Genomic DNA, 56520 nt, shown 5'->3' on the forward strand with positions numbered 1-56520 from the left:
GCGCGACCGTCATCGCGGTCGGCTCGGCCGCCAAACTCGGCGGGATCGCATCCGAGGTCGATCACGCGCTCGCCTCTGACGAACCCGATCTCGGGCTCCGGATCCGCGCCGTCGCGCCGCAAGGGGTCGACGTCGTCTACGAGTTCGTGGGCAAGGCAACCTTTCCCGCCTCGCTGAAGGCGGTGCACGACGGTGGCGAGATCTTCACGATCGGAGCCGCATCCGGCGCACCGGAGATTGATCAGGCCGAACTGACGTCGCGCTTGATCACAGTCGCGCATGCCAGCGCGGCGGCCACCGTCAAGGGAGCCCTGCTGGCGCAGGCCTCGAACGAGCTGTTCGATCGCTGGAGGGAGGGCATCTTCGGTGACATCGCGCTGCATCGCTATCGCCTGCTCGATGCCGCGCAAGCCCATCGCGACATCGCCGACCGCACCATCGGCCCGAATCCGATCCTGGTTCCTTAACGGGCCCTTGCTTGCTAGCGTCAATGGCGTTCCCCTTTTGGGAGCGCCATTGACGCCTTTCACCTCATCCTCCTGTGAGCGACGCCATGTCCAGCACCCTGTCGGCCTTGCTGCTTCGCAATCTCCACGACGTGTTCGGGGAGCCCGACCCTGACCGCCGCCGCGCCGCGATCGATGAGATCTTCCACGAGGATGCCGTGTTCCATGATCCCAATGGCGGCGTCTTCCGCGGCCGTGCCGAGATCGACCGCATCGCCGGAGTGATCAAGGCCGGTCATCCCGACTTCCGATATCAACCGCTTTCCGAGCCGGAAGTGGTCGGCGATGCCGGCCGCGTTCGCTGGGTCTCGGGCAGCCCGGGCCACCCCCCGGCCTATGCCGGAACCGATTTCGCGATCGCGCGCGACGGCAAGATCGCCGCCGTCTATCTTTTCTTCGACGCGTTGCCTTGAGTGGGGCGCGAGGAGCCAGGCGGCTGACATGATGCCGCAGCTGGGTTACAGGCGCCGATCCGACTGACGTTCGAAACTCTGAAAACGGTCATCCCAACCTTCCGACAAGAGCGGTTGGCTTCCACGACGCTCCAGGCGCTTTTCCACGATCGTTGCATTCGGGCTTGAATGCCCCAGCTCCGGAGCCATAGTAGCTCCAAGCGTCGATCGTGGAGGCGCGTGATGATCGTTCGCGCCGCCCTGTGCCTGGCGTTGATGCTGCTCCCCGCCTGCACCTTCCAGGGGCGTCCGCAAGCCTTGCCCTTCGAACGGCAGGAAGGGGCCGAGGTCGCCGGCTACGGCACGGTGCGGTTCTGGGCCGACGGCATCGACAGCCGCGTTCCCGCTTATCTCGACAACCAGTATCGGCAGATCGCGGCATCGGGCTGCCGCGCCTGCCGGAACGAGGCGAGCTTCCTGGCGATCTCCGGTGGAGGCGCGGATGGCGCCTACGGGGCTGGTGTCCTGAAGGGCTGGAGCGAACGAGGCGACCGGCCGCGCTTCGAAGTGGTCACCGGCGTCAGCACGGGCTCGCTGGCAGCGCCCTTCGTATTCGCCGGACCAGCCTATGATGCCGCCCTGGAAGAGATCTATACGCGCTATGGCGACAGCGACCTGTTTCGCAACAGGGGGATCGTCGGGCTCCTCGGCGACTCGCTCTACGACACGGAGCCGCTGCGCCGCCTGATCGAGCGTCACGCCGACGACGCCCTGCTCGATACGATCGCAACCGAGCACCGCAAGGGGCGACGCCTGCTCGTCCAGACGACCAACCTCGATGCGCAGCGACCGGTGGTCTGGGATCTCGGCGCCATCGCCGCCAGCGGCAATCCGGAGCGCCGCAAGCTGTTCGTCGACGCGCTCCTCGCCTCCGCGGCCATTCCGGGCGTCTTCCCGCCGGTCGCGCTCAATGTGGCCAGCGAAGGCCGGCTCTACGACGAGCTGCATGTCGATGGCGGCGTCTCCGCCCAGATCTTCTTCGCACCGCCGGGGCTCGACCTGAACGGCGCCGCCCGCCGCCATTTCGGGCATGAACGGCACCTGAGTCTCTACGTGGTCCGCAACGGCAAGCTCGGCCCCGAATACAAGGCGAGCGAACGCAGCGTGATGGCGCTGGCCTCACGCTCCATCACGACGCTGGTGAAGTACCAGTCGCTTGCGAACATCACGACGCTGTCGGAGGTCGCGCGGCAGATGAAGGCCGATTTCGCCTTTGCGGCCGTGCCCGAAAGTTTCGCGGTGCAGCCGCGCTCCGAATTCGACCCGCTCTACATGCAGGCGCTCTTCAGGATGGGCTATCAGGACGCCCTGCGGGGACAGGCATGGCGCAAGACACCGCCGGCCTCGCCGATGCTCGCATTGCGGCGCTAGAGCAATTCCAGCAAAAAGCGCGTAGCGGTTTCGCGTTCGGAGTTGCCGAAAGCGGAAGCTGCCCTCCGCTGAAATCCGATGCCGAAACAAGGAGTGAGTGCCGCTCCCTACCCGCGCCTTGCCGGCATCAGCAGACTCTATGAGATGGAACGTGGGCTCGCTCTCTCGGGCAGGCTCCAGCGATAGCGCGAAGCCTTTGCTTGACTCCTACCGCCCCAAAAGAGAAGACCCCGCCAGCCGAAGCTGACGGGGCCAAAATCATGCGGCGGCACATCGTCGGTATCGCTCGATGGCCCGGCGGGTCAGGTCGTCTTCGTCTTCAGCGACATGGACCAACGCGGCGACAATGTAGGCCAGATTGGTGCGTTCACGCTCATCAAAGGCATCGGGAATGGTCGATCTGACTTCGTTCCAAGCAGCCTCCAAGGCCGCCTGCGCCCGAGCGAGGTCAACGGGGTCGCTCAACGATGAGAACGGCATGCTCTTCCTCCGAAGTGGTTCTCGCATCGGGGAATTTAAGGAACGGAGTAATCACCGCAATGTCAAAAAATGGCCCGATCCCCTTTCGGAGACCGGGCCGGTGACCGTCGCCGATCAAGTGTTGAGGCGGGCAGCTCCCACGTTGGGAAACGTCATTCGATCGCGTCACTCGACGATATGAACGATGCGACGGCTTGAAGGCTCGACCAACACGACATGATCGTCGGTATAGATGGAGCGATACCTGCTGACGCTCGGCCCCCAATCGGCGGGCGCCGCGTGGAGTTCCACATCGGCCGGCAAGGTCGCTCCGACGGTGACCTTCTCCTTGATCATCGCGGGCTTCACCTTCTCCTTGACCACATACTCCTTGATACGGGTTTGCTCGGGCTGGCCGATGGTGGTCTCGGCGCTGACTTGCGCGACAGCCGCCGAACTGGCCGCCAGAGCCGTCGCTACGACGAATCCAAGAACCGGACGCTTCATGGCCCGTCCTCTGCCGCTGCCTGCCAAGCCATCCATCGCCGTGTTGCCGTTCACCAACTTGAGCGGGGAAACGGAGCAGAACGTTTTCGCAGACGGGTTGACCGAAGACCTGATTCTGCGAGTAGAGAAGCCCCCTTCCCTCCCTCGCTGTCGACGGCACGCCATAGAACCAGGCGCCGCACCTGGATCGAGACGACCATCTCGTCCAAATGCCACGTGTCCGTCGCTCGGGGCCGGAGCCGGCGCAGGTTCCGGGAAAACGCGGGTCCGAACTTGCACACCCACCGTCGGATCGTCTCGTAGGAGACATCGAGGCCGCGCCCAGCCAACAGCTCCTCGACATCGCGGTAGCTCAAGGTGAACCGCAGATAGAGCCAAACAGCGTGCCGGATGACCTCGGGTGGGAACTGGTGGCGAGCATAGGGGATTGACTGCATGCCCCTACCCTACGACGAGCGAGCTCAGACCGTCAGCGTTCCCGTGACGATGCCCCTCCAGCCACTAAGGTTGCGGCTGCGCCAAAGCGACGGAATCGCGCAGGATGAGTTCGAAAGGTAGTATCTCGCGAACTGGTTCCGAGGCTTTCTGTTCGATCAGATCGATCAAGATCAGAGCGAGCTGCTCGCCTGCGCTACGGATCGAGGTCGCAGTCGCTGTCAGTGGGGGGACAAACTCGGCCGCGCTGCATCCCCTCACGCCGTCGTCATGGCAAACGACCGAGACATCGGCGCCGATTTTCAGCCCACGCTCGCGTATGGCGCGATACACGCCGCGAGCCTGGAAAACCGACCCGCAGATGAAGGCTGTCGGCCGCTCCGGATCGTCGAGGCGGCGCATCGCGGTCTCATAGCCCGTGGCTTCGGTCATCGAGACGAATTCGATCGCATCCGGCAACGGGGTCAGCCCGCGAGCAGCGAAGGCGCGCAGGAAGCTCGCGGCACGCGCGGCGGCGTAACGGAACTTCTCGAGGCCGTTCACCGCCACGATGCGACGGTGCCCATAGTCGAGGAGCAGGCTCGTCAAACGTTCGAATGACGTATCGTTGTCCGTGTCGACGAAGGAATAGGGCTCCTTCACCTCGCTGCGCCCGTGCACGACAAAAGGCAGGCGCAGCTGGTTCAGCAACGCGATGCGCGGATCGTCGACGAGGGGGCGCGTGATGATGACCCCGTCGACGGCCTTCGATGAAGCCAGCTTGCGCAGGACGGCCGCCTCATCATCCTCGAACGGGGAAAGAAGCAAGCTGTAGTTGCGGCGCGTAACGGCCGTCGAAATGCCCGCCAGCACATCCACGAAATTGGTTTCGGGCAGCTGGAGCCGCTCGAGCGGGAAGACGAGCCCGATCGCCTCGGCCCGACCGATCGCAAGACTGCGCGCCCGCGCGTTCGGCCGGTATCCTGCCGCCTCGGCGGCTGCAACGACGCGCCGCCGCGTCGTCTCCGGTATGCCGGGATGGGCACGCAGAGCCCGGCTGACGGTGGATTGAGAAAGGCCGAGCTCGAGGGCGAGCGTTTTCAGATCCGCAGTGTGTTTATGCAAGCGCTTGCCTTCTTCACGCACCTGAAGTCACCTCGTCGCCTTGCACATCCGTGTCGCTCACCGGGATCGGCTCGCGGAATGGCTGATATGGCCGGCGCAGACCCGGATTTAGCCCACATCAACCCTGGTTGACAAACGCCAATGTCAACGTACCATGCAAGCGCTTGCATAATACACTGGCAAACAGTGATGCACCCGGGAGGATGCCCCTGATGAGTTTTGCGACAATCGCCCGTTTCTCGATTCGTCGGCTGCTCTTGGCCGCGGCCATGGTCTTCGGCTTTCTGGCGTCCGGCTCCGGTCGTGCGCAGGCGGTCGAGATTCAGTATTGGCAATATGTCTTCGACACCCGCGTCCAGGCCATGACCGAGCTGATCAAGCAGTTCGAGGCCGAGAACCCCGGCATCACGGTCAAGCAGGTGACCTTTCCCTATGCCGACTATCAGACCCGGCTGATCGCGGCCAAGGCTGCCGGGCGCGGCCCGGACGTGATGCAGCTGTTCTATGGCTGGCTCGACACCTTCATTGCCGGCAAGCTGGTCCAGCCGCTGTCGAAGACGGCGTTCAAGGACGCGGAGATCGAGCGGGACTTCTTCTCCATCGTCTCAGCGATGAAGCGCAACGGCCAATATTACGGCCTGCCAACGGCCGTGCGGGCGATGGCGCTCTTCTACAACAAGGATCTGTTCCAGAAGGCCGGGCTCGACCCGGAGAAGCCGCCGCAGACGCTGGACGAGTTCGTCGCTGCCGCCAAGGCGATCGTCAAGCGCGACGCCGCCGGCAACTATCAGCAGGTCGGCATCGCGCTCGACATCGCGCGGCAGGACCATAACTGGTGGCGCGAGATCCTCGTCCGTCAGTATGGCGGCGAGTCCTATTCGGCGGATGGCGGCAAGGTCGCCTACAATACCGAGGCCGGCAGCAAGTCGCTCGAATTCTACACGGGCCTGCAGAAGGTGCACCGCGTTGGCCAGGAGGGCTTCATGGACGAGGGCCAGGCGGCGTTCCGCGCCGGCCTTGCCGGCATGGTGGTGGACGGCACCTTCCGCGTCGCCTCCTACAAGACGATCCAGAACTTCAAATGGGGCGTCGCCGAACTGCCGACCTATAACGGCACGCGCGCTAATTTCGGCAGCTATTTCGCCAACGCAATCGGCGCTTCGGCCACGGGCGAGAAGCAGGCGGCCGCCGAGAAGTTCCTGGCTTTCATCTCCTCCGAGAAGGCGATGAACATCTGGCTGGAGAAGGTGGGTGAACTGCCGGCCCGCCGCGCTGTGGCGCTGACCGAAGCCAACATCAAGGACCCGATCTACGGGCCCTTCATCCGCGCGCTCGACTATGCAGCGACCCCGCCGCTGGTCGACGAGTCGGCCCAGCGCCAGGTCTCGATCGACATGATCAACGGCGTGCTGCTGAAGGACGTGCCGGTCAAGGATGCTCTGAACGCGGCGGCGGCACGCGAGCAAGCCATCCTCGACAAATTCAAGGCAAAGTAAGAGGCCGGCGCATGACCGCGACGACATTGCCGCCTCGGAGCGCGGGCTCCGGAGGCGTCTGGGGACGGCTGTCCATTTCCACGAAGCAGATCGTCTGGGCCTGGGCGTTTCTCGCCCTCCCCGTGCTCTTCTTCGCCATCGTCCGCTTCTATCCGACTCTGGAGGCCTTCTACCTGTCGGTGACCGACTGGGATCTGCTGAACGAGGCGCGCTTCGTCGGCCTCGACAACTACCGCAAGCTGTTCGCCGATCCGGTGTTCTGGCAGGTCTTCCGCAACACCTTCGCCTATCTGATCTTCGGCACGCCGATCGCGATCGTGCTGTCATTCGCCATCGCCTACTATCTCGACCGCGTGGTGTTCTTGCACGGCCTGATCCGCGCGCTCTACTTCCTGCCCTATCTCACCACCGCCGCCGCGATGGCCTGGGTCTGGCGCTGGTTCTACCAGCCCCCGCCGATCGGGGTCATCAACAGCCTCCTCGGCTTCGTCGGCCTGCCGGCGCAGCCCTTCCTCCGGTCGGTCGACCAGGCGCTGCCGGCGATCATGCTGACCGCGATCTGGGCGCATCTCGGCTTCCAGATCATCATCTTCATGGCCGGGCTGCGCGCCATCCCAACGAGCTATTACGAGGCGGCACGCATCGACGGGCTGGGCGATGGGGCGATCCTGACCCGCATCACCATACCGCTGCTGAAGCCGACCACCGTCTTCCTCGTCGTGTTTTCGTCGATCGGATTCCTGCGGATATTCGATCAGGTCTACAACATGACCAGCAACGACCCTGGCGGCCCGCTCAACTCGACCAAGCCGCTGGTCCTGATGATCTATCAGACGGCTTTCTCCTCTTATCAGATGGGCTACGCAGCGGCCCAGACCGTCGTGCTGTTCACCATTCTGTTCTCGATCTCGATGGCGCAGCTCTGGATCCTGAGGAGCCGCTGAGATGAGCAGAGACACCGCTAAGCCCCTGCCCGCCTACGGAGCCGTCCGCCCCGGCCGGATCATCGCCTGGACGATCCTGTTCCTCGGCGGCATCGTGATGATGACGCCGCTCCTGTTCATGTTCTCCACCTCGCTGAAATCGGCCGGCCAGGTCTATGACCTTCGCCTGATCCCCGATCAGCCGACGCTCGCCAACTACATCAAGGTCCTGTCCGACGGGCGCTTCGGCCGCTGGTTCCTGAATTCGACGCTGATCGCCACGATCGTCACCCTGTCATGCCTGTTCTTCGACAGCCTCGTCGCCTACACGCTGGCGAAGTTCAGCTTTCCCGGCCGGCGGGCGGTCTTCCTGGCGATCCTGTCGACGCTGATGATTCCGACCGAGATGCTGGTCATCCCCTGGTACCTGATGGCGAGCAAGCTCGGCTGGATCGACACCTATTGGGGCATCATGTTCCCCGGCATGATCACAGCCTTCGGCGTCTTCCTGATGAAGCAATTCTTCGAGACGGTCCCGAACGACTTCCTTGAAGCGGCGCGGGTCGACGGCCTCAACGAGTTCGCGATCTGGTGGAAGGTTGCGCTGCCGCTCGTCACGCCCGCGCTTTCGGCGCTCGCGATCTTCACCTTCCTCGGCAACTGGACGGCCTTCTTCTGGCCTCTGATCGTCACCACCGACCAGTCGCTCTACACGCTGCCGGTCGGGCTTTCGAGTTTCGCCGTCGAGCAATCGATCCAGTGGGAGCTGATCATGACGGGAGCGGCGCTCGCCACCATCCCGACGCTGCTGATCTTCCTGTTCTTGCAACGCTACATCGTGCGCGGCGTCATGCTCGCGGGAGTCAAGGGCTAAGTCATGGGCATTCTGCAGGCCAGCGACCGATCACGCTTCCCCGATCCGGTCTACCGGGAGACCGTCCTGCGGCCGCTGTTCGACGGTGTCCGCAGCCATCATGCCGAGGCTCTGGGCAGGATAGACCGCGCCCATCTCGTCATGCTGGTCGAGACGGGCATACTCGATGCGACTCAGGGCGCGGCCATCGCTGGTGCCCTGCTGGCGATGGAGCGCGAGATCAGCCTAGCGGCCCTCACCTATGGCGGCGACGTCGAGGATTACTTCTTCCATATGGAGCGCGAGCTGAAGGCGCGCGTCGGGCCTGACATCGGCGGCCGGCTGCACACGGCGCGCTCGCGCAACGACATCGACCACACCTTTCTCAAGCTCGGCTTCAAACCCCGCATCGATCGCCTGCTGACGGCCTGCCGGACGCTCCTGACCGCGCTGATCGAGGTGGCCGAGCGCGAACGGGACGTCCTCATCGTCGCCTACACTCATGGCCAGCCGGCCCAGCCCACCACCTACGGGCACTACCTCGCCGCCGTGATCGAGGTGCTGATCCGCGACATCGAGAGGCTCGAAGCCGCCCGCGCGATCGTCGATCTCTGCCCGATGGGCGCGGCAGCGATCACCACCTCGGGCTTTCCGATCAGCCGGCAACGCGTCGCCGAGCTCCTCGGCTTCGCGGCGCCGCTGCAGAATTCCTATTCCTGCATCGCAGCGACGGATTACCTGACCTCGGTCTACAGCGCGGTCGCGCTCCTGTTCCTGCACCTCGGTCGCCCGGTCCAGGATTTTCAGTTCTGGTCGAGCTTCGAGGTCGGACAGCTCTATCTACCGAATGCCTTCGTGCAGATTTCGTCGATCATGCCGCAAAAGCGCAATCCGGTGCCGTTCGAGCATCTGCGGCATCTGTCGAGCCAGACCGTCGGGCGTGCCCGCGCCGTCGTCGACGTGATGCACAACACGCCGTTCACCGACATGACCGACAGCGAGGCCGAGACGCACGAGATGGGCTATCAGGTCTTCGATGTCGCTCATCGCGTGCTCGATCTCCTGACGGCCACGGTTCGTGCCTGCCGCATCGACTCCGAACGCGTCGCGGTCAATCTGAGCCGCTCCTGCGCCACCATCACGGAACTCGCCGACTGGCTCGTGCGCAGCGAGGGCCTGTCCTTCCGGCTGGGGCACGAGATCGCCGCCGATGTCGCCCGTGCCGTCGTTGCCATGTCGGGCGATCTGCCGACAGACGGCTATGCGGCCTTTGCCCTGGCCTTCGAGCGCCATGTCGGACGCAAGCCGGCGGCCGACGCGGCCGAATTCACCCAGATGGTCTCACCCGAGCACTTCATCGCGGTTCGCGACCGGTTTGGCGGCCCAGCGCCCGCTGCTTTGGATGCGGCTCTCGAAGGCTATCGCGTTGCGCTCAACACGTTCGAGACCCGCGCCGCGGCGACCTCTGCCCGGGAGGCCAGTGCGGCCGACGAACTCGAACGCCGTATTCAAGATGTCGCGAAAGGTGGATGATGGCCAGGATCGAGCTTGAGAAGATCGTCAAGCGTTACAGCAGCGTCACGACCGTCCACGGGATCGACCTTGCCATCGAGGATGGCGAGTTCGTCGTCCTCGTCGGCCCTTCTGGCTGCGGAAAATCGACGACCTTGCGCATGATCGCAGGGCTGGAGGCGATTTCCGGCGGAACGCTGCGCATCGGCGGCCAGGTCGTCAACGACCACGAGCCCAAGCATCGAAACATCGCAATGGTCTTCCAGAACTACGCAATCTACCCGCATCTCACCGTGGCGCAGAACATCGGCTTCGGGCTTTACACGTCCAAGCTATCCAAGGCGGAGAAGCAGGCGCGCATCCGCGAGACTGCCCGAATCCTGAGCCTGGAGCCCTTTCTCGAGCGCCGCCCCGCCGCGCTCTCCGGCGGGCAGAGGCAGCGCGTCGCCATCGGCCGCGCGATGGTGCGCGATCCCGTGGCCTTCCTGTTCGACGAACCTCTCTCCAACCTCGACGCCCAGCTGCGCGGGCAGATGCGGCTCGAGATCAAGCAGCTGCATCAGCGGCTCGGCAGCACGATCGTCTTCGTCACCCACGATCAGGTCGAGGCGATGTCGTTGGCCGATCGAATCGTCGTCATGCGCGACGGCCGCATCCTTCAGGTTGGTGCACCGATGGAGTTGTACAACCGGCCCGTGGATATCTTCACCGCGCGCTTCATCGGCACGCCGGAAATGAACATGATCGACGCGACGATCGACGGCGAGCAGGTGACTGTGGGAGCCAACGCCGTGGCCGTTGACTTGTCCAGGGTTACAGGTTTGCCTTCGGGCATCGGCACAGGCCGATCAATCGTCGTGGGGGTGAGGCCGCAGGAGCTCTACCTGCTGACCGACGGGCGGGATGATTTCCCTGTTCGAATCGAAGGCAAGGTGCGAGTGGCCGAACCGCATGGCTCGGAGACATTCGTATTGATCGACCTGCCTGCGGGCCACGTGGTCGCCCGGGCCCCCTCTACCGTCGTGTTCAAACCCGGCGATGCAGTCGCATTCGGGGCGGGGGCCAACAGCCTGCGAATGTTTGATAAGCAGACCGAGAAGCTGATCAACTAAGGCCAGCGTAAGACTTTAGCGTGCGAGGACAACGCTCCTTTGAGATGCGCGATGTAGGAGATCTTGCCTCGCAAATGCGCTTCAAGGTTGCCCTTGCCACCGCCATCGTCATGCTTCTTCTGAGCGGCAGCCAGACCGATGCTTTGAATCGAATGCAGGATAGCCCAGATGTTGCGGACATACCGTCGATCTACGTTTAGGCCTGCATTGATCTTCACGCCGGTGACTATGCGGCGGGAATTCCGATCGGCGTAGTGGGTCTTTTCGGGATGGATCGTGAACCCGTTTCCTTTGAAAGCGGACGTGACTGCCGGCACGAAGATGTCGGACGAGAACCGTCCCGCCGCCGGAAGCGGGCCTTGAAAAGCGGGCTGGGCGGTTGATAGGCGGAAAATGTGATGTCGTCCGCATACCGCGTGTAAATGACGCGTGCGCTCTTCGCGATCCTCAGTAATTGGGAATCCCTGAGCCGTTACGCTGTCGAGATACGCCATTCCGTTGCGCTCACCGATGCCGACAAGGTGATCGGGGTTCGTGGCCTGCACCGTGCGCCGTGCGGCGGCTGGAGAGCTGCCTGATTGGATGCAGCTTGTCGTGGCAGAGCTCCTCTGCGTATCGCCGTGGGTCCCCTACCGTTGCGTCAAATCAGGGTCGCGCTCCCGCTGTTTCCGGGCAAACCCCGATAGCCGCCACACCGCAGCTAGCCAAACATCCAGGCCGGATGTCGGAGGCCGCCGTGATGGCGCAGATCCAATTGCAGGCGACGCCAACGCTTGCTGCAAGAGACAGGGAACCTGGCTTCCCGGTGCCCATGATCTTTATTCCGGGCGGCACGTTCCGCATGGGGTCTGACGCTCACTATCTGTGCGCACCCGACCACTGCCGCCGCTACCGCCCGGCGGCTCGCCACCCCCAACTCGTCGACACCTCGGCAAGCCATATCGGCTTCCGATGCGTCCGACGAGGAGTTCCAGAGAGCTGAAAGAGGAGGAGATGTCGTGCAACATGGAATTCTCGCTGAAACGAGCAACACCGCTTCCACGGATAGTCGATCCAGGCTGACGTGCCTGCTTGCCGGCGCGCGCGACGCGTCGCGAACGGCTCTGCTGGGCGCGTCCGCGCTGATCTGTGCGGCGGCATTGACACCAGCCGGAGCGCAAGCCCCGGCACAGGCGCCACCACGGCCGAACATCCTCGTGATCATGGGCGACGACGTGGGCTGGTTCAATATTGGCGCCTATCACCGAGGGATAATGTCCGGGAAGACGCCCAACCTCGACAGGCTGGCTGGGCAGGGAATGATGTTCACTGATTACTATGCCGAAGCCAGCTGCACCGCAGGCAGGGCAAGCTTCATCACCGGCGAGATCCCGCTGCGCACGGGCTTAACCACCGTCGGACAAGCGGGTGCGGATGTCGGCATGCCCGCCCAGGCGGCGACGATCGCTTCTGCTCTCAAACCTCTGGGATATGCCACCGGCCAGTTCGGGAAAAACCATCTGGGCGACCTGAACAAGTTTCTGCCGACGCTGCACGGCTTCGACGAGTTCTTCGGTTATCTTTACCACCTCGACGCGATGTCCGATCCGTACTGGTATTCGTTCCCAGACGACCAATCCTACCGCGACAAGGTCGGCCCCCGCAATTTGCTGCACACCTGGGCAACAAACGTGGACGACGCTACCGAAATGCCGCGCTGGGGCAAGATCGGCAAGCAGAGGATCGTGGACGAGGGACCTCTGGCGCCCTTCCCCAACATGGCCAACGTGCCCAACATGCACGACATCACGCCAAAAGCAAAATATGACATGACGACGTTCGACGAAGTGCTGGTCAAGTCGTCGTGCGACTTCATGGACAAGGCCAAAACTGACAGAAAACCGTACTTTGTCTGGCACAACACGACCCGCATGCACGTCTGGACGTTCCTGTCGCCAAAATATCAGGCGCTCATGAACAGCAAGACCAACTACGGCCTTGAAGAGGCGGGGATGGCGCAGCTCGATGACAGCGTCGGCGCTCTGCTGAAATGCGTGGAAGATTCAGGCCAAGCAGACAACACGATCGTGATCTTCACCACCGACAACGGAGCGGAAGTCTTCACTTGGCCCGATGGCGGCATGACCCCTTTCAAAGGGACAAAGGGAACGGTCATGGAAGGCGGCTTCCGGGCGCCTGCGATCATCCGTTGGCCGGGCAAGGTCAAGCCGGGCACGGTCGAGAACGGCATCTTCTCGGCGCTGGATTGGTTTCCGACGCTCCTCGCCGCGGCGGGCAACAGCGACATCACCGGCCAGCTCTTGAAGGGTGTGGCGTTGGGCGACCGGACCTACAAAAATCACCTCGACGGCTACAACCAGCTTGATCTCCTGCAAGGCAATGGCCCGTCTGCGCGGCGTGAGTTCTTCTACTTCGGCGGTCCGCAGCTCGGCGCCGTTCGGATCGAGAACTTCAAGTTCCAGTTCTATCAGCAGCCGCAGGGTTGGCCGGGCGCGAAGGCCACCACCGATATGCCGACCATGGTCAATATCCGCCAGGACCCCTTCGAGCGAACCCCGTCGATCGGTGGCCAGAGCCTCAATGACCTGGGCGGCGGTTACATGAACGACTTCTACGCCCGAGAATTCTGGCGGTTCGTCTCCGTTCAGGAAGAAGTCGCCAAGCTGGCTCGGACCGCGATCGATTACCCGCCGATGCAGGACCCGGCCTCTTTCAATCTGGAAGCTGTGAAACGGCAAATCGATCAGGCAATCAAGAACAAGCCCGGCAACTAGGCAATGCGAAGTGAACGACGGGCAGCTCTATCGGAGCTGCCCCCTGACGAAAGCCACAACGCGGCTGTCCCGAATGGGGCGGCCGCTTCCCTCGCTCTTCGTGCGTACGACTGTCTGCCATGAGCACTCTGAGGCAGTTTGGACAATTTCGATGCCTGGGTCATCGCAGCCGAGCGCAGATGAGACAGAAATCCGGTCGGAGACCGTTTCGCCGGCACCCAGGCGATCGTTGGTGGCTCGGCAATCATACCCACCAGACCTGGTTTCAAAAGGGAGGCACGACAATGACCGTCATTCGATTGATATGCCTGCCGCTCCTCGCTGGCATTGCCCTGTCAGCCTGCCAGACACCGCAGGCCAGGCAGACCGAGCTCGCCCGGATTTGTGCCGATCCCGTCAATCGGCAGCCCAAAAGCGCTTACTGGGCAGAGTGCCAGTCGCTCCGTCCTTCGACGAGTCGGCAACTGCAAAAGGACTACCTACTCGGGGCCCCTACGGGTGATTGAGTTCGATGCCGAGCCGGACCGCAACAGACTGACGCGGCCCGGCTCAGCATGAGGGCCGAACGACGCAAGTGAATGCCTGCTCGCTCTGTGCCCGAGCCTGGCAGGAAAGAAGACCGGGAGGCTGCAATGCAAGCGTTCAGGTCGAGTTGGCGCGTGCAGACCGTAATCATGGGAGGACGTCGTGACGAAATATGCCGTAGCCGGATTTGCGATCGCGTTCGGGCTGGCCCTGGCAGGCTGCCAGTCCACACAACAGGTGGTGCAGCAGAAGGAAGACCTGCTATCGGCGGCCGGCTTCACGCCACAGCCCGCGAACACGCCGCAGCGCATCGCGGCGATGAAGAAGCTGCCGCCCAACAAGTTCGTTCAGCAAACCAAGAACTCACAGATTGTCTACGTCTACGCCGATCCGATCGTCTGCCAATGTGTCTATTTCGGCAACCAGGCAGCCTACGCCCAGTATCGTAGCATGGTGTTCCAGCAGAGGTTGGCCGACGAGCGGCAGATGACCGCCGCGATGATGCAGACCAGCTTCGACTTCGGCCCCTGGGACGCGCCTTTCATGTATTGAGGCGGATTTCTCACGTGTTGACGGGAGACCAACATGAAGCCCACCAACTCCCGGGTCCATCTCAGCCGCCGCGTGCTGCTTGGCACGCTGGCTGCTCTGCCAACTCTCATCCCGCCCCTATGCCTTCCATCATCGTCGGCGAACGCACAGACGGAGCAGCTTCCGTCCTGGAACGACGGTCCGACCAAGACGTCGATCACCGATTTCGTCAGACGCGTCACGACCCGGGGCGATCCCCGGGTGGAAAGCTGACGTTAAGAGCAACGTATCGGCAAATCCGTTCTCGTTCCAGGACAAGACATTCGAAAGAACTGCACTGACAGAGCAGCTAGGCGCGCATCGCCAGACACACCACGCACCAGCCCGTTAGCCCGGCATGAGCCAGCACCGCTGGCCAAAATGCGAGGCCGACTGGCCTCAGGCCCGCCCAAGCAACGACGAGGACCGCGACCACGCCGACATTGTAGAGCAGCAGGGCTGTGACCAACCCTTTGGCCTCGGGGGATGCTTCATCGCGGGCGAGCCAACAGGCAACGCCGAGCGCGAGCAACGCAATCCCCGTCACACGGCCAAGGGTCGTTCCGGCGGGTGTGCCGAGTGCTGCACCCAGCAGCAACTCGACGACCACCGAAGGCGCCAGGAGCAGCCCCAACCCTGTCGCAGCCTCCAGTGCGCCCGTGACTGCGAGCAGTGGCCTGCCGATTCTGCGTTCGGACATGAGCATGTCGACCAAGCGACGCTATTGTTTAGCCTCTTCGATAGGATCCGGCTCTGGTGCTTGCGTAGGTCCCAATTCTGCCTTCGAGTCCGCGACGGCCGTGACCTGCGGCTCAAGCTTGAATGTCAGCTTGTTGATCTTGCCCGTGAACTTGAACGGCGGGTCGTAGCGGTACTCCAGCAGCGCAACCCCGGTGCGAGTGTCCTGGCCGACGTCAAAACTCTCGTCTTCCGGGAAGGTGACAAGCATGGAGTGCTGCATCGATTTCCGATCCACCTCCTGGCCATCGACGTAGAGCACCCCGGTCCCTCCCTTGCCCAGGCCCGGACCGTCCGACTTGAAGTCGAAGGTAATGGTGTGCTTGCCGGCGCTCAATTCCGGTCCCGACCACAGCCGCCGAAACGCCCTCCTTCGGTGACGATCATGCCTTCCGCGCCGCCCTCGGGAACATCGACCTCGGCGGTGATGGTGTAGGACTTGTTCAGGATGCTCGGCGCGGCGCTAGGCGGCACACCGGTCAATTCGCCTGAATAAGTGAAGACAGTTCGCCCGGCCGTGAGACTTGGGCGCGGCGTGTTCCAGCGCAGCAAGGTGGTGTTGTCGAGCGGCAGGACGTTGTACTTCCTCGCCTCCGAATCGAAGAGCGCCCGCAGTTCCTTCACCTCGTCCGGCATCGCGGCCGCACGATCGTTGAACTGGGTGGGATCCTCCTTGAGGTCGTAAAGCTCCCATGTGTACGCGTCGAGATCGGGGGGCGGAGCGGTGCTCAGCTCCCAGGGGCGTGTCACAGGCGTCGTCGCCGCGATCCAGCCGTTACTGTAGATCGCGCGATTGCCCAGCATCTCAAAATATTGCGTCGCGTGCCGCGTCGGGGCCTCAGCGCTGGCCTTGTCCCATGTGTACATCATGCTCACCCCTTCGACAGGGCTCTGCCTGATGCCATTGATCATTTCGGGCTGCGGAATGCCGGTCGCCTCGAGGATGGTCGGGACGATGTCGATGACGTGGTGAAACTGGCGCCGAATGCCGCCGACATCATTGATGTGGCCGGGCCAAGAGATGGCCATGCCCTGGGCGGTCCCGCCGAAATGCGACGGCACCTGCTTGACCCATTTGAACGGCGTGCTCATCGCCCAGGCCCAGGGCGCAGCAAAATGCGGGAATGTCGTGTCCGAACCCCAGAACGGGTACCAGAGAAACTGGGCGTTCACTGGCACGGGGACACCGTTGAAGGTGGTGAACTCGTTCGGCGTGCCGTTGAGCATGCCTTCCGCGCTCGCACCGTTATCGCCGCTGATATAGATGATCAGCGTGTTGTCGCGCTCGCCGAGGTCGGTGACCGCCTGGATGACCCGGCCGATCTCGTTATCGGTGTAGGCGAGATAGGCCCCGTACACGTCGGCCTGCTTGATGAAGAGCTTCTTCTCCAACTCGCCCAGCGAATCCCATTCAGGAAGCTCCTTGGGCCACGGCGTCAGCTTGGCGTGCTGGGGCATGATGCCCAACCGCTTCTGATTGGCGAAAATGGTCTCCCGCAGCTTGTTCCACCCCTCGTCGAACAAGTGCATGTCGCCGATCTTCTTGACCCACTCGGGCGTCGGATGATGTGGCGCATGGGTAACCACCCGGCACATAGTAGACGAAGAACGGCTTGTCAGGCGCGATCTCCTTGAGTTGCTTCATGTGCTGGATGGCTTCGTCGGCCATCGCGGTGGTCAGATTCCAGCCGGGATTGTCCTGGAAGGGATAGATGGCCGTCGTATTGCGATACAGGTTGGGTTGCCATTGGCTCGCGTCGCCGCCGACAAAGCCGTAGAAGTATTCGAAGCCCATTCCGTTGGGCCATTGCTCGAACGGCCCGGCCTGGCTCGACTGGTACGACGGCGTGTTGTGGTTCTTGCCGAACCATGAGGTCGCATACCCGTTCGCCTTGAGGATCGTGCCGATCGTGCCTTTTTCGATCGGGATGATCGAATCATAGCCGGGATATCCGGTCGCGATTTCCCCGACGACGCCAGCCCCCACCGAGTGATGATTGCGCCCCGTTATGATCGCCGCCCGCGTCGGCGAGCAGAGCGCAGTCGAGTGGAAATTAGTATACCGCAGCCCCTGTGCCGCAGATCTTCATCGGCGCCATCCACATTGGCGGCTCCGACAGGCTCCAGACCCTTGAGCAAGCTGGAGGTCTGGGCCTTGCTTGGAAGGTAGCGACTGAGTGAACCTCTCGATCGTACCAATGGCCCTCGCGGCTCTCGCGGAGGTCAGTATCGTTGTTCAGCAGAACCAACGAAGCGATGGACTTGTGATCTGCGCCTTAAGAGAGGGACCGCCGCGAAGCACACATTCTCGAACCGCAGGGGGCCCTGGAAGCAAGCGCAGGTCAATCACCGGGCTGTCCTATGCGGTCGGCTCGTTCCGCCGATCGATAAAGACTGCGAGCTCGCTGCCTCGGTTCGATCGTGGCGACTAGATCTCGATCTCCACGCCGACCTCGACGACCTGCGTTGCCGGGATGTGGAAATGGGCGGCGGAGCGCTCGGCATTGCGCTGCATGAAGGAGTAGAGCGACTCGCGCCACACGGCCATTCCCGCAATGTCCTCGCGCGGAATGATCGTCTCGCGGCCAATATAGTACGACATTTGGTCGAGATCGACGCCCGGCAGAAGGCCGCGATCGGCGCCGCAGCGCAAGCCGTCGGGAATGCGTGGTGTCTCCATGAACCCGAAATGCAGGATCACGCGGGTGACGCCGGGGGCGAGTTCGATGACCTCCATGCGGTCTTCGTCGGATACGCGCGGGATTTCCTCCAGCTTGCCGGTGACAAGAAGAATGCGCTCGTGCAGGGCGTGGTTGTGGCGGACGAAATGCGTGAGCGAGAGCGGAAGCCCGCGGGCGGCCGAGGCCAGAAAGGCGGCAGTGCCCGGCAGGCGCACTGGCGGGTTCGTCGCCAGCATGGCGAGAAACGCCTTCTCCGGCTCCCGTTGGCGGCCGCGCGCCGCCTCCACCAGAGCGAGGCCGCGCCGCCAGGTCAGCATGATCACCACCAACACCAGCGCCAGGACCAGCGGATACCAGCCGCCTTCATGCAGCTTTGGCAGGTTGGCGGAGAAGAAGGCGAGGTCGACCAGCAGGAAGAAGCCGTTGACCGCCACGACAAGGATCAGGCTGTAGCGCCATTTGAGGGCGATCAGCGCTGCGAGTCCGGTGGTGATGGCCATCAGCAACGAGACCGCGATGCCATAGGCGCCGGCCAGCGCATCGGACGAGCGGAACATGAAGACCGAGGTCAGTGTCGCCAGGCAGATCATCCAGTTGACGATCGGGATGTAGATCTGCCCCTTCTGCTCATGAGCCGTGTGCTTGATGTGGACCGCGGGGAAGAGACCGAGCTGCACGGCCTGTTGAGTGAGTGAATAGGCGCCGGTGATCACCGCCTGCGAGGCGATGACGGCGGCCGCCGTGGCAAAGAAGATCAATAGGTAGTGCGCCCAGTCCGGGGCGAGCTGGTAGAACGGGTTTTCGATGGCTGCCGGATCGGCCAGGAGCAAGCCGCCCTGGCCGAAATAATTGAGCATCAGCGCCGGCAGCACGATAGTGAACCAGGCAAGGCGGATAGGCATCGGGCCGAAATGGCCCATATCCGCGTACATCGCCTCGCCGCCGGTCACAGCCAGAAAGGTGGCGCCCAGCACGGCAAAGCCGACGAGCGGGGACGCGTGTGTGATGAAGTCGAGGGCATTGAACGGGTTGAGCGCGACGAGGATGCCCGGTGCCATCAGAATGCCCCGGATGCCGAGAAGGGCGAGCGCCAGGAACCACAGCAGCATGATCGGCCCGAAAAGCCTGCCGATGAAGCCCGTGCCCTTGCTCTGAACGAGGAAGACGCCCATCAGGATTGCGGCGGTCAACGGCACGACGGCCGGCGCCAGCATCGGTGCGTCGACCTTAAGGCCCTCTATGGCGCTGAGCACGGAAATCGCCGGCGTGATGGCGCCGTCGCCATAGAGCAGGGCGGCGCCGACGAGACCGACCACGAGCACATAGGCGCGCATCGAGCCTGGCTTGGCATGGCGTGCCCTGAGCAGCGCCAGCATCGCCATGATGCCGCCTTCGCCGCGGTTGTCGGCGCGCAGGATCAAGATCGAGTACTTGATCGAGATGATCAGGATCAGCGCCCACAGGATCATCGAGACGCAGCCGATCACCGCCTGCGGTTCCAGCGTCCCCCCGGCGCTGGCGGCGCGTGCGGCCTCCTTCAGTGCATAGAGCGGGCTGGTGCCGATGTCGCCGTAGACGACGCCCAGAGCCCCAAGAGCCAGGGCGGGGACGGAGCCGCTGTGATCATGATCGGACGGCATGCCGTCCTGTGACAGAACCTCATGGGCCATGAGCCGTCCCTCCCCATTATGATGGAAATAGGACACGCTGCTGCGCTTGCAGCAAGACAGGATCGGCGCATTTGCTGCACTGCTGCGGCGACTTGAGATTGCTATCGAGCCGCTTTGCCTCCGCTCGCGGTGCGCGGCCTTTCCCGCCACTCGACATGCGGAGATCAACTAGGATCCAAAGGGGACAATGGTAACCTCGTTCCGTCTTATCCATGCTTGTGCCGATAGGGTGCCGCCCCCTCGACCAACGTTCCCGTCCCATTGCCGACTCTCGCCGCCCAATCTCCTTGCTTGAGGGCGGACATTCGGTTGAGCCGGGTCTACAATCACCGTTGGGTCAATGCCTGGCGAGCACCGACGTGGGGCGGCAATATCCATGCGCTGCGCGGCCTGCGACGTAGACAATCTTGCTGCGGCTAAATTCTGCGGGGCCTGCGGCGCGAGTTTGGGCGCGCCGTGTCCACGCTGCGGTCACAGCAACCGCCCGAACAGCCGCTTCTGCATCGAGTGCGGCGAACAATTGGCCGGGCCGACGCCGGCATTCGATCGTGATGCGAAGGCGCCGGCCCCTTCACCATCGAGCTACACGCCCCCACACCTGGCCGAAAAGATCCTCGCCTCTCGGGGTGGGGTCGAGGGCGAGCGAAAGCAGGTGACGGTGCTTTTCGCCGACATCAAAGGCTCGACCGAGCTCATCAGGGAACTGGACGTCGAAGAGGCCCAAACGCTTCTCGACGGCGCCCTCAAGGTCATGATGGATGCTGTCCATCGCTACGAGGGGACAGTGAGCCGCGCCCTCGGCGACGGGATCATGGCTCTGTTCGGTGCGCCGATCGCTCACGAAGACCACGCCCTCCGGGCCTGCTATGCCGCACTGGCGCTTCAGGACGGGATGCGCCGCTACACGGAGCAGGTGCGACGGGCCCATGGGACTCTGGTGGAGGCACGTGTCGGGCTGAACAGTGGTGAGGTGGTCGTACGCATGATCAGCGACGACCTGCACATGGACTACAGTGCCATGGGCCAGACCGTCCATCTTGCGTCACGCCTGGAGCAACTTGCCCGCGAAGGCAGTTGTTTGCTCGCCGCGGACACGCTTGGGCTGGTGGAAGGATACGTTCAGGTCCGGACGGTGGGGCCTGTCGCGATCAAAGGGCTGGACGGACCCGTCGAGCTCTTCGAATTGCTGGGCATCGGTGTCGCACGGACGCGTCTGCAGGCGATGGCGGCCCGCGGCCTGACGCGTTTCGTCGGGCGTGACGCCGAGATGAGCGCAATTCACTCGGCTCTGGAACCAGCGCGTGCCGGTCATGGCCAGGTGATCGCCTTGGTAGGCGAGCCTGGCGTCGGGAAATCGCGGCTCGTCTGGGAGGTCACCCATTCTCACCGCACCCGGGAGTGGCTGGTGTTGGACAGTGGTTCGGTCTCCTACGGCAAGGCCACATCGTGGCTGCCGGTGATCGAAATGCTCAAGGCCCATTGTCGGATCGAGCCCCGTGACGGCTCCCGCATGATCCGCGAGAAGCTCACTGGCAAACTGCTCACGCTGGACCGCGAACTGGAGCCAGACCTGCCGGCCTTTCTGGCCCTGCTCGACGCGCCCGTCGAGGATGAGGCCTGGCAGGCTCTCGATCCGCCGAAACGGCGCCGGCAAACGCTCGACGCGCTCAAACGCCTGCTGCTGCGCGAGAGCCGCGAGCAACCGCTGCTGCTGGTCTTCGAGGATCTGCACTGGATCGATTCAGAGACCAAAGCCCTGCTGGACAGCCTTGTCGAAGGGCTACCCACAGCCCGGATCCTGCTGCTCGTGACTTACCGCCCCGAATGCTCACATAGCTGGGGCGGCAAGACCTACTACACTCAACTGCGGATCGACCCTTTCGGAGAGGACGGCGCCGAGGCGTTGCTGGATGCCCTGCTGGGGACGGCCGGCGACGGTCGAGACGGGGCCGCGTCCCCACTCGCGAAGCAGGATGCGGCGGACGGGCGGAAGGCGCCGCCGCCACGGGACCTGAAACGTCTCCTAATCCGACGAACCGAAGGGAATCCGTTCTTCCTGGAGGAGTGCGTCCGCACGCTGGCCGAAACCGGCGCTCTTGTCGGTGAACGGGGAGCCTATCGGCTGGCGGCGGAAGTCGCGGAAATCCGGGTGCCTGCAACGGTTCAGGCTGTCCTGGCGGCTCGGATCGACCGACTTCCAGCAGATGAGAAGCGACTGCTCCAGACAAGCGCCGTGATCGGCAAGGACGTGCCCTTTGCGCTCTTGCGAGCGATCACCGTCGAAACGGCGGATGCGACGGCACATCCGTCCGAGGAGGAAATCCTGAGGGTCGGTCTGGCCCATCTTCAGGCAGCGGAGTTTCTCTACGAGACCAATCTGTTCCCGGTGCTCGAATTCACGTTCAAGCACGCCCTGACCCATGAGGTGGCCTATGGCAGTCTGCTGCAGGAGCGGCGCAAGGCCCTGCATGCCCGCATCGTCGGTGCCATCGAGACGCTCTATGCCGAGCGACTGGCTGAGCACGTCGAGCGCTTGGCCCACCACGCCCAGCGAGGAGAGTGCTGGGAAAAGGTGGTGAGCTACGCGCGCCAGGCCGGGCACAAGGGCGTGGCCCGCTCGGCAAATCGGGAGGCCGCGGTCTTCTTCGAGCAGGCGCTCGCTGCCCTTGCTCACCGTCCAGAGACGCGTGTCACGCAGGAGCAGGCCGTCGATTTGCGCTTCGATCTGCGACAGCCGCTGCTTCCGCTCGGGGAGTTTCAGCAGATCCTTGACCACCTTCGCAAAGCCGAGGCCATCGCCGAGAGCTTGGGCGACCAGCGCCGGCTCGCTCGCACCCTCTCCTGGCTGTCCTATTCCTACTGCTTCACGCTGGGCGACAACCAGCGCGCCATCGAGACCGGTCAGCGCGCCCTTGCGATTGGCCGCACGCTCGACGACGTCCCGCTCCGCGTCCTGGCAACGTTCTATCTGGCCTTTGCGCACTGGCAGCAGGGTGATTATCGGCAGGCGATCGACGGTTTCAAATGGATCGTGGCCACACTCCAGGGCGAGCTGATCCGTGAGCGCTTCGGCATGACCGGTTATCCAGCGGTGCTCGCTCGCGGCTTGTTGGCCTTGTGCCTGGGCGACACCGGTGAATTCGCAGAAGGACGAACCCATGCCGCAGATGCCATCCAACTCGCGGAAGCCTTTGACCAACCCTTTAGTCAAGCCGCATTGAGAACATGGCTCGCCCATTTCTACATCACACAGGGCGATCTCCCCGCGGCGATGCCTTTGCTCGAGCAGTGTTGCGCACTGGCCGATCGCTGGAACCTCCCGCGCCAAGGTGCCCTTGCCAGCTCACTGTTGGGCGTCGCACATGCCCTTGATGGCCGCCCCACCGAAGCGGTGCCGTTCCTAGAACAAGCAATGACCCAACTCAGCTCCAAGACCGGGTCGGCCGAGATCCGCCTTGGGATTTCGGCCTGTGAAGGCTTTCTGCTGGCTGGCCGGCTGCAGCAAGCAACCCCACTCGCCGATCGCGCCCTGAACGCCGCCAGGGAAAGCAGGGGACGCGCTTACGAGGCGCAGGCGCTCCGCCTTCTCGGTGAAATCGCCGCGCGCCGCGATCCGCCCCACGTCGACGAAGCCGAGTCTCGCTACGGCGAAGCGCAGAAGCTGGCCGAGGAACTGGACATGCGCCCCCTTAGGGCCCAGTGCCATCTCGGTCTCGGTAGGCTCTATCGTCGCACGGGAAGAACGCATGAGGCTCATATTGAGCTGAGGGCTGCCGTCCAGATGCTGCGGGCCATGGAGATGAAGCTGTGGTTGCCGGAGGGTTGTGGCGCGTCTACGACGTGACGAACCGGAGCCCCTGTTACTTGCCCCCAGTTGCCGATGGCAGGGGCGGCTTCAATCGGGCTGCGCCTCAGCGATTACCGACGCGCTAGAACAAATTCCGAGGTCTGCTCGATGGGACCGCCAGGAATGAGGTTGTCGGCGACCGTAATGCGGAGGGTAAACGCGGCCGCTTAGTCAGCGCTATGGGCAAAGCCGTGTAGAGACCGGGGATCTTTTCCGCCATGGACCGGAGAAATCTCGGCTACTCCGTCAGGAAGCGAACTGACCATGACGCTTCGCTCCAGCATCATCGACAGCGAAGCTAGAGCCGGATCCGATCAGGTTGAATCAACCTGATCGGTGAATCCGTCTCTAAACTTAAGTGAGAGAACGCGTTCTCCGATCTGCTGCGTTGCAGTCAGATCGGCGCGTGCTCTAGCGAAACCGATCAAGCGATGGGAGGATGCGGAGCAGTTCCTCCTGCCGGTCCTGTAGGCTGGGCGGAAAGATCAGACGCGCTCCCAGGTTCTCGCGCGTCTCGTCGATCAAAAAGCCGGGACCATCCGTCGAGACCTCGATCAGCAGGCCGTCCGGGCCACGAAAATAGATCGAGCGAAAATAGTAGCGGTCCTTGATCGGGCTAGCGCTGATGTCGAAGCGCTCCTGCAAGCTTTCCGCTATGGCAGCCAGATCGGCGTCGTCTCTGGCGCGGAATGCGACATGATGAATCGCCCCTGCTCCGAGTCTGGGGCGCGGCCGGCCCTGACGTTGGTGCAAACAGAACCATCCGCCAGCATTGCCATGCGCGGAGAATTCGATCCGGTCAGCTTCACGCCCAATTTCCACAAACCCAAGAACATCCGTGAGAAGCCGGGTCATCAGCTCCGTCCCGCGTATACTCAACGTCACTCCTCGGAGCGCGCGAACGGCGAAGGCCAACGGAATATCCGGACATGCCCATGGTGCTCCGGAGGCAAACTCGGAGGCCACGAATGTCAGCACCGTCCGATCGGGATCCTCAAAACTGAGCTGAGGGCTTCCGTCCGGCGCAAGCCCTCGCAGAAATGGCACTTCCGAGGCGGCGAACCGCCTTTCCCACCAGTCGACGGCATCTGGAGCGATGGCGAAAGAGATCGATTCATCGCTGCGCGCCCACTGGCGCGCGTCGACCGCGCTCGACCAGGAAAAAAACGAGAAGCGGCTGCCTGGGCCTCCTTCGGCGTCGCCATAGGTCAGGTGATAAGCCCCGGGATCCTCATGGGTCACGGTCCTCTTCACCAAACGTAGCCCGAGCACCCGCGTATAGAAGTCGAGGTTGCGCGAAGCATTCGTCGCAATGGCCGTGACATGATGCAGTCCGCGCACCGTCATCCTTGCAATCCTCCGCCGTCACGGCGTGGCTGCTCAAACGCCCGGGCTTGGCTGCAATGTGCCAGATTGATCCGCGCCCGCACCGCGATCTCAGAACAGATTTTGACGGGCGTCTTGGATAATGGCGCGGTCATTTGGACGAGAGCGTCGGGCCTCCCTCTTGCTTCGGTAATACTGCGAAATCAATCGGACCAGGTTCCGCAGTAGCAGCTCTGCCGCCCCCGCGCGGCGCAGAAAAATGGCAAATCATGCGGCAGACCGACAAGCCGCCTCGCGGTCCTTGATCTAGGCTCAGGACTCGTTGATCAGAGCCAGAAGATGACGGTAGCGGCGATACAGATTGCCGAGAAGAAGGTGTGGGCGCATCGGTCGTAGCGTGTGGCGATGCGCCGCCAGTCTTTGAGCTTGGCGAAGAGGTTCTCGACCTTGTGGCGCTGGCGATAGAGCGTCTTGTCGTAGGGATAAGGGGTTTTCCGGCTTCTGCTCGATGGAATGCAGGGTTCGATGCCTTTGGCGACCAGCGCCTGGCGGAACGCGGCGCTGTCGTAGCCGCGATCGGCGATGAGGGTTTTGGCTGGCGGCAGGGCCACGAGCACGAGGCTTGCGCCCTTGTGGTCGCTCATCTGGCCTTCCGAGAGCAGCATGATGATCGGGCGGCCGGTATCGTCGCAGACGGTGTGGAGCTTGGAGTTCAGCCCGCCCTTGGTGCGCCCGATACGACGGGGAAGAGCCCCTTTTTGAGCAGGCTCGCCGCCGTGCGGTGCGCCTTCAGATGCGTCGCGTCGATCATGATCCGCTCCGGCTTCGGCCCTTCGCCGGCAAGACCGGCGAAGATGCGGTCGAAGACGCCGAGCCGGCTCCAGCGGATGAAGCGGTTATAGAGCGTCTTGTGCGGGCCATAGTCCTTGGGCGCGTCCTTCCACTGCAGGCCGTTGCGGATGACGTAGACGATGCCGCTCACCACGCGACGATCGTCGACCCGCGGCACGCCATGCGAGAGCGGAAAATGCGGCGATATCCTCGCCATCTGGCGCTCGCTCAGCAAAAACAAATCACCCATCACGGCATCCTCCCAGACACCGTGAATCACAGATCAAACCAATTTAATAGGTCCTGAGCCTAGCTTCTCGAACGAAACCAAAGCGGCAGGTGCCGCACCGCGCGAGAGGCCCGATCCGACATGGCGACAGTAAAGACGAAGGATGGCACGGACATCTACTTCAAGGACTGGGGTACGGGCAGGCCTGTCCTCTTCAGCCATGGCTGGCCGCTGAGCGCTGACATGTGGGACGAGCAAATGCTCGCCGTCGCCTCGGCCGGCTATCGCGGCATCGCCTTCGACCGGCGCGGCTTCGGACGCTCGGGCCAGCCCTGGTCGGGCTACGATTACGACACCATGGCCGACGACATCGCCGTACTCATGGATTCACTCGACCTCAAGGACGCGGTGCTCGTCGGCTTCTCGATGGGCGGCGGCGACATCGTGCGCTATGTCGCGCGGCACGGAGCCGGCCGGGTCTCCAAGCTCGTGCTGATCAGTGCCGTGACGCCGCTGTTCATGAAGACCGCCGACCATGACGGCCCCGACAAGTCGCTGTTCGACGGCATCCGGGCCGGGCTCCTCAGGGATCGCCCGCAGTTCCTCGAGGACTTCAATCCGCTCTTCTACGGAACCGACCGCGGCCAGACGGTCTCGCCCGGCATCTTCAGGCAGACGGTCCAGATCGGGCTGCAGGCCTCGCTCAAGGCCACGATCGACTGCGTCACGGCCTTCTCGGAAACCGACTTCCGGCCCGACATGGCCAAGATCGACGTGCCCACCCTCGTCATTCACGGCGGCGACGACGTCGTCGTGCCGCTGCAGGCGACCGGCGCGCTAGCGGCCAAGATGATCAAGGGCGCGCGGCTCGATGTCTATGAAGGCGCGCCGCACGCGACGACCGTGACGCACAAGGACTGCCTCAACCGTGACCTCCTCGACTTCATAGCAGAGTGAAATCCCGCTGGCCGGAGCGCGGCCTGCGCCTTCGGCTAGTTCCCGGACATTCGGTCGGAGGCGAGCGATGGACCAGAAGCGCTATACCATCCAGGCAAACGGCATCCGCCAGTTCGTCGTCGAGGCCGGCGAAGGTGCGCCGGTCGTCCTTCTTCACGGCTTCCCCGAGACCAACTACGCCTGGCGGTATCAGATCCCGGTCCTGGCGGAGCGCTACAGGGTGATCGCGCCGGACCTGCGCGGCTACGGCGAAACCGACAAGCCAACGAGCGGCTACGACAAGCGCAACATGGCGAAGGACATCCGCGAGCTGATGGCTGCGCTGAACCTGCCGAAGATCGCGCTCGTCGGGCATGATCGCGGCGCGCGCGTCGCCACCCGCTTCGCGAAGGACTATCCGGACCTCGTTAACCGGCTCGTGGTCATGGATAACGTCCCGACCCGGATCGTCGCGCGCGACCTGAATGCGGCCATCGCGAAATCGTACTGGTTCTTCCTGTTCCACCTTGTCCCGGATCTTCCAGAGGCCTTGATCGCTGGCCGGGAGCACATCTGGCTGCGCCACTTCTTCTCCGACTGGACCTATGATCCGTCCACGATTTCCGGCGAGGCCTTCGACACCTATGTGCGGGCTTATCAGGCGCCGGGCGCGGTGCGCGGCGCCATGTCTGACTACCGCGCCAATGCCGAGGATATCGCGCAGGACCTCGCGGACGCCGACGTGAAGATCCAGTGCCCGGTCATGTCACTCTGGGGCAACGATTTCCACGCCGTCGGCCGGCTGTTCGACATGGCCAAGGTGTGGGCGGAGTTCGCCGACGATCTGGTGGCCTACCCCATCGAGAAATGCGGCCATCTCCCCCAGGAGGAGCAGCCTGCGATCGTCAATCAACTCCTGCTCAATTTCCTTGAGGGTTGGGTTGGCTGACACGACGGCCGGCACCGCGCACGTTATCGGCATCAAATTTGGCGAAGGAGCTCGAACCGCAGCTCCTTTGGCTCAAACGCATTCGGTCAGAGGGGGCGCGTCTGCGTCACGTAGATCTCGAAGAAATCGGAAAAGGTCGCAACCCGCAGCGGCAGGCGTTCGTAGGGCGGGTAGTATAGCGTCAGCCACAGATCACCCGGCCGCCACGGCTCCAGAACCGGCACGAGGCGCCCCGCAGCGAGAGCGTCGGCGACGATGAAGCGCGGCAGCAGCGCGATGCCGTCGCCGTTGACGGCCAATTCGGCCAACAGATCGCCGCTATCGGCGCGGACGCGGCCGGCCGCGCGCTGCGTGCTGCCCGCCCCCTCGTGCCGAAGCTCCCAGCTTTCGCCCGCGGGATCGGCGCCATAGGCGAGCAATTCGTGCTCCGCAAGCTCTTCAGGGCTTCCGGGCGTGCCACGCGCCGAAAGATAGGAGGGAGCGGCGACCAGGAGTCGTGGCACGGGGCATAGTTTGCGCCAGATCGTCGATTTGTCCGTCGGCACTCCCGAGATGCGGATGGCGAGGTCAACGCTCCCATCGAGGATATCGACGAAGGCATCGGTCAGGCTCAGCGCCACCCGGACGGAGGGGTGGGCCAACCCGAACTGCGTCAGCATCGACGGCAGCACCTTGAGCCCCAGCGACAGCGGTGCAGCGATGCGCAGAGTGCCCGCGACCAATCCTTGCGTTTCACGCGTCTCCTGCGCTGCCCGCTCCAGCCCTTCGGTGAGCGGGCGCACGCGCTCGGCATAGAGAGCCCCGGCGGCGGTCAGCGCCACCGTCCGCGTCGTGCGGATGAACAGCTGCACACCGAGCCGCGCCTCCAGTGCCGCGACGGCCCGGGTGGCTGCGCTCGGTGTCATGCCCAGAGCGGTTGCGGCGGCGGCGAAGCCGCGCTTTTCGGCCACCGCCAGGAAGACGCGGACCGCTTCCAGTTCGCCGATCACCAGGCACCTCCATTATCGCGATTCTTGCAATAATAAGGTGAGAAATTCATCTATTCAAGCAACGGAAGGATTGGCCCATCTTTCGGAGGAAGCCGGGGCGACGCCCTGGCCCAGGAATTCGGAGGCAAAGCCATGCTCAAGCAGATCAAGGGTCTTCATCACGTCACCTCGATGGCGGCAGATGCCCAGACCAACAATAGCTTCTTCACCCACACGCTCGGCCTGCGCCGCGTCAAGAAGACCGTCAATTTCGACGCTCCGGACGTCTACCACCTCTATTATGGCGACGAGATCGGAACGCCTGGAACGGTGATGACCTACTTTCCTTTCCCGCATATCGCCAAGGGGCGGCGCGGGACGGGCGAGGTCGGCGAGACGCAGTTCGCAGTACCGCCGGAAGCCCTGCCCTATTGGAAGGAGCGGCTCGAGAAGGCCGGCGTCGGCGGGCTCGGCGAGGCGACCCTGTTCGGCGAGAAGCATCTGCGCTTCCAGGGGCCGGACGGCGACAATTTCTCCCTGGTCGGCATCCAAGACGACAAGCGCCTCCCCTTTGCAGACGGGCCGGTTCCGTCCTCCGAGGGCGTTCACGGCTTCCGCGGTGTCACCCTGCGCCTGCGCGACGAGGGGGCAACGGGCGAGTTGCTGAAGTTCATGAACTACGAGGTGGTCGACAAGCAGGATGCGGTCACGCGCTATGCGGTGCCGGGCGGCAATGGAGCCGACATCGTCGATATCGAGACGCTGCCGGGCGCCGACGGCGCCAGGCAGGGTGCAGGCTCCGTGCACCATGTTGCCTTCGCCGTCGATAACAAGGCCGCCCAGGCGGAGGTACGCAAGGCCCTGATGGATACCGGCTATCAGGTCACCCCGCAGATCGACCGCGACTACTTCTGGGCAATCTATTTCCGGTCGCCCGGCGGCGTACTCTTCGAGGTGGCGACCAACGAACCCGGCTTCGCACGGGATGAGGACACCGCCCATCTCGGCGAGGCGCTGAAGCTGCCGCACCAGCACGCTCATCTGCGCGAGCAGATCGAGCGCGTCCTCCCCCCGATCAAGGACTGAGCCGAACCAACGACCCGCCCCCGCGGCGGGTCGCCATACACGCCCAACAAGGAGCTGCCCCCCGATGAACGCCCAGGTGGACATGACGTCCGATGCGAACGCCTACCACCACTACGCCAAGCCGGCGGAGCCCGGCGCGCCGCTGGTCTTCGCCTTCCACGGCACGGGCGGAGACGAGAGGCAGCTCTCTGGCCTCGTATCGCAGATCTTGCCCCGCGCCGGGATCGTCGCCCCCCGCGGTGACGTGTCCGAACATGGCGCGGCCCGCTTCTTCCGCCGCAACGGGGAAGGTGTGTACGACATGCCGGATCTCGCCGCACGCACGCAGAAGATGATCGGCTTCGTCCGTGCACATCGCGCGGCGAATCCCGGGGCCAAGGTCTATGGAATCGGCTATTCGAACGGTGCGAACATCCTCGCCTCCACCATCTTCGCCGCTCCCGGGCTGTTCGACCGCGCTGTGCTGATGCATCCGCTGATCCCCTTCGAGCCGGCACCGCAGCCGGAATTGTCGAAGGTCGACGTGCTGATCACCGCGGGCCGCCGCGATCCGATCTGCCCGGCGCCACTCACGGAGCGGCTGGAAAGATGGCTCCTCGGTCAAGGCGCCAAGGTCGAGATGCTGTGGCATGAGGGGGGCCACGAGATGCGCGAGGCCGAAATCGTCGCCACCGCGCACTTCCTATCCGTGTAAAGGCGCCGGCCCCGTCGTCGCTCGTCAGCAATGGGCGGCCTGCATCGCTGCGGCCGCCTGTCGATTGCACGCGTTCGAACGCGGCAACGATCAACTTGGCCGCAGGCGCGCGGGATCCCCGGCCCAGCGGTGCCGGGATTCCGGTTAGTCGGTGCTTCCAGCCTGTATCGGCGTGAGCGGAGGTTTGGTTCGCCAGCTTCCACGGCGCCCTTCCTCCTGCCCCACGGCAAAGAGCTGCTGCATGTAATCGCGATCGAACTCGGATTTGGCGCTCAAGGTGAACCGATCCGGGATCGCCGCATAGAACAGCCTGGCGCGCGCGGCCGTCGTTTGCAGCTGCAGCCTGACCAAGTCGGAAACCGTCTGGTATTTGACGAGTGTCTCGATGGCGCGCCGGGCGATCCCGATCACCGTTTCCTCGGTCGTCGCATATTGCGGAAGCAGTCGCCCGTTGCGGATCAGATAGAGCGTCCGCGAGCGGGTGCCGCCGAAGCGCCGGCGCTCGAAACGGCTGAGCCCGATGTCAGGCGGGGCAAAGAAAATCTGCGCCACCGTCCCGCCATCGACATGCAATTCCTCCCGACGCGCACCGTCCACCTGCACATCGATCCGTACAGGCGGAAACACGGCCGGAATCGCGGCCGAAGCAAGCAGGATGTCGATCATGCGCTCGCGGCGTTCGGGCCACTGGCTTGCGGCGACCGCCGAAAGATCCCAGACCACGGGGCGCTGAGCGTCGATATTGGTGGTCTGGATCAGGAGGCGCCGACCGCGTTGGTATTCCGTCGCGATCGCCTCGATCATTTCGTCGATGAGATAGCGGCTGATCAGCCTGCGCAACGGCGCGCTGTCGTAAAGGCCGCGGCCAATCACGCCCGCCAGGCCGAGGCTGTTGTAGATATCGCTGTCGCCGTAGAGGGTGAAGACCTCCTGCAGCTGCCCGTCATAACGGGGGCCGAGGAAAGCGAAGGGAGCCGCCAGCGCGCCCGTGCTGACGCCGGTCACGACCTCGAACTGCGGGCGGTCGCCCCGCTCGGTCCATCCCGTCAGATATCCGGCAGCAAATGCCCCATCCGCGCCACCTCCGGAAATCGCCAGAAAATCGGCATGCCGCAAGGCGCTGGCCGGCCGCCGCCCCGACAGAACCGCCTGGTATGCCTGCTCGTATTGCCGCTCGATGACGGAGCGGATTTCCGGGGTGACCAAATCACCCCAGAAGCGAGCGAGGTCGACATGTTCGACACGTGCAGCAGAGGCAAGGGAGGCAGGGACAGAAGCCCGGTCCGAACCGCCGACGCAACCGGATGCGAGCGCAACCGATAGGAGCACCGCGCATAAGCGGCGCTTGCGGATTTTTTTCGTTGGCGGCGACGGCATGGCCTTCCCCCCGGGGCTCGTGCCAAAGGCTTCGGCGTCTAGCTCGGCTTGATCATGTCGCGGGCATAGGCCAGGCCAATGCCGTAGCCGCCGGCGTGATCCTCGACGATGGCGCGGGCGCCGTCGTAAGTGTCGTGGCGAGTCCAGTCCCGCTGCAGTTCCAGCAACACCTGGATCCAGCTCGTCATCAGGATTCCGGCAGATTCCATGCGCCGCAGCGCGAGTTCGTGGCTCTGCGGCGTCAGGCCGCCACAGGCATCCCCGACGACGAAGACCTCATAGCCTTCCTCAGCAGCGGAAAGCGCAAGCATCGTGACGCAGGCTTCTGTCAGCAGGCCGGAGACCAGAAGTCGCCTGCGGCCTGTCGCGATGATGGCGTTGCGCGCGGCGTCGTCCTCCCAGGCGTTCATGCTGCGCCGGTCGATTGGCACGACCTCCGGGATGTAACGGTGCACGGCCGGCATCATCGGGCCGCTATAGACCTTGGTCGCGGAAATCGATGCGACGATCGGCAGCCCGAACACCTTGCCCGTCCGCGCCAGTCCCGACGCGTTGTTGAGCAGCGTCTGGCGATCCTCCGAGCCGACGCCGAAGGCGAGCCCGGCCTGCTGGTCCACGAAGACGAGCGCGCAGTTGTCCTTGTCGAGAAGCGACTTCACCATGATCCGATCCTCCCCGGCGGCCGGCTCCTATGGGGTCTCGGAGCAGGCGCGCGCTTGGCATATTGGGGGCCATGCCGCTGCGGGCGCCGGTGCGCCCGCAGCGGCATCATCGCTCGCTCAGCTCACCTTGGCGGCGTTCGGCCCGATGGTCTCGCCATGGGCGACGCGCTCGGGCGCGTCGTGGACCATGGTGTAGGCGTAGTCGACGCCCATGCCATAGGCGCCGGAATGCTCCTTCACGATCGCCATGACCGCATCATAGGTCTCGCGATGCGCCCAGTCGCGCTGCCATTCGAGCAGCACCTGCTGCCAGGTCACCGGCACGGCGCCGGCCTGCACCATGCGGTCCATCGCGTATTTATGCGCGTCGCTGGAGGTGCCGCCGGAGGCATCCGCCACCATGTAGATTTCGTAGCCTCCTTCCAGCATGGCGCAGAGCGCGAAGGTGGTGTTGCAGACCTCGGTCCACAGGCCGGAAACCACCACCTTCTTGCGGCCGTTGGCGGCCAGCGCATCGCGCACGTTCTGGTCGTCCCAGGAGTTCATCGAGCTGCGCTCGAGGATCTTGTTCTGCGGGAACACCGCCAGCAGCTCCGGATAGGTATGGCCGGAGAAGCTGTTCGTCTCGACCGTGGTGATCGTCGTCGGGATGTTGAAGGCCTTCGCCGCCTTGGCCAGGCCGACGACGTTGTTCTTCAGCACCTGCCGGTCGATCGACTGGACGCCGAACGCCATCTGCGGCTGCTGGTCGATGAAGATGAGCTGACAGTTCTTCGGGGTCAGGACTTCCAGGTACTTGGACATGGTGCTCTCCGGATAACGATCCGCTGATCAGACGTCTGGCAAGGCTGTCGCCCTTGTGCGGGCGACAGCACTATCACTGGGAATGGGCCGTTCGGATTGTCGATCTGCTGCGCGGATTGACGATTTCCGCGAAGACCGTTCCATCTCTCTAGAAGATCAGAGTAGCCCAGCCGGCGGCAAAGGACCCTGAGACGCCTCCTGCCTGCTGGATGCGTTGACCGGGCTCGTAAGCGACATAAGTGCCACCGAGAGTCAGGTGCTCTGTCGGGCTCCATTCCAATGTGGTCGATATCTGATGGCCGAGATAGCGGCCCGCGCCGCCTGCGGTGCGCGGAACGGGCGTGATCGCCGGACCGTAGAAGGCGTCGGCCTTGGCCTGTTTCCAGAGCGGGTTCCAGCCGACGGTCAGCTTGACCTTGGGCAGGAGCGTCAGCGTGATGTTGGGCTGGATGTCGATGAGGTTGGCCGGCGCCGTCAGATTGGCTTCGGAGAAATAGGGCAGTTTCGGGAAGAGCGGGTTGAAGGTGCCGAGCGTGTTGTCGCGCAGATTGCCGTCGCCGCTGATCGCGTCGGCATTGAAACCCAGCCGCGGCGCGAAGGGCAGATCCGTGAAGGTGTAGCCGAACTCGCCGGAAACGGTCCAAGCGCGAATATCGGAGCGCCCGAAATGGCCGAACTGCCAGGCGGCCTCGACATTCCAGTCGAAGCCGCTCGCCTTGCCGAAGAGCCGGGTGCCGACTGTTTGGCGATGCTCGTCCGCCGTGCCCTGAGCGAAGCGGGCGTTCTGCCGGTTCAGGCCGAGATAGTAGAGATCGGCCTTCAGCGCGGGGATGCCCGGGACCGGGCTCGTGCCATAGACGCCCCAGAACGCCTGCCCGGGGTCGGACTTGTCGTCGAACAGGCCGGTCAACGGCAGCACCGGCCGCACCAGGAAGGCGTCGATGCGCGCTTCAGGTGAGGTGATCCAGGCGGCGCGGATGCCGTCGAAGGCACGCCGCACGTTCGGGCTCTCTCGCACTGAGACGAGACGAGACGAGCCGAAGCTCATTTCCTGCCGCCCGCCACGCAGCATCAGATTGCCGGTCGGGATCGGCAGGCTCAGCTCGCCATAGCCCTGCAGGAAGTCGAGCCGGTCGAGCTGGGTCGCCGGCGGCGGCCCGTTCCAGATCGGCGCCTGGCCGCTGACGAACTGGACGAAGGTGCGCAGATAAGGCCCCAGGCGCAGATCCGCCGAGAGGAACGAGCGGATCAGCAGGCCGTTGTTGTGCTCAGGCAGTGCCAGCCCGAAGACGGGATGGCGCGAAAATTCGGAGCGGACGCGCAGTTGCCCGCCGAGGCTGAGCTTGACCGCGCCGTCCGGCGTCAGGGGAATGTCCTTGAGGGCCGCGAACGGGTCGCGCTCGGGCACGGGATCGGGCGCCGTGGCCTTGGTCTGCGCGACGGCAAAGCTGCTCAAGGCGAGCCAGCACAGTCCCGCCGGTGCGATCGAGCGCAGCCACCTCATGCCGTTACACCTTGCCTGGGCCCGATGGCACGGAAGATGTCGATGCCAAGCGAGTTCAGCGCCACGGCGCTTTTGAGGTCGACCTTGCCGACGAGCTCGGGCACGACCGCTTGCCAGGTCGGCGCCATCAGCGCCGCACCGATATTGCCGATGATGGTCGCCGCCCAGAGCACGGCGAAGACGGTCTGGCGCAATGGCGCGAAGCTGGAAGTTGCGGCCGGAGATGTGGTGACGCTCATCGGTTCGCCTCCTTCTTGCGGGCGAGGTCGTCGAGCGCGACCAGGATGAAGCCGCCGATCAGGCCGAGATGTTCGAAGAAGGCGTTCATCGCCATCATCCGCCCTTGGCCCTCCGGCATCTCCCAGAAGCGCACGGCGATGAAGGTCGCAACCAACGTGAAACCGGCAAGCGCCAGCGCCGCGAGCCAGCGCCAGCGGCCGATCAGGATCAGCGCGCTCGCGCCGAGTTCGAAGACGATCACGCCGACGGCGAAGGGCGGCGCGGGTGACAGGCCGAAATGGGTCATCTCGGCGATGGCGCCCGGAAAATCGAGGATCTTGGTCACCGGCCCCTGGATATAGGCGGCACAGAGCAGGAGCAGCGCGAACCAGCGCAGCGCGCCCGTTCGCGGCACCGCCGCGCGATGGTCGTTCCCCGCCATCTCACACCGCCCAGCAGGCGCAGCCGAGCGCGCCCCAGAAGCTGCGCAGATCGCCGACCGGCAGCGTGCTCGACCAGGCGCCGGCATGGTCGTGGCCATGGACGTTGCAGGAGCTGGCACAGCCGCAATTCGTCATGGCCGTACGCCGCAGCGAGTTCTTGCCGGCGCCCTCCGGCTCGCCCCAGGCGGCATAGCCCTTGAAGGTGCGCACCGGCGACCAGTCCGGCATCGCCGGCGGCGGCGTGCTCTCGTCGAGCTTGGCGAACTCGCGCGCGCCATAGACGACCTTGCCGCCGACGATGGTGAGGTCCGCGCTGATGAACGAGATCTCGTCCTCCGGGCAGGCGAAGAAGTCGCGATCGGGCACGATCAGGTCGGCGAACTGGCCGACCGCGATCTGGCCCTTCTTGCCCTCCTCGTTCGAGAACCAGGTGACCTTCTCGGTCATCATCCTGAGCGCCGTCTCGCGGTCGAGGCAGTTGCGCTGCGGCGTGAGGCGCAGGCCCCCGACGGTCTTGCCGGTGACCATCCAGGACAGCGAAACCCAGGGGTTGTAGGAGGCGACGCGGGTGGCATCGGTGCCGGCCGAGGTCCTGACGCCCTTCTCCAGCAGGCGCGCCACCGGCGGCGTCGCCTCGGCGGCAGCCGCACCATAGCGCTCGACGAAATACTCGCCCTGATAGGCCATGCGGTGCTGCACGGCGACGCCGCCGCCGAGCGCGGCGATACGGTCGATCGAGCGCTCCGAGATCGTCTCGGCATGGTCGAAGAACCAGTTCAGCCCCTTGAGCGGAATGTCCTTGTCGACCTTCTCGAAGACGTCGAGGGCGCGCGAGATCGTCTCGTCATAGGTGGCGTGCAGGCGCCAGGGCCAGCGGTTCTCGGCGAGGATGCGCACGACGCCTTCGAGATCGCCCTCCATCTCGGGCGGCATGTCCGGGCGCGGCTCGCGGAAATCCTCGAAATCGGCGGCGGAGAAGACCAGCATCTCGCCGGCGCCGTTATGGCGGAAATAATCGTTGCCCTGCTTGTAGGTCGAGGTCTTCGTCCAGTTGAGGAAGTCGTCCTTCTCCTGCTTCGGCTTCTGCGTGAACAGGTTGTAGGCGAGGCGGATGGTGAGCTGGTTGTCGTCCGAGAGCTTCTGGATGACGGCGTAGTCGTCCGGATAGTTCTGGAAGCCGCCACCGGCATCGATCGCGCCGGTGACGCCGAGCCGGTTGAGCTCGCGCATGAAATGCCGGGTCGAGTTGACCTGATAATCGAAGGGCAGCTTCGGCCCCTTGGCCAGCGTCGCGTAGAGGATGGCGGCATTGGGCCGGGCGAGCAGCAGCCCGGTCGGATTGCCATTGGCGTCACGCGTGATCTCGCCGCCGGGCGGCTGCGGCGTGTCCTTGGTATAGCCGACGGCGCGCAGCGCGGCGGCGTTGAGCAGGGCGCGATCATAGAGATGCAGGATGAAGACCGGCGTCTCCGGCGCGACCGCGTTGAGCTCCGCGATCGTCGGCAGGCGCTTCTCGGCGAACTGATGTTCGGTGAAGCCGCCGACGACGCGCACCCATTGCGGCGGCGGCGTCACCGCGACCTGGCGTTTGAGCATGCTCATCGCATCAGTCAGCGAGCGCACCCCGTCCCAGCGCAGCTCCATGTTGAAGTTCAACCCGCCGCGAATGATGTGCAGGTGGTTGTCGATCAGGCCGGGCAATGCGCTACGGCCCTTCAGGTCGATGAGCTTCGTATTCGGCCCGGCATGAGCCATCGCCTCGGCCTCGCTGCCGACGGCGAGGAACACACCGTCCCTGACCGCGACTGCGCCCGCGGTCGGGTTGCTGCGGTCGAGCGTGGTGAAGCGGCCATTGCGGAGGATGAGATCGGCGGTCATGGGGCGAGATCCTTGGCCGGGAGTTTGGGCGACGGCGCTGCCGAAAAGGCCGGTCAGAGCTCCGGCTGCAGCACCAAAGGTGGTTTGACGTCGCGTCGGCATCAGCTGCGCTCCTTTTGCGACATCTCTTGCGGGGGCTTCGCACCACCGGGCAGATGGCCGAAGACATGCGGCTTGACCTGATGCTCCCAGGACTGCGCCGCCGGCGCCTTGGCCCAGAAGCCCCGCAGCAGCGGCGGCAGCTGCTCGCCGATCAGGATGCCGAGCAATCCGACCAGCGCCACCACCGGCGGCGCCGGTGAACGCACATTGATCAGGCTGTAGATCACCCCGACCAAAAGGCCGGCGCCCAACGAAAGCAGATAGATTCTCGTCATCGAACTTTCCGTCCGGGCCGGGGTGTCGAGCCCCGGACGCCAATCATGTCCGTGGAGGCTGGCGGTCAGACCGATCGATGTCTTGTCCGATTTGACGATTCTTTGCCGGAATTCGCTAACGCGAGTTCACGGGGCGCGCGCCCGGCACGTCAATGTGGTGCCGCCTCGGCCAGCAAGCGGATGCCCCGCGGGCATGATGCAGGACAGGCGCGGGCGGACGAACAGCCACTGCTTTACCCCGCTCACATCGATCTCGTCGGAGGTGAGCCCGAGATCGAACGCCCCCGAGATGACGCCGTCACGGATGTCGCGCGACGGCAGGACCATCAGCGTGACCTCGCTCTGCGGATGCCGCTCGCGGAAGCGATGCAGCGCCCTGGGGACCAGCGACGAACTCAGCACCGACTGGCGGCTGACCGCAGGCCGCCCGATCCGTGATCGCGGATGCAGGCCGCAGTGGCGCGCCGCAGGGCATCGAGCGCGATGCGGAGCCGCCCCCCAGCCGCCGGCGTGACGCCCTGCCCCACCGCCCTGGTGATCGACAGCATGGCGACCTGCAGTGGCTGCTTCAGGTCGTGCCCTGCCACAGCCATCAGACGGGCCATCGCGCGGCGGGATGCTTCGGCGAAAGCCAGCGCTTCGTCGTCGCTCTTTCGCGAGATCTCGATCTTCATGCCTGCATTCCGATCCAAACAGCGAAGGATGTCGTCTGCAGATAACTCCGCCGATTTCGCGTCGAGCGAAATCATACAGGAGTTTAGTCCCGCTGAACCAAGCTCTTAGCTTATGGCTTTCTGGTCGCTGGGGATCGACTGCCCCCTTGAACGCTCCCGCCCTCTACGTGCGGTCCAACCTGCCTTCCGCGGCGCGCGCTACTGTCCGCGCGCCTTTCCGATGGTTTCCGCGAGATAGTCGATGAACAGGCGAACCTTGGGCGAGAGGAACTTGCGGCTGAGATAGACGGCGTAGAGGTGGAAATCATCCATCCGCCAGCCCTGCAGCAAGGGCGTCAACCTGCCGGCCGCAATGTCCCGGGCGACGATGAAGTCGGGCTGGATGATGATTCCGCAACCGGCGATCGCCAGTTCGCGCAGCAGGTCGCCATTGGTCGCATGCACCCATGGGCGCACGCGCACGGTGACCTCGGCGCCCCCGGCGTCCCGGAACGTCCAGTTGTCGCCGCAGGACAGGTAGGAATAGCTCAGCACCTCATGATGCTCGAGGTCCGCAGGAGCTTGCGGCATCCCGCGCCTTTCCAGATAGGACGGGGCAGCGCAGACCATCATCTCGATCGCTGCGATCCTGCGGGCGATCAGGCTCTGGTTCAGCGGACGAACGATCCTCAGGGCGACATCCATGCCTTCATGAGCGAGGTCGACGATCCGGTCGGTCAGGTCGATATCGAGCCGCAGATTGGGATAGCGCTCCCGGAAGCCGGGCAAGACCCCAGCCAGTTCACCGATGCCGAAGGACAGTGGCGCACTGATGCGCAGGACGCCGGACGGCATGGCGCTGTGCTGCCCGACCATGGCTTCGGTATCGGCCACATCGCCAAGAATCTGCAACGCACGCTCATACAACACCTGCCCGGGTTCGGAGACCGAGAGACGACGCGTGGTGCGATGCAGCAGCCGCGCGCCGAGATGATCCTCGAGCGCCGCCACCTGCCGGGACACAGCAGCGCCGGAGGTGTCGAGACGCTCGGCGGCAGCGGTAAAGCTGCCGCCGTCAATGACGGCAACGAAGGTTCGCATGGCGTAGATCAGATCCATGCCGACCCCACTATTACGCTAGCTGTATCGATCATATGCCGGCGACCGCATTTTTCCGTTTGCTTCGTTCGGCTACCCCTCGAACGAGCGATCCGATGGTCAACCCTTCGAGAAGAAGATCGTGCCGGATGCCGGCTCAGGACCGCACGCTGTTGGGTCGGGACCGTCGGCAGAAAAAGGGGAAGGCGGCCATGACCTATCAAGCGATCTCTGCTGCTGTCGGACGGGCTTGCACGAACTACCCGGTCACGATGACTGCCTTGGCCGGCATCGTCGTTCTCTGCGTCGTCGTCGCCGGCGCTTAGCAGAACGCCGGCAGATAGGCCCCGCGAAAAGTCCGCCCATCAGAGTACGCATCTTGCTGCGTGGCCGCCCGAGAGGGACGGCCGACGCTGTTCGTATCAGACCCCGCCACTTTTCACGCGGTCGACATCGGCTTCCAGACCGAAGGCCCGCGCCGTGTTCGTCGAGACCATGTCGTGGACTTCGGCATCGGAGAAGCCGAGCTCCAGGCACATCCTGACACCGCGCCGGAAACCCTCCAGAGGGCTGAAGACGCCAGGCTGTCCGAGATCCGAGCACAGGATCGTCTGCCCGACGCCCGCCGCCGCGATATGCTGGCGCATCTCCTCGGGGCCGGCGACCTTGAACTTCGATCCCTCCAGGAACATGCACAGCGAGTGCTCGACGAAGGCGCCCATGGCGGCGATGCCCTTCACGTCGTTGAGGCTCGCGCCGACGATTTCCTCCGGATGGGTGAAGATCAGCCGCTTCACACCCCGCTTCTGCGCCTCCTCGAAGATCTTCCAGGCTTCCGTCACATGCAGATGGCCGCTGGCGAGCGCCATGTCGTTCTTCGCGACAATGTCGAGCACCTCCTTCGCGGCGTCGAGCACTGCTCCGGTGGAGTCCAGCACGGGAACCGGTGTCGCGGCGCGCATCTTCTGGGTCGAGGCCGGGTGCGACCAGCTCGCCTGCTTCTCCCAGCGCAGATGGTTCTCGGCCGCCAGCGTCGGCATGAACACGACCTTGCCGCCCATGGCCGCCGTGTGCTCGACCGCATAGGGATTGAGGCCGCCGACGACGTTGTTGAGCGTGATGCCGGAATAGACCCTGGTCGGCAGATCCGGATGATGACGCGCGATCAGCCCAGCGGTCATGACGCCGCTATAGTCATGGTCCTTGGTGATCACCGCGGCGAAACCAGCCGCCGACACCTGCTGCGCCAGCTCGAGATGATCGACCGCCCGCGGTGCGATCGACGGGCCGGAATGAACATGAGGGTCGATCGCGCCGACCAAAATCGCATCGATCCGGGCTTCCATGCCGAGAGGCGCCTGGGAGTTCATGGTCGTCACCTTCCTTGCTGAGCCGTGGACTGCCGTCGGGCAAGCCTGCCGGGCGCCATCGCGCCCGACGGAAACGCGTCAGCCCTGCTGCATCGGGTAATCGCCCGCGTTGAGCACGAAGCCGGGCTTGGAGGAGAAATCGACGCGCGGCGGGCCGAAGATGTCGACCAGCCAGGTCACGCCCTCGCCGATATCCTGCGTCGTGTGGATGACGCCGGCCGGGATGACGAGGATCGATGGGCTCGCCTCATAGGTGACGTGCTCATCCTCCTCCCATTGGGTCAGGTCGGGACCCCAGGGATAGCGCAGGTGGTGGCGGAACGTGCCCTTCACGCCGAGCGACATCTGCTCGAAATCATCGTGCCAATGCGGGCTGAGCTTTGTGGGGTCGCGCCGCTGCTGCCAGGGCTCGAAGATGTTGATCATCAGGTTCGTCGAGCGAAACACCCGCATCTTGAGCGGGCTCGGATCGGGGCTGGCGAAATCGGCGAGGCGATAAACGCGGATGCCGAAGCCGCCAGCCGGGTCCGGCCAGGGGACGATGGGCGCCACTTCCGGGGCGCCATCGGCATAGGTCGCCGCGTTCACCGACGCCGCCAGGATGTCCTGCACCTTGCTGGAGAAGATGCGGACGATCATGCCGTCCTCGCGCATGACGATCCGGCTTTCACCGGGCGGCATAATCAGCAGCGTTTCCGACGCGACATCCCTCCCCTCTGTTCCTGCAGTCGCGGAAGCGGCTCCCGAGACGACGAAGGCCATGTATTCGTCAGGGTTGTTGGTCCGCTCCAGCACAGCTCCCGGCTTCGTCTCCGACACCATGGCGACGAAGTTCGCGGCGCGCGTGATCCAGTGCCGGCTGCCGTCGGCGTCGATGCGCTGCGGCGGCTCGCTGAAATGCCTGGCATGCGTGGCCTTGCGGCGTGCGATGGTCATAGGCGTATCGCCTCCGGGGCGAGTGTCTTGAGGTCTGCGAGGGCCTTCGCGGCGGCCTGCCGCATGAGGCCCTGGTCGGATGCGTAGACGAAGCCGCTACCGCCGATGCCGCGCATCGCGGTCGCGTCAGCGAGGCTGCCGACGAAGAACAGGACAGGCTTGCCGACGGCGCGGGCCGCGCGCGCCACCGTTTCGGCAGCCTTGCGCACCGGCGCCGCTTCGGGAGAGGCTTCGCCCATCGCCACGGCCAGATCGCCGCGGCCGACGAACAGGGCATCAATGCCATCGACGCGCGCAATCTCCTCGACCACCGCGAGCGCTTCGGGGTCTTCGATCTGGGCGATCACCGTCGTCGCGGCGTCGGCCTGCTCGATATGCTGGGCGAGGCTGAGCCCGCCATAGCGGCCGGCGCGCGGCGAATTGGAGAAGCCCCGCGAGCCGTTGCGGTAGCGACAGGCGGCCGCGGCCTCACGCGCCCGCTCGACGCTGGTGACATGCGGCACGAGCACGCCGGTGGCGCCGCTGTCGAGCACCGAAAGGAAGTTCGATGCGGTGCCGGATGCGACCCGCACCAGCCCGGCGATGCCGGCCGCGCGAGCCGCCACCAGCGCCTCGTCGATGGCGCGCCGGTCGAAGGGCGCATGCTCCTCGTCGATGACCACGAAGTCGAAGCCGAGATCGCCGAGGATTTCGGTGGCATGGCCGGAGGGGGTCTTGACGAAGCTGCCGCTCAGGAACTCGCCGGCGGCGAGCCGCCTGCGGAACGCGGCGGGATCGGGCTTGGTCATGGGCGACATCCTATTTGGCCGATCCGAGGATTCCGGACGGCCGGAAGAACAGGAAGACCAGCAGCACGGAGAGGGCCGCGGCGTTCTTGAGGCCGGAGCCGAGGGCGAAGACCGCGAGCGCCTGGGCCAGCCCCAGCGTCAGACCACCAAGGAAGGCGCCGAAGGGCCGCCCGAAACCGCCGACGATGGCCGCGATGAAGCCGGTGATGGCGAAGGGCGTGCCGACATTGAAGGCGGTGTATTGCGTCGGCGTCACCAGGATGCCGGCGATCGCTCCCAGGCCCGCGCTCAGGCCGAAGGACAAGGCAAGCATGCGCGGCACGACGATGCCCTGCAGCGCCGCCGCGTCGCGGTTGATGGCGCAGGCCCGCATGGCGCGCCCGACCAGCGTGCGCTTGAAGAACAAGGCGAGCAGCGCGATCAGGACCAGCGAGGTGCCGAAGATCCACAGCGTCTGGTAGCCGATCGCGACGCCTGCCACCCGGATCGGCGGATAGTCGGTGAACACCGGCAGGCTCTTCGGCTGATCGCCCCAGGCGATCAGCGTCGCGCGCTCGATCACGATCTGCACCGCGAGCGTCGCCAGGATCATCACGAACATCGCGGCGTTGCGGTCCCAGAGCGGCCGGACCACGACGCGCTCGATCACGACGCCGATGAGGCCGACGATCAGGATCGCGATCACTGCGGCCGGCAGCAGCGGCACGTGATAGGTGCCGAGCACATAGGTCAGCATGCCGCCGAGCATCACGAAGGCGCCCTGGGCGAAGTTCACGATGCCGCTGGCGTTGTAGATCACGCAGAAGCCGATGCCGATCAGCCCGTAGATGCAGCCGACCGACAGGCCGTTCAGGATGGTCTGACCCAGGAAGGCGAAATCAATCATGGAGCAGCTCCACTCCGCCGAGATAAGCCTCGACGACCTGGGGGTTGGCCTGGATTTCGGAGGGTGTTCCTTCGGCGATCTTGCTGCCGAAATTGATCACAACGATGTGGTCGGCCGTGTTCATCACCAGCCGCATGTCATGCTCGATCAGGAGCACCGTGGTGCCCGTCTCCGCGATCTTGCGGATCACGCCGGCCAGACGTTCGGTCTCGTCGTGGTTGAGGCCCGCCGCCGGTTCGTCGAGGAGAAGGAGTTGAGGTTCGGCCGCCATCGCGCGGGCGATCTCGAGCAGCCGCTGCTGCCCATAGGGCAGGACAGCGGCCTTGACGCCGGCCAATCCGTCGAGGCTCACCAGCACCAGAAGCTCATGTGCCTTGCGCTCGGTCTCCGCCTCCTCACGCCGCGCCCAGCCCGGGCGCAGGAGCGCCGCCAGGATGCCGGCCTTCGTGCGGACATGGCAGCCGACCTTCACATTCTCCAGCACCGTGAGCGCCTGGAAGAGCTGCGTGAGCTGGAAGGTGCGGATCAGCCCGCGTCCGGCGATGTCCTCGGGCTCGCACCCCGTGATCAGCTCGTCGCGGAAGAAAACGCGGCCGGATGTCGGGGGAATGAACCCCGAGATCATGTTGAACAGCGTCGTCTTGCCGGCGCCGTTCGGGCCGATGACCGCCGAGATGCCTCCCGCCGGGATCGCGAAGGAGATGTCGTTGTTGGCGACGAGGCCGCCGAAGCGCCGCGTCAGGCCTTCCACGCGCAGAATGCTCATGACGCGGTCGCTCCCGCCTTGTTGGCCGGGGCCGGCTTGCCGGCGGGGCGCGGCAGGCGCAGGGCCGCGCCGAGCGAGGCGATACCGCCGGGCGCGTAGATCAGGATGACGATCAGCGCCACGCCGTAGATCAGGTCCTGATAGTCCTTGAGCGTCCGGAACGTCTCGGGCAGCAGGCTGATGACGATGGCGCCGACGAGCGGGCCGATGGTGGTGCCGATGCCGCCGATATAGAGCATGGTGAAGGCGAGGATCACCATGTGCATGCCGACGATCTCGGGGCTGACGAAGCCGACGAAATGCACGAAGAGCGAGCCGGCGAGCGAGGCGTAGACCGCCGAGATCACGAAGGCCGCAAGCTTGTAGCGCCGGACATTGATGCCCAGCGCCCGGGCAGCTTCCTCGGAGCCCGACAACGCGACGAGCGCCCGGCCGAAGCGCGAGTTCCGCAGCAGCCAGGAGGCGAACACGCCGAGCGCCGCGACGATGGCGAGGAAGAGGAGCTGACCGCGCTCGCTGGCGATCTCATAGGAGCCGATCCCGATCGGCGGAATCCCGGAGATGCCCATGTAGCCGTTGGTGAGCGAACGCCACTGCACGATCGCCTCGTAGACGATCAGGCCGATGGCGAGCGTCGCCATGGCCAGGTAGTGGCCCTTCAGACGCAGCGTCGGGAAGCCGACCAGGGCGGCGCAGACCACCGAACCCGCCAGACCGGCCGCGACCGCCGCGAGCGGAGGCCAGCCATAGGTCGCGGTCAGCACGGCCGAGGCATAGGCACCAATGGCGGCGAAGGCGTTCTGGCCGAACGAGGTCTGCCCGGCATAGCCCATGAAGACGTTCAGGCCGGTCACGAACACCGTGTAGATCAGGCTGAAGCCGACCACGGTGATCAGATAGCCGCCGTCATAGACCGCATAGCCGACGAGGCTGGCCGCGAGCGCCAGGAGCAGGTGCCGCAAGGCGGCGCCGAGATCAGTGGAAGTAGTATTGGGCGAGGTCGTCATGGGACTTGATCTCTCGCGGATCGATCTGGGTGGAAACGCGCCCGTTCGACACGACGTAGACGCGCGAGGCGAGCTTGAGGGCGAGCGGCGCCTTCTGCTCGACGAGGAGGATGGAGAGCCCTTCGCGATTGAGCGCGGCGAGGGTTTCCAGGATCTCGGCCGTCACCTTGGGCGCCAGGCCGAGGGAGGGCTCGTCGAGCAGGATCAGCCGGGGCTCGGCCATCAGGGCCCGCGCCACGGCGAGCATCTGCTGCTCGCCACCCGACATCGAGCCGGCGACCTGATCCATGCGCTCCTTGAGGCGCGGGAACAGGGTCAAAACGCGGTCGAGACGGCGCTCGTAATCCGGGCCGCGCCCACCGATCATATAGGCGCCGAGCTGGAGGTTCTCGGCGACGCTCATCGGCCCGAAGATGCCGCGCCCTTCGGGAACCAGGGCGATACCGGCCGCCGCGACGGCGGCCGTGCCGGAGGACAGGGCCTTGCCCTGGAAGCGCACGCTGCCGGTCGCCTGGGCCAGCCCCATGATCGAGCGCATCAGCGTCGACTTGCCGGCGCCGTTGGGGCCGAGGACGGCGACGAGTTCGCCGTCCCGGACATCGAGATCCGCCAAGCGCAGGGCGACGACCTCGCCATAGCGCGCCGACAGCTTGCGCACCTCCAGCAGAGGCGCCTGAACCGCTGCGCTCACGGCAGCACCTGGGCGCGGCCGTTCACGATCGTCCCGATGAAGAACGGGTTTTCCGTGATCCCCTGATGCAGCGTCTGCGAGAATTTGTAGATGCCGCCCGTCCCCTGGAAGGCGGGCACGTTTTCGGCCGCATCGCGGATCTTTGCGCCGTCGAAGCTCTGCGCCTTCTCGATCGCGGCGACCGCGAACATCAGCGCGTCCCAGCCCTTCCCGGCCCACATCGGATCGCGATCGCCATGCTTGGCCCGCCAGAGCGGCAGGAACCGGGCGATCTCCTGCTTGAGCGAACCTTCCGGCAGGCTGTCATAAACTTGAGCCGGCGAAGCGACGAAGAGGAACTGCGGACCGAGAACTTCTCCGGCCGGCTTCCAGACCGCCAGATCGTCGATGCTGCCCATCAGCAGCGTGTCCTGCCCGAGCTGCTTGATGTTCTTGGCCGCCGTCAGGGTCGAGCCGCCGAGCCCGATCTTGATGATCGCCTTGCCGCCAGCCGAGGCGGTCTTCGAAATCTGGTTGCTGAGGTCGGCGTCGTCCTGCCGGTACTCCTCGACGGCCGGCACCTGAATTCCGAAGCCCGCCGCCTCCTTGACCGCAATGTCCTTCTGGAGATTGGCGTAGGGCGTCGGGTCATGCAGGATGCCGACGGTCCTGATCTGGGTCTTGTCCTTGAGGTAGCCGTAGCGCTTCTCGACCTCGAAACGCGGCGGCGGCAGGAAGCTGAAGGACCACGCCACCTGCTCCGGCTGCGGCGGCAGGATCGAGCACAGCATCGCCGGGATCTTGGCCCGGGCATAGAAGGGCGCGGCCGCGAAGTTGCCGGCTGAGACGCAACCGCTGATGAACATGCCGACCTTGTCGGAGCCGATCATCTTTCGATAGATCGTCACCGCCTCCTGCGGCTCCGACTTGTTGTCCTCGACGACGAGTTCGATCTTGCGGCCAAGCACGCCGCCCTTGCCGTTGATATGGGCCGCGGCGATTTCGAGCCCGTCGCGCCAGCCACGATCGACCGCCGCCGCATAGCCGCTCAGACCTACCGAAACGCCGATCTTGAACGGCTCCTGAGCCATGGCGGGCAATGCCGGCAGAGCCAGCGACAGAATGGACAATGCTGCGAGACGTGCAGGTTTCATGCGGCGTTCCCTCTGATTGTTTTGTTCGCGACAGCGAAACTTTGTTCCACGCTAGCATCCTCGAATTTCTGATGTCAATCGAGAATCTTGCTAGAAAACGGCCTATGGCAGGCCTATCCTGCACATCCAGCGTTTCACCCTCGCGAACAGGATCAGGTCATGACAGAGGCTAGCGACGGCGGCGTCCGGTCGGTTCAGGTGGCGCTCGACGTGCTGGAGACGGTGGCTTTCGCGCATGAGGAACTGGGCGTCACGCAGATCGCGGAGCGCCTCGGGCTGACGAAGGGGTCGGTGCACCGCCACCTTCTGACCCTGGTCGATCGCGGCTATCTCAGCCAGAACGCCAAGACCGCCCGGTATTGCGTGGGGCCGAAAAGCCGGGTGCTCGCCAATGTGGCGCCCGAAATCGATCTCAAGCAGATCGCCGAAGGGCCGATGCGCGAGCTGCGCGACAGGACAGGGCAGACCGTCGTGCTCTCGGCGCTGACACCGCGCGGCGCGCTGGTGAACCTGACACTCCCGAGCACGTCGCCGATCGAGATCGGCGTACGCTCGGGCAGCGAGCTTCCGTTCGCGACCTCGGCGCAAGGCCGTGTCCTGCTGGCCTATTCCTCCAGGCCGTTCCAGGAGCGCATCCTGGCGCAGAAGATCACGCCGCTGACGGCCAAGACGATTCACGACAGGGACGCGCTCGACGCCGAATTGTCGCGGATCACGAAGGACGGCTACGCCTCGGCTCCGGAGGAGGTGCTGCTGGGCATCAACGCGGTCGCCGGTCCGATCTTCAACGGTGACGATGCGATCATCGGCTCGGTCGCGCTCGTTGGCTCGATCCAGTTTCTTCCAGCGACGCCCGACGAATCGACTGTGGCGGCACTGGCTGATTGCTGCGACCAGATCTCGCGGCGGGCGGGGCATCGCCGGCAGACCGACGCCAAGACCCCAGCGAAAACAAAGACAGCTCCTTCCGTTCGGCTCTCCCGTTGACGGCGGCGTGGCGCGCGCGGCTAGCGTCAGCTTCGCGGGAGCATCGGCGAGGCGCGGGCGGGACGCTTCGGCGGAGAGTGTGCCGCTGCACGGCGTGAAGCACCATTCGGTTGTCGCAGACTCTCGGGGTGGTTAGCGTGCTGCCACGCGGACGGTGTGGGTTGGCAGGCACCCAACCGGACCATCGCCGTCAGGATCAGGAGGGAAAGCGCATGCTGACCCACTCCGAGCCCGTGAATATCGCCGTGCAATCGGCTCGCGCTTCCCCTGCAATCTGCCGCTCGAGGCTCGCGAAGATGGATCGACTTGAGAGCATCGAGACCTTCGTCCGCGTTGCGGAAACCGGCAGCTTCGTGGAAGCAGCGCGCCAACTGCGCGTGTCCCGTTCCGTCGTAACGGACCGGGTCAAGCAGCTCGAGGATTATGTCGGCGGCCCGCTGCTCCATCGCAGCACCCGCGCCGTGCGGCTCAGCGAGCTCGGACAGTCATTCCTGCCCCAATGCGCGGCACTGGTCAGGCAGGCGAAGGACCTGCTCGGAGAAATGCGGATCGATCCGGCAGGAACCGCCGGCACGCTGAAGATCCATGCGTTGACCGGCCTGGTGCTCGGCCGCTTCGCTTCCCTGCTCCGGGATTTCCAAAGCTCTCACCCCGAGATCCAGATGCAATTGACGGTCAGCGATGCCGTCGTCGACCCCATCAAGGCCGGTGTCGACTGCGCGCTGCAGATGTTCCAGCCGACATCCGGCGAATTCATCTCCCGGAAATTGTTCTTCGTTAGGCGTGTGTTCTGCGCCGCGCCGGGATATCTGGACGCCCATGGCACGCCGCTGCATCCGCGCGATCTGCATCACCACCGGCTGGGCCTCTATTCCGGCTACCCGACGCGCGATCGTTGGACGTTTCACCATAACGGGCAGGCCGAGATCGTCGATCTTGCCCCGACACTGCTGACCAACAGCGTTCATCTGCTCTGCGAATACGCGCTCGAACAGGGCGGCATCGTATGCCTGCCGACCCTGCTCGCCAGCGAGCAGATCCAAGGCGGCAGACTGAAGCTGGTGCTGCCGCAGCACTCCCTGTCATCTTTCCCCCTGAACGCGGTCTACGCCGTGACCTCACGCCAAACCCTCAAGCTCAAGCTGTTCATCGATCACATCCGTTCGGCCTTCGGTGGATTGCCGCCCTGGGACGAGGTCCTGATCAATGCAGGCCTCCTGTCGGCAACGCCGCATGACGAAAGCGGCGCCACTCTCTCCGAGGATTTCCCGGCGATTGAGCGGAAACGCCGAACAATGCGCTCGGCATGAGGCAGCTACCGAACGCTGCGTATGCGCCCTAAAGTCGGCCTGTCACCACAACACAGCTGCCCGGCGAAGCCTTCTTCGCCAATCCCGACATGACCGCCATCGAGCGGCTGTGACGGGCGCTGTCATGTCGCGAGAGAGCCATGGGACACGGCAATCGCTCACCCATCCCGCAACCGAGCATCGCATCATGAGCCTCGCCGATCTCGAAGCGAAGCTCGGGCTGACGACGCCTATTCGGCACCAGCTCTTTATCGACGGACGTTTCACCGACGCAATCTCCGGCGAAACCCTCGCGACGCTCAATCCGCACGACAACAGCGTCATCGCGCATGTTGCGGTCGCTGGCAGGGAAGATGTGGACGCCGCCGTCGCCGCCGCCGAGCGCGCCTTCCCGGCCTGGAGCCGCATGGCGGCAGCCGAACGCGGGCGTATCCTGCTCAAACTCGCCGATCTGATCGAAGAGCACGCTGAGGATCTCGCCCGGCTGGAAACGCTCGACACCGGCCATCCGCTGCGGGACTCCAGGCGCCTCGACGTGCCGCGCACCGCTGCCTGCTTTCGCTATTTCGGCGGGATGGCCGACAAGTTCCAGGGCGAGACCATCCCGGTCGAGCCCGGCTTCCTCAACTACACCTTGCGCGAGCCGGTCGGCATCGTCGGCCAGATCGTGCCGTGGAACTTCCCGCTGATGTTCACCAGCTGGAAGATGGCGCCCGCATTGGCCGCCGGCAATTGCATCGTCATGAAGCCGGCCGAGATCACGCCGCTGACCTCGCTCAAGATCGCCGAGCTGATGGCGCAGGCCGGCCTGCCCGACGGCGTCTTCAACATGCTGCCCGGGCTGGGCAGCGTGGCGGGGCAATACATCGCCGAACACCCCGGCATCGCCAAGATCGCCTTCACCGGCAGCACCGCCACCGGCCGACGCATCGTCCAGGCCAGCAGCGGCAACCTGAAGAAGGTTCAGCTCGAGCTCGGCGGCAAGGGCCCCAACATCGTCTTCGAGGACGCGCCCCTGCAGGCGGCCGTGAACGGCAGTGCCTGGGGGATCTTCCACAATCAGGGACAGGCCTGCATCGCCGGATCACGCCTGTTGCTGCACGAGAAGATCGCCGATGCCTTCCTCGACCAGTTCCTGCCGCTGGCTCGTTCGATCCGGCTCGGGAATCCGCTGGACGAAACCACGGAGATGGGCCCGCTGACCAGCATGCAGCATCGCGAACGCGTCCTGACCTATGCCGACACCGCGACGCAAGAGGGCGGCGAGATCCTGGCCGGCGGCAAGGCTCCGGCGGGAGTCCTCGCCGGGGGATGCTATGTCGAGCCGACCGTGGTGCGGGCGAAATCCTTCCGCGACCGCGTCGCGCAGGAAGAGGTGTTCGGCCCCTTCGTCACGGTGCTCACCTTCGCGACCGACGAGGAAGCGCTGCAGATCGCCAACGGCACCGACTACGGCCTGGGCAGCGGTCTGTGGACGCAGAATTTGAGCCGCGCCCATCGGGTCGCGCGCGATCTCCATGCCGGGATGGTCTGGGTCAACAGCTACAAGCGGGTGAACCCCGGCTCACCCTTCGGCGGCGTGGGCAAGAGCGGCTACGGCCGTGAGATGGGCTTCGACGCCATGCACGAATACACGCAGGTCAAGAGCGTTTGGGTGAACGTGGACGCCGAGATCCCACCCCATTTTCAGCGCTGAAACACCAGGGAGGAAACAACCCCATGATCCGTAAGGCCATCAGGCTGGCTGCCGCCGGCGCCGTGTTGATGATGCTGCCTGCGCTCGCGCAGGCGCAGAGCTGGCCGAGCAAGCCGATCCGCCTGATCGTCGCCTTCCCCGCGGGAGGCCTGGTCGACACCGTCGCGCGCCAATTGCAGCCCGCTTTGCAGCAGGCGCTCGGGCAGCCCGTCGTCATCGATAACCGCGGCGGCGCCGGCGGCACGATCGGATCGGCCGAGGTCGCGCGCTCCGAGCCGGACGGACACACGCTGCTGATGATCTTCGACAGCTATGCGACCTACCCGCTGGTCTATCCGAAGCTGAGCTTCGACTCGTTGAAGGATCTGAAGCCCGTCACGCAGATCGCCAGCAATCCGCTGGTCCTGGTGGTCAATCCGCGCGTACCGGCCAACGACCTGAAGTCGTTCGTCGAGCTGCTCAAGGCGCAGCCGGAACGGTTCAATTACGCCTCTGTTGGCGTCGGCTCCAGCAACCACCTGACTGCGGAGCTATTTCAGGAGGTCACCGGCTCGACCATAACTCACGTTCCCTATCGAGGCGGCGGCCCTGCTCAGCAGGATCTGGTCGGCGGCCAGGTTCAGATGATGTTCCTGTCGGCCTCGCTGGCCCATCCGCATGTCAAGGCCGGCGCCCTGCGCGCCCTGGCCCAAACCGGAGTGGAACGGGTTTCCGCCTATGCCGACACCCCGACCGTGGCGGAAAGCGGCTATCCGGATTTCACCGTCAACTCCTGGGTCGGCCTGCTCGCGCCGGCCGGCACGCCGCAGCCGATCGTCGAGCGGCTGCACGCGGAAATCCGCAGGATCGTGATGGAACCGGCCCTTTCGGCACGGCTTCAGGAACAGGGCCTCACCGGTGTCGCGAGTACGCCGGACCAGTTCGCCAAGACGCTCAGGGCGGAACAGGACAAGTGGGTGCGCCTCGTGAACCAGCGCAAGTTGAAACTTGAGTGACGAAAGATTTGGAACCGGGACAAGTCGCGCTCAGTCTCCTGCTCCAAGGAATGGGAAGGACGAAAGCTCCGGGGCCGGATCTGATCGGGCTATTCAACCTGCGCGGCGCGTCCTCCGGACTTCCCCATCGTCAAAGAAAGCTGTGGCCGGGCGTGCCGCCTACGGCAAGTAAGGCAGGCCGCCCCCCGGCAAGCTGCGAATCCGACCGCAGCAGCAATCATGTCGACCAGATTTCCCGGCTGGATGTTCGGCGCACGTAATCAACGAGGAAATCATTGAAGACCCGGATCTTCGCCGGTAGCCGCTCTCGGTTCTGATAGGCGATGTTCATGGTCAGCATCGGCAGCTGCCAATCGAGCAGGACGGGAAGCAGACGCCCGGCGTCGATGTCGTCCTGCACGATGTAGAGAGGCTGGATAAGGATGCCTAGGCCGGCGATGGCTGCCTGGCGGATCACCTGGCCGTCATTGCAGTCGAGCGCCGCGCCGATCCGGACGACCCGCTCCGCGTCCCCCTTTGTCAGACGCAGCGAGAACGGGTCGGCGGCGAGGTTGTAGACGAGCATGTCGTGCTGGCTGAGATCGGCCGGCGTCCGGGGCCGGCCGCGCTCTTCCAGATAGCTCGGAGAAGCGGCCAGCACGCGCCGCATCCGCCCGAGACGCCGCACAACAATATTCGTGTCGGGCTCGTGCAGCCGGGTACGGATAGCAACGTCGATGCCGGCCTCGATAAAGTCGAGATAGCGGTTGGCGACGGCGATGTGGACGCTGAGCTTGGGATAGAGCTTGCGGAAGGCCGGCAGCATCGGCGCGAGATAGATCGTCGCGAAGGATAGCGAACTGGTGACGCGCAGTACCCCCTGCGGCGCGAGCGTGTGTGCGTTCACCGCATTCTCTGCCTCCGCGAGATCGTTCAGCAGCGCGCCGCTGCGTTGATAGAATTCCTGCCCGGCTTCGGTCAGCCAGAGGCGACGCGTATTGCGCTCCACGAGCCGGGCAGCGAGCCTTTCCTCCAAGGCCGCCAGATGGCGGCTGGCGGCGGCGTTAGACATGCCGAGCACTTCCGCCGCCCGCGACAGGCTGCGCAGCTCCGCCGTCTTCACGAAAACCTCGATCTGCGCGAGCCGATCCATATTTCCGATTTCCGCAAAAGAGAGTTCCTAAAACTCTGCTTTATTTCCGAATTCTGCAAGTCTTAACTCTTTCCAACAACGACGACCCAAGGTCGAGGAAACGCACATGTCAGGTCCGGTCCGCCACATCGTGATGTGGCGCTTGCGCGGTGACACGCCGCAGGAGCGCATCGCTGCGCGCGCCAAGGTGAAGTCCGCTTTCGAGGGGCTCAGGGGCCTCATCGACGGCCTCACCCATGTCGAGATCGGTGTCGACGTCAGTGGCGTCGACTATGCCTGCGATGTCGTGTTGGTCAGCGAGTTCACCGATCGCGCCGCGCTGGAAGCCTACGCCACCCATCCCGAGCATTTGCGGGTCCGGCAGGAGCTCGCCGATCTGCGGATCGCGCGCTTCCAGGTCGACTATCTCGCCGACGAGGAGGCCATGGCCTTCGCCGGGGGCCCTTCGCACCGTCGCAGCGAAGTCGTCGCCGGCGAGTGAGCCGGAAGCATCCACCCCAATCCCGTTCCCAGAGGAGCGCCCGATGATCGAGACCTTCACCTATGAGGCTCTCCCCTCGCGGGTCCGCTTCGGGCGCGGCACGATCAGGGAGGTCGCCACAGAGGTGGAGCGTCTCGGCGCCAAGCGGGCGCTGGTGCTGACGACGCCACAGCAGGCGGGCGCGGGCGAGCGGCTCGGCGCCCTGCTCGGCCCCGCTCTCGCCGGGTATTTCACCGAGGCGACCATGCACACGCCGGTCGAGGTGACCGAGCGGGCCCTTGTCGCCCTGCGCGAAACCGGGGCCGATTGCGTCGTCGCGCTGGGCGGCGGTTCCACCACCGGGCTCGGCAAGGCGCTGGCGCTGCGCACCGGCGTGCCGCAGGTCGTCATCCCGACCACCTATGCCGGCTCGGAGATGACGCCGATCCTCGGCCAGACGGAAGCCGGCCGGAAGACGACGATCCGCTCGCTCGACGTGCTGCCGGAGACGGTGATCTACGATGTGGACTTGACGGTCAGCCTGCCGCCGATGCTCTCGGCGACGTCCGGCGTCAACGCCATGGCCCATGCAGTCGAGGCGCTCTATGCCCGGGACCGCAATCCGATCATCTCCCTGATGGCGGAGGACGGCATCCGCACGCTGTCCTCGGCCCTGCCGATCCTCGTCCATGAGCCGGCGAACATGGAGGCGCGCTCCAACGCGCTCTACGGCGCCTGGCTCTGCGGCTGCTGCCTCGGTGCGGTCGGGATGGCGCTGCATCACAAGCTCTGCCACACGCTCGGCGGCAGCTTCGACCTGCCCCATGCCGAGACACACACCGTCGTGCTGCCGCACGCCGTCGCCTACAACGCCTCAGCTGCGCCGGAGGCGATGGCGGCCATCTGCCGGGCGCTCGGTGCGCCCGACGCTGCGCAGGGCCTGTTCGACCTGGTGCGCGCGCTTGGCGTGCCGCTGTCGCTGGCCGAACTCGGCATGCCGGAGAGCGGCATCGAGACGGCGGCGGACATCGCCGTCGAGAACCCCTACTGGAATCCGCGCCCGATCACGCGCGACGGCATCCGCGACCTGATCGCCAACGCCTTCGCCGGCGAGCGGCCTCGCGCCGCCGTGAGCGAAGACGAGGCGGCCTGAGCCATGGCGCGCCGCATCCTCCTTTCGGGCGCCACCATCCTCTCGATGGACCCCGCCACGGGCGATCTGCCCCGCGGCGACATCCTCATCGCGGACGGAAAGATCGCCGCCATCGCGCCGCGAATCGAGGCCGGGGATGCCGAACAGGTCGACGCAACCGGGCGGATCGCGGTGCCGGGCTTCGTCAACGCCCATATGCATAGCTGGCAGACGGGCCTGCGCGGGCTCGCGGCCGACTGGACCCTGCTGGAGTATTTCCGCTGGCTCCATGCCGGGCTCGCCACCCTGTTCAAGCCGGAAGACATCGGCATCGCGACCTTGATGGGGGCGCTCGGCCAGATCGATGCCGGCACCGCGACGCTGGTCGACTGGTGCCACAACAACCCCACCCCCGCCCACACGGATGCCGCCGTCGAGGCGCTGGCCGAGAGCGGCATCCGCGCCGCCTTCTTCCACGGCTCGCCCAAGCCCGACCCGAAGCCCGGCGAGCCGCATTTCTCGGAGGTGCCGCATCCGCGCGCCGAGGTGGAGCGGCTGCGGCACGGCCGCTTCGCCAGCGACGACAGTCTGCTGACGCTCGGCCTCGCCATCCTCGGCCCGCATTACGCGACGCTGGACGTCGCCCGCGCCGACTTCCGTCTTGCGCGCGAATTCGGCCTCATCGCCTCGATGCATCAGGGCGGCGGCGCGGCCAAAACGCCGGGCGGATGGGAGAGGCTGATCGCAGAGGGACTGGTCGGGCCCGGCATCAACATCGTGCACGGCAACGACTTGCCCGACGAGCTGTTCGGGCAACTGGTCGATCTCGGCGCCTCCTTCTCCGTGACGCCGGAGAACGAGATGACACAGGGCCACGGTTTCCCGATCACCGGCCGGCTGCTCGCGCGTGGGGCCGCGCCGTCGCTGGGTGTCGATCTCGAATCCGTCCTCGCCGGCGACATGATGGGTGTCGCCCGCATCGCGCTCGGCATGCAACGCGCGCTCGACAATGCCGAAAGCCGCCGGGAGACCGGCGCCATTCCGCCGACGTCGACGATCCGCGTCCGGCAGGCACTCTCCTGGATCACCATCGAAGGTGCGCGAATGCTGGGCCTTGACCATCGCATCGGCTCGCTCGCGCCCGGAAAACAGGCCGACATCACGCTGATCGACACGCGCGCGCTGCATCTGCAGCCGGTGCACGACCCCGCCGCCACCGTCATCATGCAGGCCGGGCGCGGCGATATCGAAGCCGTGATTATCGCGGGACGTTTTGCGAAGCGGGACGGTAGGCTCCTGGCCGGGGGGCTGGACGAGAAACTCGCCCGCCTCGCCGCTTCCGGTATGCGGATCGTCGAGGAGCTTCGCCGCGGGCAGCGGGCGGCTTGAGGGTAACGGAATGACGGACAAGCAAACCATCGGCTGGATCGGGCTGGGCAAGATGGGGCTGCCCATCGCGACCCGCCTCGCGGCGGCCGGGCACGACATTGCCGGCTTCGACCGCGACCAGCAGCGCATCGCCGAAGCCTCGGAAGGCGGGGTCAAGCCCGCCGCCACGCTTTCGGATGCGGCCGGGCGCGATATCGTCTTCACTTCACTGCCGGACGACAAGGTGCTCGCCGCCGTCGCGCTCTCGGGCGGGCTCTTCGATGCCATGCGCAA

52 protein-coding genes and 4 pseudogenes (2 of these 56 cut by a window edge) are annotated in these 56520 nt (G+C 64.8%); 25 read left to right on the forward strand and 31 right to left on the reverse strand.

The window, feature by feature from the left end:
• From FQV39_RS05195 to FQV39_RS05205, 3 genes are all read left to right on the forward strand, one after another.
• Positions 1–467, forward strand: partial view of a zinc-binding dehydrogenase gene (locus FQV39_RS05195; RefSeq protein ID WP_149129326.1) — the final stretch only. Its footprint begins 487 nt before the window's first position; 467 of the gene's 954 nt are visible here — the last part of the coding sequence; the start codon falls outside the window, past its left edge; the stop codon is at positions 465–467.
• Positions 468–553: 86 nt separating this feature from the next.
• Positions 554–919, forward strand: coding sequence for a nuclear transport factor 2 family protein (locus tag FQV39_RS05200; RefSeq protein WP_149129327.1), 366 nt, complete (start codon positions 554–556; stop codon positions 917–919).
• 222 nt (positions 920–1141) lie between these two features.
• The gene (locus FQV39_RS05205) at positions 1142–2329 is read left to right on the forward strand and encodes a patatin-like phospholipase family protein (protein WP_187640175.1); all 1188 of its coding nucleotides are present in this window, start codon (positions 1142–1144) and stop codon (positions 2327–2329) included.
• A 258-nt stretch (positions 2330–2587) separates the two neighbouring features.
• Here the strand turns inward: FQV39_RS05205 and FQV39_RS05210 are convergent, their stop codons facing one another.
• The 4 genes and pseudogenes from FQV39_RS05210 to FQV39_RS05225 all read right to left on the reverse strand — a co-directional run bounded on the left by FQV39_RS05210 (position 2588) and on the right by FQV39_RS05225 (position 4834).
• Positions 2588–2809, reverse strand: coding sequence for a hypothetical protein (locus FQV39_RS05210; RefSeq protein ID WP_149129329.1), 222 nt, complete (start codon positions 2807–2809; stop codon positions 2588–2590).
• Between the two features lie 165 nt (positions 2810–2974).
• Complete coding sequence (locus FQV39_RS34080; RefSeq protein ID WP_472840676.1) at positions 2975–3331, reverse strand: DUF1236 domain-containing protein; 357 nt, start codon at positions 3329–3331, stop codon at positions 2975–2977.
• A gap of 104 nt (positions 3332–3435) precedes the next feature.
• Positions 3436–3732 (reverse strand): annotated as a pseudogene (locus FQV39_RS33605) (IS6 family transposase); the annotation flags it as partial.
• 64 nt (positions 3733–3796) lie between these two features.
• A complete protein-coding gene (locus FQV39_RS05225; protein WP_187640177.1) occupies positions 3797–4834 on the reverse strand; it encodes a substrate-binding domain-containing protein in 1038 nt (345 codons plus the stop codon).
• 212 nt (positions 4835–5046) lie between these two features.
• Here FQV39_RS05225 and FQV39_RS05230 point away from each other — a divergent pair, with 212 nt between their 5' ends.
• The 5 genes from FQV39_RS05230 to FQV39_RS05250 are packed head-to-tail and all read left to right on the forward strand — an operon-like array spanning position 5047 to position 10730.
• The gene (locus FQV39_RS05230; protein ID WP_149129333.1) at positions 5047–6330 is read left to right on the forward strand and encodes an extracellular solute-binding protein; all 1284 of its coding nucleotides are present in this window, start codon (positions 5047–5049) and stop codon (positions 6328–6330) included.
• Positions 6331–6341: 11 nt separating this feature from the next.
• Positions 6342–7274, forward strand: coding sequence for a carbohydrate ABC transporter permease (locus FQV39_RS05235; RefSeq protein WP_149129334.1), 933 nt, complete (start codon positions 6342–6344; stop codon positions 7272–7274).
• Position 7275: 1 nt separating this feature from the next.
• A complete protein-coding gene (locus FQV39_RS05240; RefSeq protein WP_149129335.1) occupies positions 7276–8127 on the forward strand; it encodes a carbohydrate ABC transporter permease in 852 nt (283 codons plus the stop codon).
• A gap of 3 nt (positions 8128–8130) precedes the next feature.
• The gene (gene argH, locus FQV39_RS05245; protein ID WP_149129336.1) at positions 8131–9639 is read left to right on the forward strand and encodes an argininosuccinate lyase; all 1509 of its coding nucleotides are present in this window, start codon (positions 8131–8133) and stop codon (positions 9637–9639) included.
• Complete coding sequence (locus FQV39_RS05250; RefSeq protein ID WP_149133670.1) at positions 9639–10730, forward strand: ABC transporter ATP-binding protein; 1092 nt, start codon at positions 9639–9641, stop codon at positions 10728–10730. The genes argH and FQV39_RS05250 overlap by 1 nt, the downstream gene beginning before the upstream one ends.
• Here the strand turns inward: FQV39_RS05250 and FQV39_RS05255 are convergent.
• A complete protein-coding gene (locus tag FQV39_RS05255) occupies positions 10727–11275 on the reverse strand; it encodes an RNA-dependent RNA polymerase family protein (RefSeq protein ID WP_149129337.1) in 549 nt (182 codons plus the stop codon). The two genes, FQV39_RS05250 and FQV39_RS05255, sit on opposite strands and share 4 nt — an antisense overlap.
• A 314-nt stretch (positions 11276–11589) precedes the next feature.
• Here FQV39_RS05255 and FQV39_RS33610 point away from each other — a divergent pair.
• The 4 genes and pseudogenes from FQV39_RS33610 to FQV39_RS05275 form a co-directional block, all read left to right on the forward strand.
• Positions 11590–11712: pseudogene (locus tag FQV39_RS33610) on the forward strand (formylglycine-generating enzyme family protein); the annotation flags it as partial.
• A 121-nt stretch (positions 11713–11833) separates the two neighbouring features.
• A complete protein-coding gene (locus FQV39_RS05265) occupies positions 11834–13504 on the forward strand; it encodes an arylsulfatase (protein ID WP_149133671.1) in 1671 nt (556 codons plus the stop codon).
• A gap of 687 nt (positions 13505–14191) precedes the next feature.
• Entirely contained in the window at positions 14192–14581 is a 390-nt protein-coding gene (locus FQV39_RS05270; protein ID WP_248313059.1) for a hypothetical protein, read from the forward strand.
• Positions 14582–14614: 33 nt separating this feature from the next.
• On the forward strand, positions 14615–14833 hold the full coding sequence (locus FQV39_RS05275) for a hypothetical protein (RefSeq protein WP_149129338.1): 219 nt from the start codon (positions 14615–14617) through the stop codon (positions 14831–14833).
• 76 nt (positions 14834–14909) lie between these two features.
• On the opposite strand, the gene FQV39_RS05280 is transcribed toward FQV39_RS05275, so the two are convergent.
• The 3 genes and pseudogenes from FQV39_RS05280 to FQV39_RS05290 all read right to left on the reverse strand — a co-directional run bounded on the left by FQV39_RS05280 (position 14910) and on the right by FQV39_RS05290 (position 19658).
• Positions 14910–15299, reverse strand: a complete 390-nt coding sequence (locus FQV39_RS05280) for a hypothetical protein (protein ID WP_149129339.1) — start codon at positions 15297–15299, stop codon at positions 14910–14912.
• Between the two features lie 21 nt (positions 15300–15320).
• A pseudogene (locus FQV39_RS05285) lies at positions 15321–17423 on the reverse strand (arylsulfatase); the annotation flags it as partial.
• A gap of 342 nt (positions 17424–17765) precedes the next feature.
• Entirely contained in the window at positions 17766–19658 is a 1893-nt protein-coding gene (locus FQV39_RS05290) for a potassium transporter Kup (protein ID WP_149133673.1), read from the reverse strand.
• Positions 19659–20064: 406 nt separating this feature from the next.
• Between FQV39_RS05290 and FQV39_RS05295 the strand changes: the two genes are divergently transcribed.
• On the forward strand, positions 20065–23532 hold the full coding sequence (locus FQV39_RS05295; protein ID WP_187640178.1) for an adenylate/guanylate cyclase domain-containing protein: 3468 nt from the start codon (positions 20065–20067) through the stop codon (positions 23530–23532).
• Positions 23533–23946: 414 nt separating this feature from the next.
• Here the strand turns inward: FQV39_RS05295 and FQV39_RS05300 are convergent, their stop codons facing one another.
• Together FQV39_RS05300 and FQV39_RS05305 are read right to left on the reverse strand one after the other, a co-directional pair.
• Positions 23947–24882 (reverse strand): VOC family protein, encoded by a 936-nt coding sequence (locus FQV39_RS05300; RefSeq protein ID WP_149129341.1) that lies wholly within the window; start codon positions 24880–24882, stop codon positions 23947–23949.
• 305 nt (positions 24883–25187) lie between these two features.
• Positions 25188–25942 (reverse strand): IS5 family transposase gene (locus FQV39_RS05305; RefSeq protein WP_149129006.1). Its coding sequence is split into 2 segments (ribosomal slippage): positions 25188–25609 and positions 25609–25942, totalling 756 coding nucleotides; the frame shifts between segments, so codons are not numbered across the junction.
• A gap of 120 nt (positions 25943–26062) precedes the next feature.
• Between FQV39_RS05305 and FQV39_RS05310 the strand changes: the two genes are divergently transcribed.
• Both FQV39_RS05310 and FQV39_RS05315 read left to right on the forward strand, forming a co-directional pair.
• On the forward strand, positions 26063–26878 hold the full coding sequence (locus tag FQV39_RS05310; RefSeq protein ID WP_149129342.1) for an alpha/beta fold hydrolase: 816 nt from the start codon (positions 26063–26065) through the stop codon (positions 26876–26878).
• A 67-nt stretch (positions 26879–26945) separates the two neighbouring features.
• Positions 26946–27806 carry an alpha/beta fold hydrolase gene (locus FQV39_RS05315; RefSeq protein WP_149129343.1) on the forward strand — a complete coding sequence of 287 codons (861 nt, stop codon included), beginning with the start codon at positions 26946–26948 and terminating at the stop codon, positions 27804–27806.
• Positions 27807–27892: 86 nt separating this feature from the next.
• Here the strand turns inward: FQV39_RS05315 and FQV39_RS05320 are convergent, their stop codons facing one another.
• Positions 27893–28792, reverse strand: coding sequence for a LysR family transcriptional regulator (locus FQV39_RS05320; RefSeq protein WP_149133674.1), 900 nt, complete (start codon positions 28790–28792; stop codon positions 27893–27895).
• A 135-nt stretch (positions 28793–28927) separates the two neighbouring features.
• On the opposite strand from FQV39_RS05320, the gene FQV39_RS05325 reads away from it, so the two are divergent.
• Positions 28928–29860 (forward strand): VOC family protein, encoded by a 933-nt coding sequence (locus FQV39_RS05325; protein ID WP_149129344.1) that lies wholly within the window; start codon positions 28928–28930, stop codon positions 29858–29860.
• A 64-nt stretch (positions 29861–29924) separates the two neighbouring features.
• On the forward strand, positions 29925–30554 hold the full coding sequence (locus tag FQV39_RS05330; RefSeq protein ID WP_472840624.1) for an alpha/beta hydrolase: 630 nt from the start codon (positions 29925–29927) through the stop codon (positions 30552–30554).
• Positions 30555–30698: 144 nt separating this feature from the next.
• On the opposite strand, the gene FQV39_RS05335 is transcribed toward FQV39_RS05330, so the two are convergent.
• The 19 genes and pseudogenes from FQV39_RS05335 to FQV39_RS05420 form a co-directional block, all read right to left on the reverse strand.
• Positions 30699–31760 (reverse strand): patatin-like phospholipase family protein, encoded by a 1062-nt coding sequence (locus tag FQV39_RS05335; RefSeq protein WP_187640179.1) that lies wholly within the window; start codon positions 31758–31760, stop codon positions 30699–30701.
• Positions 31761–31969: 209 nt separating this feature from the next.
• The gene (locus tag FQV39_RS05340; protein WP_149129346.1) at positions 31970–32593 is read right to left on the reverse strand and encodes a hydrolase; all 624 of its coding nucleotides are present in this window, start codon (positions 32591–32593) and stop codon (positions 31970–31972) included.
• Positions 32594–32710: 117 nt separating this feature from the next.
• Positions 32711–33397 (reverse strand): hydrolase, encoded by a 687-nt coding sequence (locus FQV39_RS05345; RefSeq protein WP_149129347.1) that lies wholly within the window; start codon positions 33395–33397, stop codon positions 32711–32713.
• 148 nt (positions 33398–33545) lie between these two features.
• On the reverse strand, positions 33546–34901 hold the full coding sequence (locus tag FQV39_RS05350; protein ID WP_149129348.1) for an alginate export family protein: 1356 nt from the start codon (positions 34899–34901) through the stop codon (positions 33546–33548).
• A gap of 8 nt (positions 34902–34909) precedes the next feature.
• Positions 34910–35053 (reverse strand): annotated as a pseudogene (locus FQV39_RS34345) (MFS transporter); the annotation flags it as partial.
• 83 nt (positions 35054–35136) lie between these two features.
• The gene (locus FQV39_RS05360; RefSeq protein ID WP_149129349.1) at positions 35137–35562 is read right to left on the reverse strand and encodes a DoxX family protein; all 426 of its coding nucleotides are present in this window, start codon (positions 35560–35562) and stop codon (positions 35137–35139) included.
• A 1-nt stretch (position 35563) separates the two neighbouring features.
• A complete protein-coding gene (locus tag FQV39_RS05365) occupies positions 35564–37543 on the reverse strand; it encodes an amidohydrolase (protein WP_149129350.1) in 1980 nt (659 codons plus the stop codon).
• On the reverse strand, positions 37543–37818 hold the full coding sequence (locus tag FQV39_RS05370) for a XapX domain-containing protein (protein WP_149129351.1): 276 nt from the start codon (positions 37816–37818) through the stop codon (positions 37543–37545). The genes FQV39_RS05365 and FQV39_RS05370 overlap by 1 nt, the downstream gene beginning before the upstream one ends.
• 126 nt (positions 37819–37944) lie before the next feature.
• Positions 37945–38220, reverse strand: coding sequence for a LysR substrate-binding domain-containing protein (locus FQV39_RS33035; RefSeq protein WP_187640180.1), 276 nt, complete (start codon positions 38218–38220; stop codon positions 37945–37947).
• On the reverse strand, positions 38214–38492 hold the full coding sequence (locus FQV39_RS33040; RefSeq protein WP_187640181.1) for a hypothetical protein: 279 nt from the start codon (positions 38490–38492) through the stop codon (positions 38214–38216). The genes FQV39_RS33035 and FQV39_RS33040 overlap by 7 nt, the downstream gene beginning before the upstream one ends.
• Positions 38493–38690: 198 nt before the next feature.
• Positions 38691–39590, reverse strand: coding sequence for a LysR family transcriptional regulator (locus tag FQV39_RS05380; RefSeq protein ID WP_149129353.1), 900 nt, complete (start codon positions 39588–39590; stop codon positions 38691–38693).
• Between the two features lie 401 nt (positions 39591–39991).
• Positions 39992–40939, reverse strand: coding sequence for a DUF6282 family protein (locus FQV39_RS05385; RefSeq protein ID WP_149129354.1), 948 nt, complete (start codon positions 40937–40939; stop codon positions 39992–39994).
• A gap of 78 nt (positions 40940–41017) precedes the next feature.
• Positions 41018–41875: a cupin domain-containing protein gene (locus FQV39_RS05390; RefSeq protein WP_149129355.1), complete on the reverse strand. Its 858-nt coding sequence runs from the start codon at positions 41873–41875 to the stop codon at positions 41018–41020.
• Positions 41872–42663: an HpcH/HpaI aldolase family protein gene (locus tag FQV39_RS05395; protein WP_149129356.1), complete on the reverse strand. Its 792-nt coding sequence runs from the start codon at positions 42661–42663 to the stop codon at positions 41872–41874. Before FQV39_RS05395 ends, FQV39_RS05390 begins: the two co-directional genes overlap by 4 nt.
• A gap of 10 nt (positions 42664–42673) precedes the next feature.
• Positions 42674–43549: a branched-chain amino acid ABC transporter permease gene (locus tag FQV39_RS05400; RefSeq protein ID WP_149129357.1), complete on the reverse strand. Its 876-nt coding sequence runs from the start codon at positions 43547–43549 to the stop codon at positions 42674–42676.
• Entirely contained in the window at positions 43542–44315 is a 774-nt protein-coding gene (locus tag FQV39_RS05405; RefSeq protein WP_149129358.1) for an ABC transporter ATP-binding protein, read from the reverse strand. Before FQV39_RS05405 ends, FQV39_RS05400 begins: the two co-directional genes overlap by 8 nt.
• The gene (locus FQV39_RS05410) at positions 44312–45322 is read right to left on the reverse strand and encodes a branched-chain amino acid ABC transporter permease (RefSeq protein WP_149129359.1); all 1011 of its coding nucleotides are present in this window, start codon (positions 45320–45322) and stop codon (positions 44312–44314) included. The genes FQV39_RS05405 and FQV39_RS05410 overlap by 4 nt, the downstream gene beginning before the upstream one ends.
• Positions 45291–46013, reverse strand: a complete 723-nt coding sequence (locus FQV39_RS05415; protein ID WP_149129360.1) for an ABC transporter ATP-binding protein — start codon at positions 46011–46013, stop codon at positions 45291–45293. Before FQV39_RS05415 ends, FQV39_RS05410 begins: the two co-directional genes overlap by 32 nt.
• Positions 46010–47146: an ABC transporter substrate-binding protein gene (locus FQV39_RS05420; protein ID WP_149129361.1), complete on the reverse strand. Its 1137-nt coding sequence runs from the start codon at positions 47144–47146 to the stop codon at positions 46010–46012. The genes FQV39_RS05415 and FQV39_RS05420 overlap by 4 nt, the downstream gene beginning before the upstream one ends.
• 159 nt (positions 47147–47305) lie before the next feature.
• Between FQV39_RS05420 and FQV39_RS05425 the strand changes: the two genes are divergently transcribed.
• The 4 genes from FQV39_RS05425 to FQV39_RS05440 all read left to right on the forward strand — a co-directional run bounded on the left by FQV39_RS05425 (position 47306) and on the right by FQV39_RS05440 (position 52134).
• Positions 47306–48133: an IclR family transcriptional regulator gene (locus FQV39_RS05425; protein WP_149129362.1), complete on the forward strand. Its 828-nt coding sequence runs from the start codon at positions 47306–47308 to the stop codon at positions 48131–48133.
• Positions 48134–48345: 212 nt separating this feature from the next.
• Positions 48346–49443, forward strand: coding sequence for a LysR family transcriptional regulator (locus tag FQV39_RS05430; protein WP_210251168.1), 1098 nt, complete (start codon positions 48346–48348; stop codon positions 49441–49443).
• A gap of 187 nt (positions 49444–49630) precedes the next feature.
• Positions 49631–51139 (forward strand): aldehyde dehydrogenase family protein, encoded by a 1509-nt coding sequence (locus tag FQV39_RS05435; RefSeq protein WP_210251169.1) that lies wholly within the window; start codon positions 49631–49633, stop codon positions 51137–51139.
• A 23-nt stretch (positions 51140–51162) separates the two neighbouring features.
• Positions 51163–52134 (forward strand): Bug family tripartite tricarboxylate transporter substrate binding protein, encoded by a 972-nt coding sequence (locus tag FQV39_RS05440; RefSeq protein ID WP_149129363.1) that lies wholly within the window; start codon positions 51163–51165, stop codon positions 52132–52134.
• A 217-nt stretch (positions 52135–52351) separates the two neighbouring features.
• Here FQV39_RS05440 and FQV39_RS05445 read toward each other — a convergent pair whose 3' ends face one another.
• The gene (locus tag FQV39_RS05445; protein WP_149129364.1) at positions 52352–53266 is read right to left on the reverse strand and encodes a LysR family transcriptional regulator; all 915 of its coding nucleotides are present in this window, start codon (positions 53264–53266) and stop codon (positions 52352–52354) included.
• Between the two features lie 106 nt (positions 53267–53372).
• On the opposite strand from FQV39_RS05445, the gene FQV39_RS05450 reads away from it, so the two are divergent.
• The 4 genes in view from FQV39_RS05450 to FQV39_RS05465 are tightly spaced (at most 43 nt apart) and all read left to right on the forward strand, a layout consistent with a single transcriptional unit that may run on beyond the window.
• Complete coding sequence (locus tag FQV39_RS05450; RefSeq protein ID WP_149129365.1) at positions 53373–53747, forward strand: Dabb family protein; 375 nt, start codon at positions 53373–53375, stop codon at positions 53745–53747.
• Between the two features lie 43 nt (positions 53748–53790).
• Positions 53791–54879, forward strand: coding sequence for a maleylacetate reductase (locus FQV39_RS05455; RefSeq protein ID WP_149129366.1), 1089 nt, complete (start codon positions 53791–53793; stop codon positions 54877–54879).
• 3 nt (positions 54880–54882) lie between these two features.
• On the forward strand, positions 54883–56247 hold the full coding sequence (locus FQV39_RS05460) for an amidohydrolase family protein (RefSeq protein ID WP_149129367.1): 1365 nt from the start codon (positions 54883–54885) through the stop codon (positions 56245–56247).
• Positions 56248–56257: 10 nt separating this feature from the next.
• Positions 56258–56520 carry the start of an NAD(P)-dependent oxidoreductase gene (locus FQV39_RS05465; RefSeq protein ID WP_149129368.1) on the forward strand. The gene runs 655 nt beyond the window's last position, so the window shows 263 of its 918 coding nt (coding positions 1–263); it begins with the start codon at positions 56258–56260; its stop codon lies off the right edge, out of view.

Origin of the sequence: Bosea sp. F3-2 (assembly GCF_008253865.1) — a bacterium.
Taxonomy (GTDB): Bacteria; Pseudomonadota; Alphaproteobacteria; order Rhizobiales; family Beijerinckiaceae; genus Allobosea.

Coding starts and splice junctions, on each gene's coding strand:
- FQV39_RS05200 (WP_149129327.1), top strand. CDS start 554: ATGTCCAGCACCCTGTCGGCCTTGCTGCTTCGCAATCTCCACGACGTG.
- FQV39_RS05205 (WP_187640175.1), top strand. CDS start 1,142: ATGATCGTTCGCGCCGCCCTGTGCCTGGCGTTGATGCTGCTCCCCGCC.
- FQV39_RS05210 (WP_149129329.1), bottom strand. CDS start 2,809: ATGCCGTTCTCATCGTTGAGCGACCCCGTTGACCTCGCTCGGGCGCAG.
- FQV39_RS34080 (WP_472840676.1), bottom strand. CDS start 3,331: ATGGATGGCTTGGCAGGCAGCGGCAGAGGACGGGCCATGAAGCGTCCG.
- FQV39_RS05230 (WP_149129333.1), top strand. CDS start 5,047: ATGAGTTTTGCGACAATCGCCCGTTTCTCGATTCGTCGGCTGCTCTTG.
- FQV39_RS05235 (WP_149129334.1), top strand. CDS start 6,342: ATGACCGCGACGACATTGCCGCCTCGGAGCGCGGGCTCCGGAGGCGTC.
- FQV39_RS05240 (WP_149129335.1), top strand. CDS start 7,276: ATGAGCAGAGACACCGCTAAGCCCCTGCCCGCCTACGGAGCCGTCCGC.
- argH (WP_149129336.1), top strand. CDS start 8,131: ATGGGCATTCTGCAGGCCAGCGACCGATCACGCTTCCCCGATCCGGTC.
- FQV39_RS05250 (WP_149133670.1), top strand. CDS start 9,639: ATGGCCAGGATCGAGCTTGAGAAGATCGTCAAGCGTTACAGCAGCGTC.
- FQV39_RS05275 (WP_149129338.1), top strand. CDS start 14,615: ATGAAGCCCACCAACTCCCGGGTCCATCTCAGCCGCCGCGTGCTGCTT.
- FQV39_RS05280 (WP_149129339.1), bottom strand. CDS start 15,299: ATGTCCGAACGCAGAATCGGCAGGCCACTGCTCGCAGTCACGGGCGCA.
- FQV39_RS05290 (WP_149133673.1), bottom strand. CDS start 19,658: ATGCCGTCCGATCATGATCACAGCGGCTCCGTCCCCGCCCTGGCTCTT.
- FQV39_RS05295 (WP_187640178.1), top strand. CDS start 20,065: ATGCGCTGCGCGGCCTGCGACGTAGACAATCTTGCTGCGGCTAAATTC.
- FQV39_RS05300 (WP_149129341.1), bottom strand. CDS start 24,882: ATGACGGTGCGCGGACTGCATCATGTCACGGCCATTGCGACGAATGCT.
- FQV39_RS05310 (WP_149129342.1), top strand. CDS start 26,063: ATGGCGACAGTAAAGACGAAGGATGGCACGGACATCTACTTCAAGGAC.
- FQV39_RS05315 (WP_149129343.1), top strand. CDS start 26,946: ATGGACCAGAAGCGCTATACCATCCAGGCAAACGGCATCCGCCAGTTC.
- FQV39_RS05325 (WP_149129344.1), top strand. CDS start 28,928: ATGCTCAAGCAGATCAAGGGTCTTCATCACGTCACCTCGATGGCGGCA.
- FQV39_RS05330 (WP_472840624.1), top strand. CDS start 29,925: ATGAACGCCCAGGTGGACATGACGTCCGATGCGAACGCCTACCACCAC.
- FQV39_RS05340 (WP_149129346.1), bottom strand. CDS start 32,593: ATGGTGAAGTCGCTTCTCGACAAGGACAACTGCGCGCTCGTCTTCGTG.
- FQV39_RS05345 (WP_149129347.1), bottom strand. CDS start 33,397: ATGTCCAAGTACCTGGAAGTCCTGACCCCGAAGAACTGTCAGCTCATC.
- FQV39_RS05350 (WP_149129348.1), bottom strand. CDS start 34,901: ATGAGGTGGCTGCGCTCGATCGCACCGGCGGGACTGTGCTGGCTCGCC.
- FQV39_RS05360 (WP_149129349.1), bottom strand. CDS start 35,562: ATGGCGGGGAACGACCATCGCGCGGCGGTGCCGCGAACGGGCGCGCTG.
- FQV39_RS05365 (WP_149129350.1), bottom strand. CDS start 37,543: ATGCCGACGCGACGTCAAACCACCTTTGGTGCTGCAGCCGGAGCTCTG.
- FQV39_RS05370 (WP_149129351.1), bottom strand. CDS start 37,818: ATGACGAGAATCTATCTGCTTTCGTTGGGCGCCGGCCTTTTGGTCGGG.
- FQV39_RS33040 (WP_187640181.1), bottom strand. CDS start 38,492: ATGAAGATCGAGATCTCGCGAAAGAGCGACGACGAAGCGCTGGCTTTC.
- FQV39_RS05380 (WP_149129353.1), bottom strand. CDS start 39,590: ATGGATCTGATCTACGCCATGCGAACCTTCGTTGCCGTCATTGACGGC.
- FQV39_RS05385 (WP_149129354.1), bottom strand. CDS start 40,939: ATGAACTCCCAGGCGCCTCTCGGCATGGAAGCCCGGATCGATGCGATT.
- FQV39_RS05390 (WP_149129355.1), bottom strand. CDS start 41,875: ATGACCATCGCACGCCGCAAGGCCACGCATGCCAGGCATTTCAGCGAG.
- FQV39_RS05395 (WP_149129356.1), bottom strand. CDS start 42,663: ATGACCAAGCCCGATCCCGCCGCGTTCCGCAGGCGGCTCGCCGCCGGC.
- FQV39_RS05400 (WP_149129357.1), bottom strand. CDS start 43,549: ATGATTGATTTCGCCTTCCTGGGTCAGACCATCCTGAACGGCCTGTCG.
- FQV39_RS05405 (WP_149129358.1), bottom strand. CDS start 44,315: ATGAGCATTCTGCGCGTGGAAGGCCTGACGCGGCGCTTCGGCGGCCTC.
- FQV39_RS05410 (WP_149129359.1), bottom strand. CDS start 45,322: ATGACGACCTCGCCCAATACTACTTCCACTGATCTCGGCGCCGCCTTG.
- FQV39_RS05420 (WP_149129361.1), bottom strand. CDS start 47,146: ATGAAACCTGCACGTCTCGCAGCATTGTCCATTCTGTCGCTGGCTCTG.
- FQV39_RS05425 (WP_149129362.1), top strand. CDS start 47,306: ATGACAGAGGCTAGCGACGGCGGCGTCCGGTCGGTTCAGGTGGCGCTC.
- FQV39_RS05430 (WP_210251168.1), top strand. CDS start 48,346: ATGCTGACCCACTCCGAGCCCGTGAATATCGCCGTGCAATCGGCTCGC.
- FQV39_RS05435 (WP_210251169.1), top strand. CDS start 49,631: ATGAGCCTCGCCGATCTCGAAGCGAAGCTCGGGCTGACGACGCCTATT.
- FQV39_RS05440 (WP_149129363.1), top strand. CDS start 51,163: ATGATCCGTAAGGCCATCAGGCTGGCTGCCGCCGGCGCCGTGTTGATG.
- FQV39_RS05445 (WP_149129364.1), bottom strand. CDS start 53,266: ATGGATCGGCTCGCGCAGATCGAGGTTTTCGTGAAGACGGCGGAGCTG.
- FQV39_RS05450 (WP_149129365.1), top strand. CDS start 53,373: ATGTCAGGTCCGGTCCGCCACATCGTGATGTGGCGCTTGCGCGGTGAC.
- FQV39_RS05455 (WP_149129366.1), top strand. CDS start 53,791: ATGATCGAGACCTTCACCTATGAGGCTCTCCCCTCGCGGGTCCGCTTC.
- FQV39_RS05460 (WP_149129367.1), top strand. CDS start 54,883: ATGGCGCGCCGCATCCTCCTTTCGGGCGCCACCATCCTCTCGATGGAC.